Annotated in this window: 34 protein-coding genes; 20 read left to right on the top strand and 14 right to left on the bottom strand. The window is 44.8% G+C overall.

The genetic code is table 11. The features are described 5' to 3' along the window. The 5 genes from K5Q73_RS19300 to hemC all read right to left on the bottom strand — a co-directional run. Nucleotides 1-2,517: retention module-containing protein (locus K5Q73_RS19300; RefSeq protein ID WP_259655241.1), on the bottom strand; the 2,517-nt coding region annotated here is incomplete at its 3' end. A gap of 283 nt (nucleotides 2,518-2,800) precedes the next feature. Beyond that, complete coding sequence (locus K5Q73_RS19295) at nucleotides 2,801-3,970, bottom strand: heme biosynthesis HemY N-terminal domain-containing protein (RefSeq protein ID WP_220765535.1); 1,170 nt, start codon at nucleotides 3,968-3,970, stop codon at nucleotides 2,801-2,803. Beyond that, entirely contained in the window at nucleotides 3,970-5,145 is a 1,176-nt protein-coding gene (locus K5Q73_RS19290) for a uroporphyrinogen-III C-methyltransferase (protein WP_220765536.1), read from the bottom strand. The genes K5Q73_RS19295 and K5Q73_RS19290 overlap by 1 nt, the downstream gene beginning before the upstream one ends. Nucleotides 5,146-5,209: 64 nt before the next feature. Then, nucleotides 5,210-5,941 carry a uroporphyrinogen-III synthase gene (locus K5Q73_RS19285; protein ID WP_220765537.1) on the bottom strand — a complete coding sequence of 244 codons (732 nt, stop codon included), beginning with the start codon at nucleotides 5,939-5,941 and terminating at the stop codon, nucleotides 5,210-5,212. A 7-nt stretch (nucleotides 5,942-5,948) separates the two neighbouring features. Then, nucleotides 5,949-6,881, bottom strand: coding sequence for a hydroxymethylbilane synthase (gene hemC, locus K5Q73_RS19280; protein WP_220765538.1), 933 nt, complete (start codon nucleotides 6,879-6,881; stop codon nucleotides 5,949-5,951). A 198-nt stretch (nucleotides 6,882-7,079) separates the two neighbouring features. On the opposite strand from hemC, the gene K5Q73_RS19275 reads away from it, so the two are divergent. After that, nucleotides 7,080-9,503, top strand: a complete 2,424-nt coding sequence (locus K5Q73_RS19275; RefSeq protein ID WP_220765539.1) for a class I adenylate cyclase — start codon at nucleotides 7,080-7,082, stop codon at nucleotides 9,501-9,503. Nucleotides 9,504-9,587: 84 nt separating this feature from the next. Here the strand turns inward: K5Q73_RS19275 and cyaY are convergent, their stop codons facing one another. Next, nucleotides 9,588-9,917, bottom strand: a complete 330-nt coding sequence (gene cyaY, locus K5Q73_RS19270) for an iron donor protein CyaY (RefSeq protein WP_220765540.1) — start codon at nucleotides 9,915-9,917, stop codon at nucleotides 9,588-9,590. Nucleotides 9,918-10,316: 399 nt separating this feature from the next. Between cyaY and K5Q73_RS19265 the strand changes: the two genes are divergently transcribed. The 7 genes from K5Q73_RS19265 to K5Q73_RS19235 all read left to right on the top strand — a co-directional run bounded on the left by K5Q73_RS19265 (nucleotide 10,317) and on the right by K5Q73_RS19235 (nucleotide 15,493). Next, a complete protein-coding gene (locus K5Q73_RS19265; protein ID WP_220765541.1) occupies nucleotides 10,317-10,493 on the top strand; it encodes a hypothetical protein in 177 nt (58 codons plus the stop codon). 5 nt (nucleotides 10,494-10,498) lie between these two features. Further along, the gene (lysA, locus tag K5Q73_RS19260; protein WP_220765542.1) at nucleotides 10,499-11,743 is read left to right on the top strand and encodes a diaminopimelate decarboxylase; all 1,245 of its coding nucleotides are present in this window, start codon (nucleotides 10,499-10,501) and stop codon (nucleotides 11,741-11,743) included. Between the two features lie 65 nt (nucleotides 11,744-11,808). Continuing rightward, nucleotides 11,809-12,636 carry a diaminopimelate epimerase gene (gene dapF, locus K5Q73_RS19255; protein ID WP_220765543.1) on the top strand — a complete coding sequence of 276 codons (828 nt, stop codon included), beginning with the start codon at nucleotides 11,809-11,811 and terminating at the stop codon, nucleotides 12,634-12,636. Beyond that, on the top strand, nucleotides 12,633-13,265 hold the full coding sequence (locus tag K5Q73_RS19250; protein ID WP_220765544.1) for a DUF484 family protein: 633 nt from the start codon (nucleotides 12,633-12,635) through the stop codon (nucleotides 13,263-13,265). Before dapF ends, K5Q73_RS19250 begins: the two co-directional genes overlap by 4 nt. 12 nt (nucleotides 13,266-13,277) lie before the next feature. After that, the gene (gene xerC, locus K5Q73_RS19245) at nucleotides 13,278-14,198 is read left to right on the top strand and encodes a tyrosine recombinase XerC (RefSeq protein WP_220765545.1); all 921 of its coding nucleotides are present in this window, start codon (nucleotides 13,278-13,280) and stop codon (nucleotides 14,196-14,198) included. Further along, a complete protein-coding gene (locus K5Q73_RS19240; protein WP_220765546.1) occupies nucleotides 14,195-14,917 on the top strand; it encodes an HAD-IA family hydrolase in 723 nt (240 codons plus the stop codon). Before xerC ends, K5Q73_RS19240 begins: the two co-directional genes overlap by 4 nt. 111 nt (nucleotides 14,918-15,028) lie before the next feature. After that, nucleotides 15,029-15,493 (top strand): Sbal_3080 family lipoprotein, encoded by a 465-nt coding sequence (locus tag K5Q73_RS19235; protein ID WP_220765547.1) that lies wholly within the window; start codon nucleotides 15,029-15,031, stop codon nucleotides 15,491-15,493. Nucleotides 15,494-15,567: 74 nt separating this feature from the next. Here the strand turns inward: K5Q73_RS19235 and ric are convergent, their stop codons facing one another. Continuing rightward, nucleotides 15,568-16,305, bottom strand: coding sequence for an iron-sulfur cluster repair di-iron protein (gene ric / locus K5Q73_RS19230; protein WP_220765548.1), 738 nt, complete (start codon nucleotides 16,303-16,305; stop codon nucleotides 15,568-15,570). A gap of 335 nt (nucleotides 16,306-16,640) precedes the next feature. On the opposite strand from ric, the gene K5Q73_RS19225 reads away from it, so the two are divergent. The 4 genes from K5Q73_RS19225 (at nucleotide 16,641) to K5Q73_RS19210 (ending at nucleotide 22,907) form a co-directional block, all read left to right on the top strand. Beyond that, nucleotides 16,641-17,054 (top strand): hypothetical protein, encoded by a 414-nt coding sequence (locus K5Q73_RS19225; RefSeq protein ID WP_220765549.1) that lies wholly within the window; start codon nucleotides 16,641-16,643, stop codon nucleotides 17,052-17,054. A gap of 113 nt (nucleotides 17,055-17,167) precedes the next feature. Then, nucleotides 17,168-18,586: a TolC family protein gene (locus K5Q73_RS19220; protein WP_220765550.1), complete on the top strand. Its 1,419-nt coding sequence runs from the start codon at nucleotides 17,168-17,170 to the stop codon at nucleotides 18,584-18,586. Beyond that, nucleotides 18,583-19,752: an efflux RND transporter periplasmic adaptor subunit gene (locus K5Q73_RS21765; protein ID WP_220765551.1), complete on the top strand. Its 1,170-nt coding sequence runs from the start codon at nucleotides 18,583-18,585 to the stop codon at nucleotides 19,750-19,752. Before K5Q73_RS19220 ends, K5Q73_RS21765 begins: the two co-directional genes overlap by 4 nt. An 11-nt stretch (nucleotides 19,753-19,763) precedes the next feature. Then, nucleotides 19,764-22,907, top strand: coding sequence for an efflux RND transporter permease subunit (locus K5Q73_RS19210; RefSeq protein ID WP_220765552.1), 3,144 nt, complete (start codon nucleotides 19,764-19,766; stop codon nucleotides 22,905-22,907). A 170-nt stretch (nucleotides 22,908-23,077) separates the two neighbouring features. On the opposite strand, the gene K5Q73_RS19205 is transcribed toward K5Q73_RS19210, so the two are convergent. From K5Q73_RS19205 to prmA, 4 genes are all read right to left on the bottom strand, one after another. Next, nucleotides 23,078-24,610, bottom strand: a complete 1,533-nt coding sequence (locus K5Q73_RS19205) for a leucyl aminopeptidase (RefSeq protein WP_220765553.1) — start codon at nucleotides 24,608-24,610, stop codon at nucleotides 23,078-23,080. 422 nt (nucleotides 24,611-25,032) lie between these two features. Then, nucleotides 25,033-25,338: a DNA-binding transcriptional regulator Fis gene (gene fis / locus K5Q73_RS19200; RefSeq protein ID WP_012153658.1), complete on the bottom strand. Its 306-nt coding sequence runs from the start codon at nucleotides 25,336-25,338 to the stop codon at nucleotides 25,033-25,035. 17 nt (nucleotides 25,339-25,355) lie between these two features. After that, nucleotides 25,356-26,324 carry a tRNA dihydrouridine synthase DusB gene (gene dusB / locus K5Q73_RS19195; RefSeq protein ID WP_220765554.1) on the bottom strand — a complete coding sequence of 323 codons (969 nt, stop codon included), beginning with the start codon at nucleotides 26,322-26,324 and terminating at the stop codon, nucleotides 25,356-25,358. A 151-nt stretch (nucleotides 26,325-26,475) separates the two neighbouring features. After that, a complete protein-coding gene (gene prmA, locus K5Q73_RS19190; protein WP_220765555.1) occupies nucleotides 26,476-27,357 on the bottom strand; it encodes a 50S ribosomal protein L11 methyltransferase in 882 nt (293 codons plus the stop codon). A gap of 387 nt (nucleotides 27,358-27,744) precedes the next feature. On the opposite strand from prmA, the gene K5Q73_RS19185 reads away from it, so the two are divergent. The 4 genes from K5Q73_RS19185 (at nucleotide 27,745) to K5Q73_RS19170 (ending at nucleotide 32,373) form a co-directional block, all read left to right on the top strand. After that, complete coding sequence (locus tag K5Q73_RS19185) at nucleotides 27,745-28,464, top strand: fumarate reductase cytochrome b subunit (RefSeq protein ID WP_259650846.1); 720 nt, start codon at nucleotides 27,745-27,747, stop codon at nucleotides 28,462-28,464. A gap of 128 nt (nucleotides 28,465-28,592) precedes the next feature. Continuing rightward, nucleotides 28,593-30,590, top strand: coding sequence for a fumarate reductase flavoprotein subunit (locus K5Q73_RS19180; RefSeq protein WP_220765556.1), 1,998 nt, complete (start codon nucleotides 28,593-28,595; stop codon nucleotides 30,588-30,590). An 8-nt stretch (nucleotides 30,591-30,598) separates the two neighbouring features. Beyond that, nucleotides 30,599-31,330 carry a fumarate reductase iron-sulfur subunit gene (locus K5Q73_RS19175; protein WP_220765566.1) on the top strand — a complete coding sequence of 244 codons (732 nt, stop codon included), beginning with the start codon at nucleotides 30,599-30,601 and terminating at the stop codon, nucleotides 31,328-31,330. Nucleotides 31,331-31,458: 128 nt separating this feature from the next. Next, entirely contained in the window at nucleotides 31,459-32,373 is a 915-nt protein-coding gene (locus K5Q73_RS19170; RefSeq protein ID WP_220765557.1) for a LysR family transcriptional regulator, read from the top strand. 118 nt (nucleotides 32,374-32,491) lie between these two features. Here the strand turns inward: K5Q73_RS19170 and rho are convergent, their stop codons facing one another. Continuing rightward, nucleotides 32,492-33,757 (bottom strand): transcription termination factor Rho, encoded by a 1,266-nt coding sequence (gene rho / locus K5Q73_RS19165; RefSeq protein WP_220765558.1) that lies wholly within the window; start codon nucleotides 33,755-33,757, stop codon nucleotides 32,492-32,494. A gap of 238 nt (nucleotides 33,758-33,995) precedes the next feature. Beyond that, complete coding sequence (gene trxA / locus K5Q73_RS19160; protein ID WP_012278950.1) at nucleotides 33,996-34,322, bottom strand: thioredoxin TrxA; 327 nt, start codon at nucleotides 34,320-34,322, stop codon at nucleotides 33,996-33,998. A gap of 404 nt (nucleotides 34,323-34,726) precedes the next feature. Between trxA and rhlB the strand changes: the two genes are divergently transcribed. The 4 genes from rhlB to K5Q73_RS19140 all read left to right on the top strand — a co-directional run bounded on the left by rhlB (nucleotide 34,727) and on the right by K5Q73_RS19140 (nucleotide 43,752). After that, nucleotides 34,727-36,040 carry an ATP-dependent RNA helicase RhlB gene (gene rhlB, locus K5Q73_RS19155; protein WP_220765559.1) on the top strand — a complete coding sequence of 438 codons (1,314 nt, stop codon included), beginning with the start codon at nucleotides 34,727-34,729 and terminating at the stop codon, nucleotides 36,038-36,040. A 13-nt stretch (nucleotides 36,041-36,053) separates the two neighbouring features. Then, complete coding sequence (locus K5Q73_RS19150; protein ID WP_220765560.1) at nucleotides 36,054-36,965, top strand: exopolyphosphatase; 912 nt, start codon at nucleotides 36,054-36,056, stop codon at nucleotides 36,963-36,965. 608 nt (nucleotides 36,966-37,573) lie between these two features. Further along, nucleotides 37,574-40,555, top strand: a complete 2,982-nt coding sequence (locus K5Q73_RS19145) for a TonB-dependent receptor (protein WP_220765561.1) — start codon at nucleotides 37,574-37,576, stop codon at nucleotides 40,553-40,555. 506 nt (nucleotides 40,556-41,061) lie between these two features. After that, nucleotides 41,062-43,752: a TonB-dependent receptor domain-containing protein gene (locus K5Q73_RS19140; RefSeq protein WP_220765562.1), complete on the top strand. Its 2,691-nt coding sequence runs from the start codon at nucleotides 41,062-41,064 to the stop codon at nucleotides 43,750-43,752. An 84-nt stretch (nucleotides 43,753-43,836) separates the two neighbouring features. On the opposite strand, the gene K5Q73_RS19135 is transcribed toward K5Q73_RS19140, so the two are convergent. Then, on the bottom strand, nucleotides 43,837-44,370 hold the full coding sequence (locus K5Q73_RS19135; protein ID WP_220765563.1) for a thioredoxin family protein: 534 nt from the start codon (nucleotides 44,368-44,370) through the stop codon (nucleotides 43,837-43,839). Nucleotides 44,371-45,432 lie beyond the last annotated feature (1,062 nt).

The raw sequence follows: 45,432 nt of genomic DNA, 5'->3' as shown, positions 1-45,432 counted from the left end.
TAGATCGGCAAAGCCGCCGCCATGATCCATACCAGCGATCACTTCACCTGTAATCGCGACAGTGGCGGCATCATTAACCGCTTCATCCACCACATGGGTGTCGGCGTTAGCGGTTGGACCATCATTGCTACCGTTAATGGTAATGGTGAGGGTGGCCATTGCTTGCTGATTATCAGCATCCTCAATCCAGTAGGTGAAGGTGTCGGTTTCTATATCACCGTCATCGAGGGCGTTGATAGTGGTATTATTGTCATCGAGTAAGTAGCTGTAACTACCATCGGAAGAGATAGTCAGCGTACCAAATTCACCGACCAGCACAACGTTGTTACCGATGGCGGTATCACCATCACCTATGATGTCACCGTCGAAGTTCTCGACTTGCACCACATTAAGGGGCTGGTTCTCGGGATCGCTATCGGCTAGATCGGCAAAACCACCGCCATGATCCATACCGGCGATCACTTCACCTGTAATCGCGACAGTGGCGGCATCATTAACCGCTTCATCCACCACATGGGTGTCGGTGTTTGCGGTTGGATCATCATTAGTACCGTTAATGGTTATTGTCACAGTTTCAGTATCAAAGGCGCCGTTAATATCGGTTACAGTGATATCGAAACTTAAGCTGATCACATCGCCTTGGGCTAAGAAATTGAGCAGATCGTTATCGATATTATAGGTCCAGCCTATTTCGTCGTTGTCGAGGCTAAAGCTGGCGACAATATCGCTGATTTGTTGGGCTGATAGGGTTGCATTGGCGCCATTTTGCCAATTGATATCGTTGTTATAACTACTATCTAGGCTAAGTATGTCATTGTTATCGACATCTGTTGCAGTGATGACTCCTGTGGCCACTAATCTGTCTGGGGCTATATCGATATCGTCTTCAGTAACACTACCTGATACGCCAACTGCTAGCTCTGGAATATCATTAGTACCGTTAATTGTTATAGTTACCATTTGAGTATCAGATAAACCGAATTCATCAGTCACTGTGATGTTAAAGGTTTCAGTTTCTGTGTCGCCAAAAGCAAGACTGTTAGCGAGTTCGTTATCTAAAGTGAATAGCCACTCACCCGTAAACTCGTTGAGGGTAAAATTACCGTATGGAGTCTGTGGATCGTCATTTAACTGCCAGGTTAGCACTGCACCATTATCGATATCATCGGCGGTTAGCGTACCACTAGCTTGTGGAATACCGTCTGTTGCTATGTTGCCACCGACCAAAACACCAGCTTCAGTAACATTACCTAAGGCGTCTTCGAAAGAGGTGGTGATCTCTGGAGCATCATTTTCACCAGTAATCGTAATAACAAGAGCTTGTACTACAGAATCCCCATCACTATCGGTTAATTGATAGTTGAATGTATCGAAGATCTGCTCCCCCTGAGCGAGAGATTGAATTTCTGATAATTGGTTGTTTAATTCATAGCTATAACTACCGTCTGCAGCAATGACTAATGATCCATAAACTCCAGATATAGCGGTATTACCAGCAATGCTATCGGTACTATTTTCGCTGTTGGTTATTTGGGTTACGGCTGCTAAGTCGGCACCTAGAGTATCGTTCTGTAGTACATTACCGGCTACGCCATCAAGGTTGTTTTGGTTAATGGCATTAATGTCATCTAAGCCGCTGGGAGCGTCATCTACAACGTTTGCTGTAACTAGGGCTGTTGTTTGTACGCCCTGATTGTCAGTGACCTGCAACAAGAAAAGCTCGGATAGCGTGTCAGAGTCTGAATGATCAAGCGTAGCCACTAAGCTATAGCTGTAGGTTAATACGGAATCAACTGGGTCATAGTTGCTAATCGTTAATACGCCATACTGGGTGGTAATTGATACCGGCCCAACAAAGTCGCCGTTAACAAAAACAGCTACGCCATTAATTATTAGCTCGTTGATCCCAGCTTGGACATTAACGGAGACACTTTCTGCTTGAGATAGTTGTGAGGCTTGTGGCTCAGAGCCTTGCTCTAGATGCTTCTCATATAAGGTCACGGCCCGAGCAAAGAGTTGCGGGCGTGCAAATTCAGTTAAAAAAACGGGTAACTCTTCTATCCGTTGGAGCTCTATTTGCTCAAAACCTGCGGTGTCATGCCCTGCGTTTGCTATAGTTTCGTCACCCATACGCCCTACGGCAACATAGCCACCTCCTTCATTTCCAGCTTGAGCCGTTTCGCCTGCTGCGGTATCAGGTAGGTTTTCGGTTGGATCTTCACCACTAAGGATCTGAGCCTGTAAGGCTGCAATTTCAGGGTCGACTATTTCTGCTGGTTGGTTAGTTTGCAGGACATCATTAGCCATAGGCTCTATGGTTAATTCGTCTTGAGTTATAGTGCTGCCATCACTGTATTGTAAGGTGAAAGTGCTTCCCGCAGAAAAGCTATAAGCCGTATTCTGCTTTAAGGTGTCACCCTGATTGAGGCTGATCTGTTCACCTTGGCTGTTTTTCGTATTTATAGAACCAGAAAGCTCGACAATCGTAGCGTCCTGCTTCGTGATAAAAGTATCCATTATTAAGTGCTCTAACTGGCTCATCCTTGAGTTAAATAGAGGGGATATCAATACTTAGTTAGTCATTATTTTTCTATTGATAGTACAAATTCTGTACTGCCTTGTGGCGTTGTCAAATCGAGGGAAGTCAAGTGAGGCTAGGAATAATTAATGTAAAATGCAGCTATAGCAGGGGAATAGACTTGTTATCAAATGCTTAGAATTACAGTGGCAGTACAGCAGATTTCGTTAAATAAAAAAAGGCCGCATAAATAGCGACCTTTAGTTAAAAAAGATATAAAGGCTAAATTAATTTAGCCGCATTACGTCTGGTTTGCAGGGCCCTGTTGAGCTCACCTAAGTGCTCCTGAGCATCAGCGAGAGCATGCAAACTATCCTTGTCATCTTGCAGGTAACAGGCTTTTTGCCACCAGATTTTGGCCTGATGATAATCATGGTTTTGCTGATACAGCTTAGCTAAGCAAGTTTGATAGTCGACGTTATTTTCAAATTGAGTTTCTAAGGCAAGCAACTGCTTTTTAGCTTCAACATCTGCTGGTGTGAGCACTTCAGCTAGCGCCTTAAAAATGGATGGTGCCGCAGAGGTCTTTACTTGCTTAAGTAACATCTTTATCGCTTCTGCTTTTCGTTCAAAGCGGCTCAGCCCAATGGCATACAGTGCTATATATTCTGCCTGCTTTCTTTCTGCTCGAGAGAGCCAGTGCCAACACTTTTCTAGCTCTTGCTCATTGGCTTTACTTGCCTCTGTTAGCAACGCCGTATTGGTTTTTAGCGACAAGGCCTGGAAGGCATCATCAGCCAAAATGTGCTTTTTACTCACGATAGGCAGCAGTAGCTTCAGAGCTTGCCAATCTTGTTGTGCCTGATAAAGCTCGATGGCTAACTTGAGAACGGGTTGCTTGCTTTTACTGGTCGGATTCAGTTTATCTAACTCTTCTCTCGCGGCAATAAGATCACCTTGTTGCAATAAATAACGAGTACGAGTAGTGCGAACCGCCTTGACGGCTAGGGGCTCTAGTTGCGCCTTAGCTAGATATTCATCACGGACTTGATGGTTATCTTGATGGTGCGCAGCTCGAGCTGCGGCGAGTAAGTTGAGGGCTGGAATTTCGCCTTTCTCGGCGCCTTTAGCCATGGCTTTTTCGGCAGCGGGCCAGTCTTCTTCCGCCAACGCGAGTGCGCCAAGAAGGGTGTGTTTCCTTGCGGCTTTTTTACGCCATCTTTCAGGAAGATAACGGCTACTGAGTATCATGTTCAATAACCAAACAACAACGAACTCAACTAACTGCAATAAGCTGTAAAAGATGATCAGTGCAATAACGGCGAATACAATACTGGTTTCAACCTGATAGTCACCAATTGCTAGATAAAGGTAGCCCTTACTGCCTACAAGAAAAGGACTAATGCACAGTCCTAATAAGATAATGACAAGATAGACGAGCGCTCTGACCATTACTGCGTCTCCTCTGTCATTAAGTTGCCATAAGTGACTAATTGGTTAAGTAGGTTAGATGCTTCGAAGCGTTCAATACTGGTCGTTTGGATCTTCAGTGTCTCTAAAGCATCTAAGGTCGCAAGCGTATCAATGGTTTGCTGATCTTTTAGATCGAAATATTGAAAAATCCATTTTCTCGCAAGCTTGATTGAGTTGCGGAAATTAACCTGATCTTGACGATAAAGGGCAAGTTGAGCTTGCAGCAGTTTATTGCGAGTATTTTCGACTAAGTACCACTGTTGGTCAGGCTCAAGCAATGGCGCCGCATCTGTGGTGCGCTTTCTAACAATAACGAAGTCATCAATGAGTGCTTGCCAAGATTTTGCTAGGTTAGATTGCCAGTCATCGAGCGAGTGACTGACTTCTGTATCGGCGAGTTCATCTGCCGAGAAGTGGGTCTCTGCTCGATTTAAAGGTAACTTTTCTAAGCCATCGATGATGGTGTCTAAGGTCAACACAGTGCCCGATATATCGGTGTTTTTTATCGTCGCTACGGCGGCAATATCTTTTGATAGCGCTTTTCTAAGCGGCATTAAAGAAGGATCGCGCATCGACTTTATACGTTCATCAGCCGCTCTTAATAGGCTAGTTGCTGTGCTTGGGTCTTTCTCAAGCCAGAGCTTCTGGCCTGCAAGTCTAACTAGGTACTTAGCTTCTTCTGCACGCCAATGGTTAGGGTTGCGCTGGGCGATAATCGATACTCGCTCTTCAAGCTGAGTTTGCTGATCGAGCGTCTGAGCCATGGTTAAGTCGACGCTAGACTTAAATTGGTTTTGTTGCTGTTCTAAGAAAGCAATTCGCTGATTTGGCTCAATGAGTACTGTTTGTAATTTTTGCTCTAGCGCTTGCTGCAGTTCAGCGGTTTCGTCTTGCTGAGCCTGTAGTTGTTGATAGAAGTAATATCCGCCAGCTGTTGCTGCAAAAGTCAGTAACAGTAATAAGAATAGGGTAAAGATAATCCCCCAAGGCGCAGGCTTGCTTTGAGATGACTGCGTTTGCACTGTGCTTTCATTAGAGCTAGTGCTTTCATTCGGCAGACTTTGCGAGGCTGACAGAGTGTCGTTAACTGGCTGCGCTACAGTTTGCTCAGTAGTTGGCTCTGAAGCGCTGGCGTCAGTGTTCTTGGTTTCCATTAAACAGTCCTTGAAAGCTATGATGCTGCAGTAATAGCGAGTATTAACTTAAGTTAGCTGCGAACTACTTTAAAGATAACGCAGCCAGCATGGCATTAGTGTTAGCGGCGCTAGCATTGCTAACATGTACAAGGCCATAAGCCTTTGCCTTTTCATATACTCGGGGGCTAGGGACTATAATATGACAAGTTTGCAGCCAAGCAAATAGCTCTTTTGGCACTGTTTTAACTAGGTTATCGAGTATTTCGCCACTGGTAATGATAATAGTGTTAATGCCGAAGCTTTGCCATTGCAGGCAAAGGTCTGCTGCATCAAGCGTTGGACAGCCACGTTTATAGACTTCCCAATAGCTGAGTAAGGCATTTCTGTTAATGAGCTCAGTGGCTAAATCTTCTCTGCCACCTTGACCTCTAACGATAATAATCTGCTTACCTGCAACATCAGTCAAAGAGGGAAGGGTGAGTAAACCTTCGGTTTGTTGGCAGTCGTCTGGTGCTTTTTGGGCATTAATCCCAAGTTGTTCTAGCGCAGCATGAGTGGCATCGCCAACGGCAAAATATTGCGCAGTGCTAGGCCATTGATGATTAATGGCTTGAGAAGCGAAAGCAACGGCATTGGTGCTGATAAAAATGATAATGTCGGCTCGATTAAGCTGTGTATCAATTTGATTAGCATCAAGATTAGAAGTGGACTGAACGTTAAGTAGTGGCGTGATGAAGTAAGAGACGTTGCGCTGAGTCAACGCCTCTGCCATCAACTGATTGCGCCCTTCTGGGCGCGTCAGTAAGACTTTCATCTGGGTGTTACGCGTTCGCGTAAACAGCGTCAAGAATGGTTTTAGCACCCTTGCTTAGCAGTTCTTCAGCGAGTGCAACGCCTAGTTTCTCTGCATCTGCAGTGCTGCCTGAGGTTGCGCCAGTGATGATTTGGCTACCATCTGGGTTACCCACTAAACCGCGTAGGTTTAATGTGTCACCGTCGATTTCAGCGTAAGCACCAATTGGTACCTGACAACCACCTTCAAGGCGAGTGTTCATTGCACGTTCTGCAATAACACGGATACGCGTTTCAGCGTGCTCAAGCGGTGCAAGTAGAGCCTTAACACGAGCGTCATCTGTACGACACTCAATACCTACAGCGCCTTGGCCGTTTGCTGGTAGTGATTGTTCGGCTGAAATAAAGCTAGCGATTCTTTCTTCAAGCTTAAGGCGCTTAAGGCCTGCTGCTGCAAGGATAATCGCGTCATAGTTACCAGCATCTAGTTTTGCTAGACGAGTCCCCACGTTACCACGTAGATCTTTGATCACTAGATCTGGACGCGCAGCACGAATTTGGCACTGACGACGTAGGCTAGAAGTACCGACTACCGCGCCTTGTGGCAAGTCTTCGATTGTTTTGTAGGTATTTGATACGAAAGCATCACGTGGATCTTCACGCTCACAAATCACTTCAAGGCCTAGGCCTTCAGGGAACTCAACTGGCACATCTTTCATCGAGTGAACAGCGATATCAGCTTGGCCTTCTAGCATTGCCACTTCGAGTTCTTTAACGAATAAGCCTTTACCGCCCACTTTAGCAAGCGGAGTATCTAAGATGATGTCACCTTTAGTGCTCATTGGTAGCAATTCTACTGTGAGGCCTTCATGGATTTTTTCCAGTTCAGCTTTCACAAATTCGGCTTGCCACATGGCAAGAGGGCTCTTACGTGTTGCGATACGGATCAGATTTTGAGACATGCTCGATATTCCATCTTAGAACTTATTTGCTTCAATGCTAACACCGCCCGATTACAGATGTAACGCTCTGCTTTTGATTCTTTGAAGTTCACCCTGTTCTAAATCACGAAAAAGTGTGATCTTGATCGCATTTACTTGCTGCAGATCAGTTTGGCGTATACATTAGGGGGGAGTTATATATTTCTAAGGTTGAATAGATTGCTAGAAGATATTGATAAGCTTCGACATGCCGCCGAGCGATTAAATATCATCAGGCATGCTAGAGCGATAGCTTTACTGTCGCCATTAAAGCGGCATCTTCTTCGGCTAATCCCTGCTTTTTTACATTTCCACGCCTCAAAACTACCTGGGTATAATGGCCCTCTCACACCCTGTGGGATAGTGGATTATCACACCGACTCAGAAACCATAGACGCTTGCGAAACCCTTGAAATAGACCTTTCTACTGCAGCCATTAGCGATATCCCTTTAATAGAGGGGATTTACAGCATGGGCAGTACCTCCAGTTTTGGTCAAAACCCCCAAAGCGATATTGACGTCTGGTTAGTGCATAACGAACAACTGAGTAAAGATGAGTGTGAGTTACTCGCTAATAAAGCCGTCTTATTGACTCAGTGGTTTGCAAAGTTTGATTTAGAGGTGAACTTCTATTTAGTGCATCCAGAGCAGTTTATTCGGGAGCAAGGAGAGCAAACGGATCTCTATAACAGCATGGGGCAAGAGCATAGTGGTAGCGCTCAGCATTGGTTATTACTCGAAGAATTTTATCGCAGCCAGTTTCGTTTGGCAGGCAAGCCGATTGGATGGTGGCCCAATGCCGCTAAATCTCCAAAGTTACTATCTTTGGGTGACACTAACGCTTTGCCAGCCAGTGAATATTTTGGCGCCTCGCTTTGGCAGCTCTATAAGGGCGTCGACAAGCCTCATAAGGCACTGCTTAAGGTGCTTCTTCTGGAAGCTTATGCCAGTGAATATCCCCATACTCGCCTTGTGAGTGAGCGGATCTGGCAGCGCACCTTAGCAGGCGACTTTTCCTCCAGCAATGACGCTTACTATCTGCTTTATGAGTCGATAGAGTCTTATCTTTTAGGGCGTGGCGAAGGGCGCAGGCTTGAAATTGCCCGCCGCTGTTTCTATCTAAAGTGTGGTGTAAAGCTGAGTCAGAACGATCAAGTTGTCGACTGGCGATATTACAAGATGAAGAAGCTGGTGAGTAATTGGAATTGGTCTGAAAGCTTATTGAAAACCTTAGACGATTGTGAAAACTGGCACTGCGGTCAATTGCAGTGGTTTAACGAGCAGCTCAATGAGTTGATGCTGGGTAGCTATCGAACCCTACTGCAGTTTGCCTCGACTCATAGACTCAGTGAAAGTTTACGGATCTCTGAATTAGGCCTATTAACCCGAAAGTTGCATACCTATTTTAGCGAAGACGCTAACCAGATTATGCGTCTTAATTCGCTTTGGAGTCGTTCTATTTTAGAGCCGTATCTTTCGGTGATCTACAGTAAGCAGGATGAACAATATTATCTATATCGCTGCTCTCCAGAGCCTAGGAACTTTCTCGAACACAGCGCGGTATTTCATTCTAAGAGTAAGGCCAAGCTCCTTGTGTGGGCTAGTCTCAATGGCGTTGCCAATGATAAAACTCGTTGGTATGAGGTTCGGCAGAGTAAGCGAAAATCTATCTATTTAACCCGAGCGGCAAATCGACTCGACGGGCTTGTGCTACATGAGTCGACTAAGGTGTCTAAGATGGCACTTTATCAGCCTTGGCATTTTCGAAAATTAGTGTTCTTGCTTAACTTCAATAGTGATCCTACGGAGAGTTGGTCGGGGCAAGATATTATGGTCGACTACATGAACAGTAATGTGTTCTCTATCGGTCGGCGCCATCAGAATATGGTGGACTCTATCGATGTTATTAGCCTTAATAGCTGGGGTGAGTGGCATTGTCATCATTTCGAGGGTGAGAAAAGCATCCTAGATACATTATCGTTTGTGACCCCAGGTATGAAACGAGCCAGTGCTGAAGTCTCGGTTGAGGTGATCAGCTGCTCCAGTAAGCTGCGCTCACAGACTGAGCGTACAGTGCATGATCTGTTATCCCGAGCGGTGCGGCTTAGTCGTAAGGCGCAAACTTCAGCGACATTAGGTTATGCCTTGCAGGTGGGTAAGCTGCGTTATGGACTCTTCTTCAATAATCGAGGCATGCATTACGAGAATTTAAGTGATGCTAAATCTTTCTATCAGCAATTGTCGCAGCGAAAATTACTCGAATTGCCTAGGCCAAGCTTGGGCGATGAACCCTTCGCTAAGCTTCCCGCTGTGATCCAGGACTATGCAGCCAAAGGCGCAGTTCAATACTTTCTACGTCAAAGAAAGCAGGGCTTAGATGTTTTTATCTTAGATGAGATGAATGAGCTTAATCATTATGTGCAAGAGGGCACGGATGTGAATGCGCTAGTGAATCAACTGAGCCATTACCATACATTTGAAGATCCACTGCTGACTAAAGAGAACTTTAATTTACCGCAGTTTTTCAAGCTAGATCGAGTGAAAGGCGTGTTAACGGCGGTGCCGTTTGGCGTGACCCTTGAGGCCTCGGAAGTCGATTTTTAAACGGATCAGCTTTAAATTTTAAGGCTGGTGATGTGCAGCAAGTTGAATGAGGAGTTGCCTCCCCATTCCATCAGTAGCATAAAATTAAAGATCTAATTTTAAGCCGCTTTGCTTGTAGATAGACTCTACTAGGAATGGCATAAATTCATGACCATTACGTTCGTCCATCCATTTGCCGTCAACATAGCCGAAATGGAATCCACCAAATTGGGTAGCCAACCAAATTTCATGCAGAGGCTCTTGCTTATTGATGACGATCTTAGATGCGCCATCGAACTCTAACTGCAGCACATTGCCAGAACCATCAACATCGACATCTGCATCTTGTTCATCAATAAGCACTTCTATCGCGTTATCAATTGTTTGAAATATTTCATCAACCAATTGATGAAATTCGAAATCTGTCATCGCCATGCTAATTGTTCCTCAGATTTAGTTAATACAGCCATATTACCAATCCAATCTGTGATTACCAATCACATTAATTTTGTGGTTAATCATCTGCTTAATAATCTTACTCAGAGAGTGTTTGTCTAAAGCACTTTAATTTCAATTAGTTGTGCTCGTGTGTGGTCGGTTGGTCTGGTGCGATGAGTATAACGATTAGTTGAATTATTTTGCATTAGCACTGAGATCCAGCATCAAGTTGTGATTTCTGACAATTATCCGCAGCGATTTTGGCACTATTGATGCGAGAAAGGCCTGATATAAATGCGTTATAGGGTTGACGCACAGCGGGCTTGTCTGCAAACATCAGGATTAAGAATTTTCGCCGATAGCAAGCCATAGTGTTATTGCTCCAAGGGTCAGCCGATGTTGAAAAAAATGAGACTGTTTTTGCTAGTAGGGCTTGGTAGCCTAGTACTTTTAGGTTGTGGGCAGAAAAGTGCGTTATTTAGAGCGCCTCCGCAAGATGTTAATCAGCAGGCAGCTGACAAGCAGGTGTCTGACGCAGAGCATAAGCAAAGCGAACAGAGCAAAAAGGACTAAAGACGTTGGATCATTTTTTATATCAGGCAGATGAACTCTACGCGGAGCAGTGTCAAGTTGCTGAGCTTGCAAAGCAGCACGGAACACCGCTTTATATCTATTCTCGTGCGACACTCGAGCGCCATTGGCGTGCATTTGATAATGCAGTGAGCGAGCATCCACACCTTATCTGTTATGCGGTGAAGGCTAACTCAAACATTGCTGTCCTTAATGTGTTAGCACGTTTAGGCAGTGGCTTTGATATTGTCTCGGGCGGTGAGCTGTCGCGAGTAATTGAAGCTGGCGGCGATCCGGCCAAAGTTGTTTTCTCAGGCGTGGGTAAAACAGTCGCCGAGATGGAAATGGCGCTTAACCTAGGTATCTATTGCTTTAATGTTGAGTCGGCAGCCGAACTTGAACAGCTAAATCTTGTGGCCTTGCGTCTAGGTAAAGTGGCACCGGTATCGCTACGAGTAAACCCTGATGTTGATGCAGGTACTCATCCTTATATTTCGACCGGCCTTAAAGAGAATAAATTTGGTATTGCGATGGAAGAAGCGGAAGCTATCTTTGCTCGTGCTAACCAATTGGCAGGCCTTGAAGTTAAGGGAGTAGATTGCCATATTGGATCGCAACTTACCGAGATTAAACCTTTCTTAGATGCCATGGATCGAATGCTATCGCTAATCGATCGCTTAGCAGATCAAGGTATCGAGATTAAGCACTTTGATGTGGGCGGCGGACTCGGTGTGACTTACGATGATGAAGTGCCACCGCAGCCAGATGTTTATGCAGCCGCATTGCTTGAGCGCTTAGGCGATCGCGAGCTTAAACTGATTTTTGAACCAGGCCGCGCGATTGCTGCAAATGCTGGGATCTTTGTTACCCAAGTGCTTTACCTGAAAGAAAACAGCGATAAGCGTTTTGCTTTAGTTGATGGCGCGATGAATGACTTGATCCGCCCATCTCTTTATAGCGCTTGGCAGAAGATCGTTCCGGTGATCGGGCGCGCAGGTGAAACCCACAGTTATGACGTTGTTGGCCCTGTGTGTGAAACCGGAGACTTTTTAGGTAAAGACCGTCAGCTTAATGTTCAGGCGGGTGACTACCTTGCCGTGCGTTCATCTGGTGCCTATGGCTTTACCATGGCGTCTAATTATAATTCACGTCCACGTGCAGCAGAGCTGATGGTGGATGGTGATAAAGCCTATGTTATTCGAGAGCGAGAAAAAGTCGCTCAATTATGGCAAGGCGAGCAGATCCTGCCGTAAACTAGAATAATACTAAGCCGCGGAGGCAAGGCGTTCGCGGCAGATACTTTTTAAGGATGTCCATCTTGATCCAATTCACTAAGATGCATGGGCTAGGCAATGACTTTATGGTCGTCGATGGGGTGACACAGAATGTGTTTTTCTCTCCCGATCAAATAAAGCGCTTGGCCGATCGGAATTTTGGCGTGGGCTTCGATCAGTTACTACTGGTTGAGCCTCCCTACGATCCCGATTTAGATTTTCATTATCGCATCTTTAATGCTGACGGCAGTGAGGTAGAGCAGTGCGGTAATGGCGCACGCTGTTTTGCACGTTTTGTGCGTAATAAAGGCTTAACCCAAAAACATAAAATTCGTGTCAGCACCTCTTCGGGCAAAATAACCTTACGTCTTGAACGAGATGGCAAGGTGACAGTTAATATGGGGATCCCAGCTCTAGAGCCAGGTAAGATCCCATTTACTGCGAAGAAGGTTGAGAAAACCTATTTGTTGATGGCATCAAGTGGCACCTACTTATGTGGCGCTGTCTCTATGGGCAATCCTCATTGCGTGATAGAAGTCGAAGATGTGGCAGCTACCGATGTCGATACCATAGGTGCCGAGCTGACTAATCACGAGCGTTTTCCAAAGGGCGTTAATGTTGGATTTATGCAGGTGTTAAGCCCAAGCCATATCAAACTTAGAGTTTATGAGCGCGGCGCGGCAGAAACCTTAGCTTGTGGTACAGGTGCCTGTGCTGCAGTCGTTGTTGGGATCTTGCAGGGTAAACTGGATAGAAATGTGCAGGTTGACTTGCCAGGCGGAAGCTTGATGATCAACTGGGACGGTGAAGGTAAGCCGTTGTGGATGACTGGGCCTGCTGAACATGTTTACGATGGGCAGATCGCGCAATGATCGATAATCAAAATTCAAACGCCCCCTTTGACGAGATCTTGATCCGCGAATACTTGTTGGATAATCCCGACTTCTTTAGTCGTTACCCTGAATTATTGCTAGCCATGCGCATTCCTCATGCTGAACGCGGAGCGGTATCCTTGGTTGAGCGTCAGCAAGAGATGCTGCGCCAACGAGTGAGCCAGCTGGAAGAAGAGATCACTGCGCTACTGGCCATGGCATCTCGCAATGAACAGATCTTTATGTTTAACAGTGCATTATCTATGGAACTGCTAAAATGTGAAGATATGGGCGAATTGCGTCAAGTACTGTCGAATAGCCTCAAAGAGCAATTTCAATTTAGTCATGTCAGGCTTATCACAGTACACGACATCGACAGTGAGTTATCGCAGATCTGGAGTAAACGTCTCGACTCGGGGTATTACTTTGGCCGTTTAACCAATGAAGAGTCTAAACGTCTGTTTGGCACTGAAGTGGGCTCGGTTGCATTATCACGTTTATCTAAAGAGTGCGGCCAGGTGATCTTTGCGATCGCAAGCCAAGATCCAATGCATTTCCATCCAGAGATGGATTATTTACTCTTGTCGCAGCTTAAACAGTTACTCGATCATCAACTGACAAAAATCTAATAGCGAGGCTTTATGGCTGACGAAGCGTTATCGGCTAATGTGCGTTGGTTGACTGACTTTGAACGCTACCTGCGCACCGAGCGCCAAGTCTCAGCTTATACGGTGCGTAACTACTTGTTTGAACTACAACGTGTCGAGAAGCTGTTTAGTGAAACGGATTCTTGGCTGTCTCTACAGCACGGATCTTTGCAAGCTATGTTGGCGAAGTTACACCGCAAAGGCTTAAGTCCACGCTCACTCTCTCTTACGCTTTCTTCACTAAAGCAATTTTATGAGTTTTTGCTTAGAGAGCAACAGATTAAGGTTAACCCAGCCATTGGTCTGACGGCACCTAAGCAGGGTAAACCCCTGCCTAAAAATATGGATGTCGACTCGGTGAGTCACCTACTGGATATTGATGGCGACGATCCACTTAGTCTGCGTGATAAAGCCATTATGGAGTTATTTTACTCCTCAGGCTTACGACTTGCAGAGCTTGCAGCGCTCAATGTGAGCGATATTCAGTTTTCACAGGCACAGGCACAGGTAAAAGTCTTAGGTAAAGGCAGTAAAGAACGCATTGTACCTATCGGGAAGTTGGCTTTAACGGCGATAAACCAATGGCTGGATATCAAGCGCGATATTGCCTGTGAAGATGATGCCCTATTTGTTACCGCTAAAGGTAAACGCCTGGCGCATAGAAGTATTCAGGCGCGTCTCGCCAAGTGGGGCCAAGAGCAGGCTTTAGGCATTAAAGTGCACCCCCATAAGTTACGTCACTCCTTTGCGACTCATATGCTTGAATCCAGTGCCGACCTGCGCGCGGTGCAAGAGCTTTTAGGTCACGCTAATCTGTCGACCACGCAAGTGTATACCAGCTTGGATTTCCAGCATCTTGCTAAGGTATATGACGGTGCCCATCCGCGAGCTAAAAAACGTGGAGATAAAACATGAAGATCTATATTCGCCCGCAAGCTTTTGAGGCTATAAGTTTCGACTTGGACGATACGCTTTACGACAATCGACCAGTTATCATCAAGGCTGAGGCTGCGATGCTGCAGTTTTTGCATCAAAGCTATCCTCAATCGACAAAATGGCAGTTCGATGACTGGCGTAAACTTAAACTGGCCTTGTTTAAGCACTCGCCTGATCTGCGTCATGACACCAGTTTAGCAAGACTGGTAATGCTGGAGCATGGCCTTAAGAAATTGGGTTATGACGAGAAATTAGCAAAGGCTGGTGCTAATGCAGCCCTTGAGCACTTTGTGAAACATCGCAGTAATTTTAAGGTGTCCGATGAGGTGGTTGAGCTATTAACTCAGCTTAAACAGAAATATCGCTTAATCGGTATTACCAATGGCAATGTTGATTATCAACGTATTGGCTTAGCCGAAGTGTTTGAGTTTGTGCTGCATCCCGGCCACGGTTACAAGCAAAAGCCATCGAGCGATATGTTTGCGCTAGCGGCTACGAAATTGGATTTGCCTCTCGCGAGTATTCTGCATGTCGGTGACAGCGCTAAGAGTGATGTTGATGGTGCCAGACGAGCGGGTTGCCAGGCTGTATGGTTGAACCCAGGTTTCGGTGTGGCTGAAAAGTCAGCGGTGCATAGTCAACTGCCACATATTGAAATCTCATCAATAATGCAGTTAAGCCAAGTTTGTAGTAGTTAACATTCAACGGATTGATTAATGTTACCACTTTGTTACTCACCTCTATCTTGTTATGCTCAGCACTCTTAAACGTTTAAGAATAAACATAGTTTTAATTAGATAAGGATTATCATGAAAAAACTAATCATTGCCGTGTCAATATTGCTATTCACTAGTGCTTGCTCAATTAAGCAAAGAGTCGATCCTGTGCACGTTAATAATAACGCAGAGGTCTGTATTCAGAAAAATCCTGATGTGCGGGAAGGCTTCTTGGAAGAAATGGAAAAAATTCTAGCTGAGAAGCAAATTAATTACCGCGTTGTGGAGCAATTAGATGCGAGCCTGCAATGTGAGTGGACGGCAACTTATACTGCTAACTGGCGCTGGGATCTTGCGTTATATATGGTTTACGCAGAAATTAAGGTCTTCCATGAAGGACGGTTAGACGGCGAGGCTATTTATGATGCGCGCAATGGTGGCGCGAATATGAATAAGTTTATTGATGCTGAACCTAAAATACGTGAGCTGATTGAGCAGCTTATTCAGCAAAAGCAAGCTTCAGTAAATTGGTCTCCGTTGCAACAAACTGCTATTTAATAGAAAAGGCTCACTGATGTGAGCCTCTTATTTTTATGGGTCAGCCTTTATACGCTAACCATCAGTTCGATGACTCAAGCGGTTAGCGCAAGCGCTTTGGGGAACAAAACGTTGTTCTCAATATTAATATGCTGTTTTAAGTCCGCTTCGAATTCTGCCAAGCTGGCGTAACATACGCGCCAAGTGGTGCAGGCGTGCGCTGGTGGGGTAAAGTTATTTGTTAGCTCGCGGATCTTTTCAAAGATCTGCAGTGCATCATTGTGCTCATACTGCATAGCATTAATTGGATTGCCGATATGACCAAAGCAGTTTTGCATCTCAGCTTGGTTATGTAGCCCTAAAATTGCAGGGAATAATATCTGTTCTTCTTTCATCAGGTGAGGCATTAAGTCATCGACTAATGCACGGATCCAACCTGCTAGAGGCTTTATCTCGTCATGATTTTCACCGTGGGCACGCACCATTTTTTGGCTGTACTCTACCAGTAAAGGCGCTTTCTCTCTTACAAAAGTGTGATGAGTCGATTCAATGTAATTGAGCAGATCGGGTAAAGCTAATTGCTCTAGACCTTGCTGCTTCTCGCCTTCAGTGTCTAACGCCATTAATGCATCGAGAAGCGCTGTTTCATCAGCATCAAAGCGTGTAATTGCTCGGGCTAATGAAATACCGCCACCACAACAAAAATCGATACCATGCTGGCTAAACAAATGGGCAGTGCGAAAGTCGTTAGCGACTAATTCTCCTACACGAGAGGCAAGTAGGCTTTCTTTGGATTGAAGAGCTTTCGAGTGAAGTGTGTTTGATTTAGTCATTGGCAGATCCAAGGCAAGTTTAGTTTGAAATATACGTGCATATTATTTGCATCTTTTGGCGTGTTCAATTATTACTTGAGTAAAATGCTCAGGTAATCACACTTTGAGGTGTAATTTAGCTCGATCTAGGTAGAAGTCCCAAGCCAAGGTTTATTGCTATAGATGTGGTTTCATCGATGTTTTCGGAAGTTTTTTATACACAGAGCCGATTAAGATTTGTAAACGCATAGTGTTTTAATTTTGATTAATTTAAACTAGCCAGAATCAAAGTGATACGAGTGTGCGATAAAGTCAGTTATGTACGTTATTAAAAACAAAGGTAATGCTGCGGCCTAATGTCGAGCTTATCGCGTTTTATCCGAGCAATATTCATCACCTCTCCAGCTAAGTTGGGGCGGATGTTGTTGATCGTGATTTTAACGATGCAATCCATGGTAACTATGGCTGATGATTGTACTTCTGCTCATGATGATTGTGGCAGTGAAGTCACCTATGTGGCTGAGCATACGAACGGCACTGTAAATAACACATCACAATGTGATGAAGTTGAAACAGCAAGTCATGTAGAAGATGACTGCGCTGAGTGTAGCAATAACTGCTGCTCATGTTGCATGACCTTAATGCACCCTATCACTGCGTTAAAATCAGTGACAGCAAGCCCTAATAGCCACATTTTTGCTTTTAGCTCTACTTCTATTGAGTCCCCTTATTTCGCTTTCCTGCGCCCCCCTAAAGCCTTAATCGTTTAATCAAAACTTTATTCATTTAGCGAGCTTTTACAAGCTTGCTAAAGAGCTGTTGCCCTCTTGTAGGTTTAACTCACAGCTCTGTATTTTTGTATTAAATCGAGGCTTAATCTCCGATGTTTCATAATACTTATTGCGCAAAATCTGTCACTAAAATTGGCATGTTTTGTGTTTGGCGAGGGCTTTATTGCACCTTGGCGCTTATTGCTCTGATATCCGCAACCTCAGTTATTGCGGCTACAGCCGACTCTAACGGTAATGCAGAACAATCTAATACGCTTTCTTTACCGGTTGTGATTGAACGGGTTCAACAACAGCATCCATCACTGAAAGTGTTTAAGTTTAGGCAGCAAGCGCTTGATGGCGCAGCGCAAACTCAAGCGTTGACTCCAGGCTTTGAAATCGGCTTTGATGCCGACAATCTCGTGGGCAGCGGTGAGTTCCAAGGAATTGATAGCGCCGAGTTTAGCGTATCTCTGTCTTCTGTCATTGAGCTTGGTGACAAGTTAGATGCTCGCAGCGGTATTGTTAGTGAGCAGCGCGCTGTATTAGATGCCGAACAAAAAATTACCGCATTAAACTTATTAGCTGAAGCAACACGTCGTTATATCGATGTATTGGCGGCGCAGTCGCAACTGCAACTTGCTGTTGATTCATTACAGCTTGCAGAAGAAACACAAGCGGTTGTAGCTAAGCGCGCTCAAGCAGCTGTAACACCTGAGGCCGAAGTAAAGCGCGCCCAAGCGGCGGTATTTAATGCCAGACTGGTTGCAGAAACTCAGCTACAGCAGCTTGATTACGCCAAATTAGCGTTAAGCATGATGTGGGGTGAGTCTCAGGTTGATTTTGATTCACTAGAGGGGAGTTTGTTTGCCTTTACAGATGATGTCGCACTAGAGCCGTTATTTGAGAAAGTAAAATATAGCCCGGCTATTACTGCTTATTTGACTCAAGCACAGTTAAAAGAAGCTGAACTACGTTTTGCTAAAACCCAATCTAGCAGCGATATAAGCTGGTCGGTCGGCGTAAAGCAGTTTCAACAAACCAATGATATGGCACTGACAGCAGGTTTTAGTATGCCGCTGTTTAATGGTGAGCGTAACACAGGTGCCTTGCTATCGGCTCAGGCCGAAAAAGAGCAGGTGCTTGCGAATCGAGAAGTGGCTTTACTAGAGCTTTATGGCCAGCTATATCGTGCTTACGCCAGCCGAAAACAAGCAATGGTGACGGTTAATCGTTTGCAAGCCAGTGTTATCCCTACCTTAACTTTAGCGCTTGAAGATACCCAAACCGCCTATGAGCAAGGCTTGTATAGCTATCTTGACTACTTAACAGCCCGAGAAGAATTACTCTTTGCTCGTCGAGCATTGATTGATGCTGCGGCCTCTGCACTACGTTATGGCGTCGATATTGAACAGCTGATTGCTGAGCCGTTACCCGCTTCTCAACATACCTTCTTTAATGATTTTTCCAAGACTGCTGACTTTTCTAACGCAGCTAATGTTTCTAATGCTGCTACAGGACAAACCAAATGAACGCGACCTTATTAAATAAATTCTCCTTAGTTCACCTTGCTGTTGTTGCTGCGGTTACATTGATGATTAGCACCTCGGTTAACGCTTCTGCTGAGCACAGCCATGAGCCAGCAAATAGCCATGAGCCTGAGCATCATCATGAAGTTGCGCATCAAGAGCAAACAGCGCACACCAATCAGCATCAAGACGAGCATGATAGTCACGGTGATGAGCATAGCGATGAACATGGCCATAATGATGGTCATCAAGACGAACATGTTGGTCACGGTGATGAACATGGCCATAATGACGGTCATCAAGACGAACATAGTGGTCACGATGATGAACATGGTGATGAGCACGGTCACGACGAGCATGAAGAGGGCAGAGTTCATATCAGCGCCGAGCAAATTGTAGCCTCGGGTATTGCGACAGAGCTTGCTGCAGCGGGCGATATCAAACAAATATTGACGGTATATGGCCGTGCAGTAGTGCCAGAGGCGGCCAGCAGTGAAATCCGCGCGCGCTTTGCCGGCTTAATCACCCGCATGAATGTGACCGTTGGCGATAGCGTTAAAGCCGGACAAGTGGTGGCAGAAGTCGAGTCAAATTCCAGCTTAAAGCGCTACTCCATTAAAGCGCCAATCTCCGGAGTGGTGGTGAGCCGCACTGCTAACACTGGCGAGATGGCCACTGACAATGTGCTGCTGACCATTATCGATGACAGTCAGCTTTGGGCGCAGTACCAAATCTTTCCGGGTCAACTCAGCAAGGTTGCAGTGGGGCAAGCGCTCAGCATTTCTGCTCAGCAGCTAACAGCGGCTTCGAGTATCCAATATCTACTCAATTCAACAAACGGTGACAACATTAAGCTCGCTCGTGCGCCACTCGATAACAGCAGCGGCCAATGGGCGGTAGGGGCTTTGTTATCAGGAAAACTGACGCTGAGTAAACAAGCGGTGGCGTTAACGATAGATAACCGCGCACTGCAGGAGTCAGAAGGCCAGCAAGTGGTGTTTATCCGTAATGATGAAGGTTTTGAAAGACGCGCTGTGACTCTTGGCCGCAGCGACAGTGAAATGAGCGAAGTATTGTCGGGTCTTGAAGCTGGCGAAGAATATGCCGTTGCCAATAGCTTTTTACTCAAAGCCGATCTTGAGAAATCAAGCGCTGCCCACGTTCACTAAAGGAGACGTCAATGATTGAGTCAGTATTGCGTCTTGCGATAAATAGACGCTGGATGATGATGTTCCTCGCCATGCTGCTGGTTGCAGTGGGGCTGTGGAGTTATCAAAAATTACCGATTGATGCGGTGCCGGATATTACCAATGTGCAGGTACAAATAAGTACCCGAGCAGAAGGTTATTCACCGCAAGAAACCGAGCAACGAATTACCTATCCGATCGAAAATGCGCTGATGGGGATCCCGCAGTTATCTTACACCCGATCACTATCGCGCTATGGTTTATCGCAAGTGACAGTGGTGTTTGATGAGGGTACAGATCTGTACTTTGCCCGTAACTTGATCAATGAGCGCTTAAATGCGATCAAGGGCAAGTTACCCAGTGATATCGAGCCGGAGATGGGACCGATCTCCACCGGGCTCGGCGAGATCTACATGTACACCATCGAAGCGCTACCTAATGCTAAACAAGCCGATGGCAGCGAGTTTGATGCAACCGCGTTGAGAGAGATCCAAGATTGGATCATTAAACCTCAGCTGGCGCAGGTGCCTGGTGTTACCGAGATCAACACCATTGGTGGCTATGACAAGGAGTACCACATCACGCCATTGCCAACCAATATGCTGCAATACGGTGTGTCATTTGTCGATATCAAGCTGGCGCTGCAAAGCAGTAATAGCAATCGTGGTGCTGGTTTTATTGAGCGAGATGGTCAGCAATTAACAGTGCGCTCTGCGGCGCAGCTAAAGACCATTAGCGATATTGAGCAAGTGGTGATTAAGCATATTGATAGCGCACCAATCTTTATTGCCGATGTGGCAGAAGTCGGTATTGGTAAGGCGCTGCGCACTGGCGCTGCAACCCGTGACGGCAAAGAAACCGTGCTGGGTAGTGCCATGATGCTGGTGGGCGAAAACTCACGTCAGGTATCACTGGCCGTTGCTGCCAAGCTTGAAGATGTTAAGGCATCACTACCCGATGGCATTAAAGTTGAGGCGGTTTACGATCGTACCACCTTAGTCGATAAAGCCGTTTATACGGTACAGAAAAACTTAGTAGAAGGCGCGCTGCTAGTTATCGTGGTGCTGTTTATCCTACTGGGTAACGCACGAGCCGCGTTAATCACTGCGGCGGTAATTCCGCTAGCGATGTTGGCAACGATGACGGGTATGGTTCAGGCTGGCGTGTCGGCTAACCTTATGAGCCTAGGTGCATTGGATTTTGGTTTGATCGTCGATGGCGCAGTGATTATTGTTGAAAATGCCATTCGCAGGCTGGGTCAGGCGCAAGCGCAAAATGGTGGTCATGTATTGCCACGTAAACAACGTTTGCAGTTAGTGTTTGAAGCCACCAATGAGGTGATCCGCCCAAGTTTGTTTGGCGTGCTGATTATTACCGTGGTGTATATCCCGCTATTTAGCCTTACAGGCGTGGAAGGCAAGATGTTCCACCCAATGGCGGCAACCGTGGTGATGGCACTGTTAGCTGCGTTAGTCTTGTCGTTAACACTGGTACCTGCAGCAGTTGCTCTGTTTATGACGGGTAAAGTGAGCGAAAAAGAGAGCCGTGTCATTACCGCAACTAAGTCGCTATACAAGCCTTTGTTAATCGGTGCGATGAAGCTACGCTGGTTAGTGCTTGGCGCGGCTATGGCATTAGTGGGCTTCTCTATTTGGCTGGCAACGACTCTTGGCTCTGAGTTTATCCCTCAGCTCAATGAAGAAGATATCTTGCTGCAAGCGATCCGGATTCCGGGCACAGGCTTAGAGCAGTCCGTGGATATGCAGATGCAGTTAGAAGATCGCATTAAACACTTCCCACAGGTGTTAAATGTGTTTTCTAAGATCGGTACGCCAGAGGTGGCAAACGATCCTATGCCGCCAAATATCGCCGACACTTTTATTATGCTAAAGCCGCGTAATGAATGGCCTAATCCTAAGATGAGTCATGACGCTTTGGCGGCAGACATCGTTGCTGCGGTTTCTGGGCAGCCGGGAAATAACTTTGAGCTAACTCAGCCGATCGAAATGCGCTTTAATGAATTGATCTCGGGAGTGCGTGCCGATCTGGGTATTAAGGTTGTTGGCGATGATCTCGATCAGTTATTAGCTTCAGCTAACGCGATCCATGAAGTGCTAGAAAAGATCGATGGCGTTGCCGATCTGCAAGTTGAGCAAGTAACGGGTTTGCCAATGCTATCGATCCAGCCTGATCGCATGGCGTTAGCACGTTTTGGTTTAACGGTTGATGAGTTACAGGACTTTGTTGCTACCGCTATTGGTGGCGAGCAAGCAGGACTTATCTTTGAGGGCGATCGCCGCTTTAAAATCGTGGTCCGTTTACCAGAAGTGATCCGCAAAGACGTTGAGCACTTGCACGAGCTGCCAATCATGTTGCCATCTGGGCAATATGTACCGTTATCTGAAGTGGCGACGTTAGATATTGCGCCATCGCCTAACCAGATCAGCCGTGAAAACGGTAAGCGTCGCATTGTAGTCACTGCTAACGTGCGTGGTCGCGACTTGGGCACCTTTGTCAGTGAAGCTAGACAGAAAATTGCCGAGCAAGTGGATATCCCTGCTGGTTACTGGCTGGAATATGGCGGCACCTTTGAGCAATTAGAATCGGCAAGTCAGCGCTTATCGATTGTAGTGCCATTAACGCTGGCGCTTATTCTGGGCTTGTTGGTGATGGCCTTTAGTTCGGTCAAAGATGCCTTGATTATCTTTACGGGCATTCCATTAGCGCTAACAGGCGGGGTCATTTCGCTGTGGTTACGAGACATGCCATTGTCGATCTCGGCAGGCGTGGGCTTTATTGCGCTCTCGGGCGTAGCAGTACTTAACGGCTTAGTGCTGTTGAGCTTTATTCGTCAGCTGTATCAAGAGAAGGGCGAGTTGATGACAGCGATTATTGATGGTGCATTAATAAGACTGCGCCCAGTACTGATGACAGCCTTAGTGGCAGGGCTGGGCTTTGTCCCTATGGCGCTGAATATTGGTACAGGTGCAGAAGTGCAGCGTCCAATTGCCACAGTGGTGATTGGCGGCATTATCTCATCGACGATATTAACTCTGTTTGTACTGCCTATTCTGTACCGTATGGCACACCAGCGCGGTGAGAGTAAACAGAAAGTGACAGATGAGGCGACTATTTAAGAACTAACTCTTATCGCTAAAGAGCGGCACTCATTGCTGGTCGCTCTAACTTAGCTTGGAGCTTGGCTGCGAAAGTAGTGAGTTCAGTCCGCCAGATAAACAAAAGCCCTGCTTAATGAAGCAGGGCTTTTTTATGATTTTTTAATCGTGCTTAAATTATATGTTTAAGCTTATTTGCTTTGAGTCATAAGCCAGTTACTTAGTAAACGTACGCCGTGGCCTGTACCGCCTGCTGGAGTCACACCCACATCTTTTGCCGCTAATGCGCTACCAGCAATATCTAAGTGTGCCCACTTAGTATCGCCAGTGAACTGCTGTAAGAATACCGCAGCAGTAGTCGCACCAGGGCCACCAAAGCCTGCGTTCTTTAAATCAGCAATTGGGCTTTTTAGTAAGTCATCATAGGCAAGCGGTAATCGCCATAGCTTTTCATCCACGGCTTTGCCTGAGAAAGTGAGCTCATCGACTAGGGCATCATCTTCACTAAATACGGCTGTGTAGCGTTTACCGAGTGCACGAACCTTAGAGCCAGTTAATGTCGCAACATCAACCATCACTTGTGGCTTATAGTATTCACGGGCGTACCACATGCCATCGGCTAAGATTAAGCGGCCTTCGGCGTCGGTATTGAGTACTTCAACGCTTAAGCCTTCAGCTGTCATTAATACATCGCCAGGAGCAAGTGCGGTTTCAGACACCATGTTGGCTGCCATTGGCATTACTGCCACCACGTTTACGTCGGCTTTTTGTAGTGCCATGGCTTTAATTGCGCCAAGTACTGCAGCTGCACCAGCCATATCAGACTTCATACGTGAGATAGAGTCGCCAGATGCCTTAATATTGTAACCACCAGAATCGAAGGTGATGCCTTTACCCACAAGCGCGATAGGCGCATCGTCATTACCTTCCCAGTGGGCAACCACAAGGCGAGCACCTTCTAGAGAACCACGACCAACAGCATGCAGTGCGCCCATACCTAATTTGGCGATTTTCTTAGGTTCAAGCACAGTAACCTTTACGCCCAGCTTTTTAAGCTCTTTTGCCGCATTGGCAAAGTCTACCGGCGTCATTTCAGTTGGTGTTTCAGAGGTTAAGTCGCGGGCTAAGAATACACCTTGCTCAATCGCTGCTAACTGAGTGTATAGCTTGTCAGTGTCTTTAGCTGCGTCGACTGAGATGATGTAGTTCTTTTCGGCAGGCTTTTTCTCTGAAAAGTATTTATCAAACTTGTAAGCGCGCAGGTTAATGCCGTGAGCAAGCTCTGCAGCGAAGCTAGCGTTGCTGGTGGCATCGCTAATGCCGTCGGTTAATACTTGAATATCTTTTACTTCAATACCGTTAAAATGAGCTGTGATCTCTGCGCCAAGTTTGTTGACTTCACCGGGAGTTAGCTCTGCTTCATCACCGACACCAATCACCACTAGGCGTTTAACATCGATACCTGTCGGCATTAAAATTTCAACCAGCTGCTTTTTCTCGCCTGTAAATTCTTGTAGCGCTAATGCTTTGCTAATTTGTTGCTGTGATTGTTTATTTAGTTTGCTAAGAGCTGTAGAGGCCTCTTCGCCAGCCTGGAAGACCACTAAGGTGTCGATGTTGTTAGCTTGCTTTTCAACAAAATCAAACGTCTCCGCTTGCGCTGAATAGCTGGTTAATAGACCTAGGCTTAATGCACTGCTTAATAGGTTTTTCTTAGTTAGCATACTGTCCTCTTCGGGATTTAGTTCCGCGGTCATGCTTGCAAACACGCCGCAGCTTTAATTGTTGTATTGGTGCTTATATCAGTACTTATTGTTCAAGTCACACTGTGGCTGTACTCGCTCTTTTAGTGAGCTTTAGTTGAGCTTGCAGTGGGCTGTGAAATCTATCACTTTTTGAGTTAACAACTAAGTTAAAACTTGTTAGAAATTGTCACATGGTTTGCGAGTCTACAAGGTGAAAATTAGCCGAAGCTGAAAGTGCTGCTAGGAAAGGAATTTATTTGGCTGATTTACAAATGGAATGAATGTGATTTTTGAAAGAGACGATAGAGATAGCGGGGTACATATGAGGGTACATATAAAAGCAAAACGGGCTTTTTGTCGCCAAAAAACCCGTTTCTATACAACACGTTAAGACGTTAGTCTTAGTTCATGCCGTATTTCTTTAATTTCTTGCGTAGTGTACCACGGTTGATACCTAGCATGTTGGCAGCGCGAGTCTGGTTGCCACGAGTGTGTTGCATGATGATATCTAGCAGAGGTGCTTCAACTTCGCTTAACACCATTTCATATACTTCTTCAGCTTCTTGCCCGTCCATCTGAGCGAAAAAGTTAGTGACAGCACGCTTTACCGCATCACGTAGTAATTGTGGCTTGATAGCGCCACTTGCGGTTTCGATTTTGCCAACAGTAAGTGGGTGAACTTCAGTGTGAGTAGTCTGATCAAACATTCGTATTCTGCTCTTTATTAATATGCAACAAATTCATCAAAATAGCGTTCCACCATGGAACATTGTTCTTCAACGGTCTCGAGTCGATTAAACTCGGCTCTAAAAGGCCGTTGATTTTCTTGGTCTAAGTACCAGCCAACATGCTTTCTTGCGAAGCGGATGCCCTTATAATCACCATACAAGTTGTACAGTAGTTTCAGGTGTTCAAGCATAACTTGACGTTTTTCATCCATCTCAACGGGCGCTAGCTTATTACCTGTATCCAGGTAATGTTGGATTTCCCTAAATATCCAAGGTCGTCCTTGAGCTCCTCGTCCAATCATCAGAGCATCCACACCAGTATAATCCAGCACAAAACGTGCTTTCTCTGGGGTTAAAATGTCTCCATTCGCGACAACTGGTATCGAGATCTGTTTTTTAATCGCTTTGATTGTGTCGTACTCGGCATTGCCTTTGTACATGCACTGCCTAGTTCGGCCGTGAACGGCCAATGAGGCAATACCGCAATCTTCTGCGATCTGGGCGATATGAACACCATTCCTGTGCTCTGGAGCCCATCCCGTTCGAATTTTTAGCGTAACAGGTACATCAACTGCTGCTACCACAGCACGTAGAATCGCTTCTACTTGTACTGGATCTTGCAACAAAGCCGAGCCTGCGAGCTTCTTATTCACTTTTTTCGCTGGACAGCCCATATTAATATCAATGATTTGTGCCCCTTGTTGTACGTTGACAACAGCGGCATTGGCCATTAATTCTGGGTCTGCTCCGGCAATCTGAACCGAACGTATTCCGTCTTCACCTGCGTGTGTCATACGCAAGCGGCTTTTATCGGTATCCCAAACCTCAGGATTCGATGAAAGCATCTCCGACACGGCTAAGGCTGCGCCATAACGTAAGCAGAGATTTCTAAAGGGTTGGTCAGTGACACCTGCCATTGGCGCCACGATCAACTGATTTTTCAGGCGATAGGGTCCAATCTGCATTTATCAAAACACCTTGCTCGTCAAAGGGGCGCTATAGTACGCCTTTTTCAAGCCTGTGAAAAGGTCAATAAATGACCTGAGGGCAACTTTTTTGCTTGACTTTTGCCTAGTGAGAAGTCAGTCGCGGCGCTGAAAGCGCCGCGGGTTACTGCTATTTACGTATACCTGTCAAGCGGCTCCAATCGTCTTTGTGAGCGGGCTCGTCCATATCGAACCACTGACTGTAGAAGGCTGAGATTTCTTCAGCTTGCTCTTGTAGCAGGCCTGAAAGTGCTAATAGTCCACCAGGTTTAACTTTTTCAGCAATTAGAGGGGCAAGTTCACGTAATGGGCCTGCTAATATGTTGGCAACTAGAATATCTGCCAGCAAATCGTCAGGCTGATCTTCAGGTAGATATAGCGCTAGCTTATCTTCAACACCGTTACGCTCAGCGTTAGCTTTTGATGCTTCAATCGCTTGATAGTCGATGTCGATACCAGTTACGCGTTCAGCGCCAAGCTTAAGTGCTGCTACGGCTAGAATGCCTGAGCCACAACCAAAGTCGATTACATCTTTATTGCTGTAATCTAGGCCGTCTAACCATTCTAAACAAAGCGCGGTAGTTGGGTGGGTACCGGTACCAAATGCTAGACCTGGATCTAAGATCACGTTGACTGCTGTTGGATCTGGGATTTCACGCCAGCTTGGACAGATCCAAAGACGATCGCCAAACTGAATTGGGTGGAAGTTATCCATCCACTCACGTTCCCAGTCTTTATCTTCAACTTGTTCAATCTTATGGCTAAAGTTTTCACCTAGGTATGGCAAGCCTTTTAGCAGCTCTACGACTGGTGTTAGATCGTAATCAGCATCAAACAGTGCTGTAAGAACCGTATGGCTCCACAATGGCGTTTCACCTAAGGTTGGTTCATAGATTGGCATATCTTTGCCATCTTCATAGGTGATAGACAGTGAGCCTAGCTCCATGAGCATATCGCTCAATGTCTCTGCGTACTGGTTGTCGGTATCGACTTTAAGTTGGATCCAAGGCATGGGATCGTCTCTGTAGCTAGAATTTAGTAGCGTTATTGTAAACGATCTCTTGGATTAACGTCAGCGGCATTTTTATTAGTACAAGCGCTAGCACTAATGACGTTTTATCTGGAGTGTATTTTTGTGCAATATCAGCACTATTCTTGTCTATAGCTAATAGGTAAATTAGTAGTTGGGTGTTTATTGTTTCTGTTCAAGTTGTTGAATTTAATTGGTAAGTTGGTTTGACCAGTGTTTGCTTTGAGTCATACCTCTTGTGATCTAGATCAATTGATGCCGCATTAGTAGGTGAGCAGGCTCACGCTTTGGCGGTATGGGTATTTGTAGGGAAAATCTTCCTGATATGGTGTAAATCCCGACAATAGGCATTATAAAAGAAAAATAACTGTGAGAACCCTAACTGACACTGTAACCCTATTCAAACAAAAAGTAGCCAGCCCTTGGTCTGCCAAAGCTGACCGCTTACAAAGCGCCACAGGTATTCTATTAGGATGCTTTTTGCTGGTGCACTTACACTTCGAATCTAGCATTCTATTTGGTAAAGAAGCTTTCTACCATGTAGTGCAGTTTCTTGAAGGTGGTATGTTTAGCGAAACCGGCCATGGCTATCCGCTACTGACCACTATTTTTTCAACTTTCTTATTAGTCGTTGTGCTAGTTCATGCGGCATTTGCACTGCGTCGTTTCCCTGCGCAAATTGGCCAGTGGCGAGCACTACGAAGCCAAATGCAAATGGTTAACCATAGCGATACTCGAGTATGGTTTTGGCAGTTAGTCAGCGGTTTTATCTTATTCTTCCTTGTGCCAGTGCACTTATACACCATGATTGCAACGCCAGAAATTGGCCCGCACTTAAGTGCTGAGCGTGTGTATCACGATAGTGCATGGCTACTGTATATCGTGCTGCTGCCTGCAGTGGTTATTCATGCAATGTTTGGTTTATACCGTGTTGCTGTGAAGTGGGGCATTAGCGCTAACCGTAATGGTCTGCGCAAGTTGGCTCACGTGTTAGTGGTGTACTTGATGGTGATTGGCTTATTAAGCTTAGCCCAGTACATGATTATTGGCAGCGAACTGACATTACCTATTGAGCCGTTTCGTCCATAAGCCAACTGATTAGTCGGTGTTGATAAACCGTCGGCACCTATAAAACCAATAAAAATAACGCTGAGCATGGCAATGAGTCATGACGCAGCGCAATAGAACATCGACCTATTCCTATTTAAGGAGCAAGCGTGAAACTCATATATACCGATTCTTTAGTCGTGGGCGCCGGTCTGGCTGGACTAAGGGTCGCCATCGCCTCAAAAGAGAGAGGGCTCGACACCGTTGTGCTATCTCTGATCCCTGCTAAACGTTCACACTCTGCTGCGGCGCAAGGCGGCATGCAAGCAAGTTTAGGTAATACCGTTAAAGGTATGGGTGATGATGAAGATGTGCATTTCCAAGATACCGTAAAAGGATCTGACTGGGGATGCGATCAGGATGTCGCTCGTATGTTTGCCCATTGCGCACCCAAAGCTGTTCGTGAGTTGGCTAACTGGGGCGTACCTTGGACGCGCATAACCAAAGGTCCACGTCAGGTGGTGGTGAATGCCGAAAAGGTGACTATCGAAGAAGCAGAAGAGGCGCATGGTTTAATTAACGCCCGCGATTTTGGTGGTACTAAAAAGTGGCGTACTTGCTACACCGCTGATGGTACAGGCCATTCACTACTTTATGCAGTGGATAACAAAGCGATTGCAATGGACATTCCTGTTCATGAGCGTATGGAAGCGTTATCACTTATCCATGATGGTAAGCGTTGCCATGGTGTGGTCGCCCGCTGCTTAATTACCGGTGAGCTTATTGCTTACGTTGCTAAATCGACCACGATTGCCACCGGTGGTTATGGCCGTATTTATGAAGTGTCTACTAACGCCATTATCTGTGAAGGTGTTGGTCAAGCACTAGCACTAGAAACCGGTGTTGCCAAGCTAGGTAACATGGAAGCGGTGCAGTTCCATCCTACCGCAATTGTACCTGTGGGCATTCTAACCACTGAAGGTTGTCGTGGTGATGGTGGTTTATTGCGTGACAAAGATGGTCACCGCTTTATGCCTGACTACGAGCCAGAAAAGAAAGAGCTGGCTTCACGTGACGTGGTATCGCGCCGCATGACTGAGCATATGCGTAAAGGTAAGGGCGTAGATAGCCCGTACGGTCCGCATTTGTGGTTAGACATTACTTTGCTAGGCCGTAAGCATGTTGAAACCAACCTGCGTGAAGTAAAAGAAATTTGTGAGAATTTCTTAGGCATAGACCCTGCTAAAGACTGGATCCCAGTTAGACCAACGCAGCATTACTCTATGGGGGGTATTCGTACTGACGCTACCGGCCAAAGCCCGCAGCTTAAAGGCCTATTCAGTGTCGGTGAAGCCGCATGTTGGGATATGCACGGCTTTAACCGTCTAGGCGGTAACTCACTTGCTGAGACTGTGGTTGGCGGCATGATCATCGGTAAGTATGTTGCCGATTTCTGTGAGCAAAACACCCTTGAGATCGATACCGGTTTAGTCGAGACCTTTGTGGGTAAACTGCAAAGCGAAATTGACGATCTGATTGACGGTGAAGGCACAGAGAATCCATTTGAGCTTAAGCAGCAGATGCAACGCATCATGATGGATTACGTGGGTATTTTCCGTAATGGCCCTGAGCTTGATAAAGCCGTTAGTGAGCTACAAGACTTGCTTAAGCGTGCCAATGCGTTAGGCCTTAAGTGTAAGAAGCGCCATGCAAACCCTGAGCTAGTCGAAGCATTGCGTGTTAAGCGTATGCTTAAAGTGGCACTAACCGTTGCTGCAGGCGCTGCTGCGCGTACAGAGAGCCGCGGTGCACATGCTCGTGAGGACTTCCCACAGCGTAACGACAAAGACTGGTTAAACCGCACGTTATCGAGCTGGCCAGACGCGAGCAGCCTGTCACCACAGCTTGAATATGAGCAATTAGATGTGATGAAGATGGAGCTGCCACCAGGTTACCGTGGTTATGGTATCGACAATGCCATTGCTCATCCAGATACCGAAAAGCGTGAACAGCAAATTGCAGAGATTATCAGCCAGCTTGGCCCTGATGCTGACAGACATCAACAGCAAGCGGCGGTTATGCCATTTGACGTACCAGAATCATTAAAACCAAAGAACGAACGTTTGAGTGACAAATTAAACTCGGGCGCAGGAGAGACCGTAAAATGAGCCAACAAATGGCTAAGGGCCGTACCTTAACATTCAGTATTTTTAGATACGATCCGCAAATGCCGGATGATAAGCCAAAAATGGTGGATTACCAGATTGAAGAAGCGCCTGGTATGACGGTCTTTATTGCACTAAATCAGTTGCGTGAGTTGCAAGATCCGTCGCTGCAGTTTGACTTTGTTTGTCGTGCGGGTATTTGTGGTAGCTGCGCCATGGTGATTAACGGTATGCCTACGCTGGCATGCCGAACCCTAACCAGCAAATTTGCTGACGGTAAAATCAAATTAATGCCGCTACCAGGCTTTGAATTGATTGGCGACTTGTCGGTGAATACGGGTAAGTTTATGCGTGAAATTGCCGAGCGCTTAAAGCTATGGCTACACCCGAAAGCGGGCGATGATGATATTCATCGTTTAGAAGCGCCAATGTCACCAGAAGAAGCGGCTAAGCTATATGAGCTAGAGCGCTGCGTTGAGTGTGGTGTATGTGTGTCAGCGTGTGCGACTAAGCAAATGCGTGATACCTTTGTTGGTGCTGTTGGCTTAATGAAGATTGCGCGTTTTGAGCTAGATAGTCGTGATACACGTAATGCAGAAGATTTCTACCATGTGATTGGTAACCAAGACGGTGTGTTTGGTTGTATGACGCTACTAGGCTGCCAGGACAACTGTCCGAAGGATTTGCCGCATATGCAACAGATTGCTTATCTACGCCGTAAGATGGCAGTAACCTTAGTCTAAACAATGGGGTTAACTCGCTTTATCATTAAAAAGCCTGCTGATGCAGGCTTTTTTGTAGGTGACGTTTAGCCGCCCTTTATCTACAATTTGATATTAATAGATGCGTATTTATAAATGGAAAGTTGATAATGCAGCTTAACGATCTGAAACTGTTTATCAGGGTAGCTGACTGTGGCAGCCTTACTGCAGCCGCTGTTGAGCTAGATATCTCCTCTGCTGTTGCAAGTGCAGGCTTGAAGCGACTTGAAAAAGAGTTAGGTACAACTCTATTTATTCGTAGCACACGCAGCTTAAGGTTAACCGATGCAGGTGAGCGTTATCTAATACACTGCCGTCGAGCTTTAGTGGATCTAGACTTGGGTCATAGAGCGATAGAGAGCAGTCAGGCTAGTATTTCGGGCCTACTGAGCTTTGCGGTTCCTTCAGATATTGGGCGTAACGTTTTATTGCCTTGGCTAGATGAGTTTCTTTTGGAGTATCCAGAGCTTAAGCTGCGCTTGCATATTGGCGATAATCTATCGGATTTCTATCGTGACAAGATCGATGTGGCGCTGCGTTCAGGTAAACCAAAAGACTCTGCGCTGGTGGCCTTTAAAATCTGTAATTCACGCCGAGTACTGTGTGCTTCGCCTGACTATATTAGACAATTTGGTGAACCGATTTCTTTAGAGCAATTACCGCAACATAATTGTTTATTCTTTATGCTAGATGAGCGCACACATGATCAGTGGATCTTCAATAAAAATGGCCAGCAACATAAGGTGAGAGTGACGGCTAATCGTACCTGCAATGATGCCGATATCGCTCGGCGCTGGGCGGTTGCAGGGCAGGGATTAGTGTTTAAGTCCTGGTTAGATCTTACCGACGATATTGAATCTGGACGATTGGTGCCCTTACTCAACGATTATCAAGGCGAGGAGGCTGATTTATATTTAGTCTGCCCCGGCCGAGAACATGTGACACCTGTAGTTTTGTTACTTAGAGATATGCTCAGGCGGCGCTGTAAAATCCGCCTTGAGCGAGTAAAGCGTCGTATGGATTGAGTGACTAAATGTCTATACTGATTGGTATAAGTAGCATTCTTATAAAATAGATACAAAAAAACCGCACGAATGCGGTTTTCTGTTTATAGCGACTCTAGGTCGATATATTAAAAGCTCATTAGCTCTTAGCGCGCTTCATCGCAGTGAAGAACTCATCGTTAGTCTTGGTCATTGCCAATTTATCGATAAGGAACTCCATACCTGCAACTTCATCCATAGGATTTAGGATCTTACGTAGGATCCACATCTTCTGTAGTTCGTCAGGCGTAGTCAGTTTCTCTTCACGACGGGTACCAGAGCGGTTGAAGTCGATTGCAGGGAACACGCGTTTTTCAGCAGCTTTACGAGAAAGGTGTAACTCTTGGTTACCTGTACCTTTAAACTCTTCGTAAATCACTTCGTCCATCTTAGAGCCGGTATCAACAAGCGCTGTAGCGATAATCGTTAAGCTACCACCGTGTTCGATGTTACGAGCTGCACCGAAGAAACGCTTTGGACGGTGTAGTGCGTTAGCGTCAACACCACCGGTTAGCACCTTACCAGATGAAGGGATCACAGTGTTGTAAGCACGTGCTAGACGCGTGATAGAGTCAAGTAAGATTACTACGTCTTTCTTGTGTTCTACTAGGCGTTTAGCTTTTTCAATAACCATTTCGGCAACTTGTACGTGACGGCTTGCTGGCTCGTCGAAAGTTGAAGCAATAACTTCACCTTTTACCATACGTTGCATTTCGGTTACTTCTTCAGGACGTTCGTCGATAAGTAGTACCATCAACACCACTTCAGGGTTGTTGTAAGTAATGCTTTGCGCCATGTTCTGTAGTAGTAGAGTCTTACCCGCTTTTGGTGGTGCAACGATAAGACCACGTTGACCCTTACCAATTGGTGAACATAAATCCAGAATTCGTGAAGTAATGTCTTCAGTTGAACCATTACCACGTTCCATACGCATACGTTCTTCTGCATGTAGAGGTGTTAAGTTTTCAAATAGGATTTTGTTGCGAGAGTTTTCAGGCTTGTCGAAGTTAACTTCGGTTACTTTTAGAAGGGCAAAATAACGCTCGCCTTCTTTTGGTGGTCGGATTTTACCAAAAATCGTGTCACCAGTACGCATGTTAAAGCGTCTAATTTGGCTTGGTGATACGTAGATGTCATCTGGGCCCGCTAAATATGAACCATCAGAGCTACGAAGGAAACCAAAGCCATCTTGTAAGATCTCTAAAACGCCACCACCGAAAATATCTTCACCGCTTTTAGCGTGGGCTTTAAGGATAGAGAAAATAATGTCTTGCTTACGAGCACGAGCCATATTTTCTAGCTTCATGTCTTGAGCAAGCTGGACTAAATCTGAAATCGAGGTGTCTTTTAATTCTGATAAATTCATCGTGGTGGGTCTTGTTTTGTACGTGGCAATGCCATCTACGATCAAAGGTTTTGTAGCTTATTGAATATCGATCGGATAGCGAGAAGTGGGTTAATTTGAATATTTCTGGTTATTAAAGTAGCACTAACAGGGCGGGGCGTCTAGAAGTTTAGCTAAACCCGACACATTTTCTTATTGAAGCTGTGTCGGGAGTCACTTATATACCGTCGGATCTGTGATTAAACGGTAATTTGGTGATTTAAAGCTGAGCGTCGATGAACTCTTTAAGCTGAGTCTTAGACAGTGCGCCGACTTTAGTCGCTGCAAGCTCGCCTGCTTTAAATAGCAATAGAGTTGGGATACCACGAACGCCGTATTTAGCTGGTGATACGTTGTTTTGGTCAACATTCAACTTCGCGATTGTGATCTTACCTTCGTACTCTTCAGCTACGTCGTCTAAGATTGGGGCAATCATCTTACATGGACCACACCACTCAGCCCAGAAATCAACAAGAACAGGCAGTTCAGAGTTAATTACGTCATTTTCAAAGCTGTCGTCGCTTAGGTATACAATCTTGTCGCTCATTGTTGTTCTCCAGTTTGGTTGCCATTGCTGGTTTGTTAATGGCTTAACCTGTATATTGGGTCGGTAAAATAGCTTTTCAAGCTAAAAGTTATGCAAATATTAATGTCGGCACTCTTTAGTACAAAAAACGATTTAGACAAGACGCTGATTTACAGGCATAGTTAGCCTACGTCAACGACGTTTAACGCCTAGATGCGTTTAAAATTGTCCTAAGAGAACGCTAAATACACGCTTAGATTTCATCGCATCAGCTAAAATAGAGGGAATAATGATTCCGTCACCGATGCTAAAAATATCGTGCTAAACGTTTCTCAGAGTGTGCATCAATTTTCCGTGATAAAATTCTATCGCTATTTCAAACGATCGAGTTTTTTATTGCAACCTTTTACAGGTAAGCCTGCGCTATGAGCGAAACACATTTATCTACACAAAAGTTTGCTGACTTCCCTTTACATAAAGAAGTACATCAAGCACTTAACGAAGCTGGATTCGAGTTTTGTACCCCAATTCAAGCTTTGTCGTTACCGATTTTATTAGAAAAAAAAGATATAGCGGGTCAGGCGCAAACGGGCACAGGTAAAACCTTGGCCTTCTTAGTGGCCACTTTTAACCACTTGCTATCAACGCCAATTCCTGCCGAGCGCCAATTAAACCAGCCTCGTGCGATTATCATGGCTCCTACCCGTGAATTGGCAATTCAGATTGCTAAAGATGCTAACTTATTGGCTAAACATACTGGTCTTAAAGTGGGTATTGTTTACGGCGGTGAAGGCTATGAAGTTCAGCGTAAAGTGCTGGATAAAGGCGTTGATATCTTAATTGGCACCACGGGTCGTATTATTGATTACGTTCGCCAAGGTGTTATCAATGTAAGTAGCATTCAAGCTGTAGTACTTGATGAAGCGGATCGCATGTTCGATCTTGGCTTTATTAAAGATATTCGTTTCTTGTTTAGACGTATGCCAGATGCTAAATCACGCTTGAACATGTTGTTCTCTGCAACGCTTTCAATGAAAGTGCAAGAACTTGCATATGACCACATGAACGAACCTGAGAAAGTTGAAATTGCGCCAAACGAGAAAACCTCAAAGAACATTAAAGAGGAGATCTTCTATCCATCGATGGAGGAGAAGATGCCTTTGCTATTGTCTTTGCTTGAAGAAGACTGGCCAGAAAAAGCCATCGTGTTCTCAAATACCAAGCATAGCTGTGAAAAAGTCTGGTCATGGCTTGAAGGTGACGGACATCGCGCAGGCTTGCTAACTGGCGATGTACCGCAAAAGAAACGTTTACGCATTCTCGAGCAGTTCACCAAAGGTGAGATTGATATTCTAGTGGCGACCGACGTCGCTGCGCGTGGTTTACATATCGCTGATGTATCACATGTATATAACTACGATCTACCAGATGATTGTGAAGATTATGTACACCGTATCGGTCGAACTGGTCGTGCGGGTCAAAAAGGTGTGTCGGTTAGCTTTGCTTGTGAAGAGTACGCATTGAACTTACCTGCTATTGAGTCTTATATTCAGCACTCAATTCCAGTTACGTCTTACGACAGCGATGCGCTGCTTGATGATATTCCGCCACCAGTGCGCATTCATCGTAAGCCAGCTACTCATAGCCGTAACACACGTGGTACAGGCGGTAATACGCGTCCTCAGGGCGGTCAACGTAATGGTCCGCGTCGTCATGACCGTACCCGTAGACATTCGTAGGCGATAAAGCTTAATGACACCACCTCTTTATGCTGCCATTACGTTAGGCTCAAATAGTTTTAATATGCTGGTCGCAAAAACCGTTGCTCAGCAGCCTAAAGTTATTGCCAAGTATAAACGTAAAGTCCGCTTAGCCGAAGGGATCCAAGCCGATGGGTCCCTGAGTGAAGAGGTGTTGTTGCGTGGTTTAGACTGCCTGAGCATGTTTGCTGATATGCTCGATAAAGAAGGTGTTTCTGCTGATAATGTCGCTGTGATTGCCACGGCTACATTGAGAAACATCTCCAATTCCGATGACTTTTGTCGACGAGCCATGCCCATTTTAGGTCATCCCATCGAGATTATTTCTGGCATGCGAGAAGCCGAACTTATTTATCAGGGGATGGTTGCAACCACAGAAGGTGAGGGGCGTCGCCTAGTCATCGATATTGGTGGTGCGAGCACTGAGTTCATTATTGGTGATGGCACAAAGGTATTACTCAAAACCAGTTTGCCTATGGGTTGCGTGACTTTTAATGAGTCTTTTTTTAGTCACTTTCCATTCCAGCAATTAGATTTCGATGGTGCTAAAGCCAATGTAAAAGCTGTGCTTGGTGAGCAACTATCAGAGCTTAAATTGTTAGGTTGGCATTGTGTCGTTGGTGCATCGGGTAGTGTGCAGTCGGTAGTCGAACTGCTCAATCATCGTAACCGTTCAACGGTTGTCACCTTAGATGTGCTACTCAATTTAAAGCAAGAAATTTTAGCGCAAAATAGTGCGTCTATGCTGGCCATTCCTGGTCTTAATCACGACAGAGCCCCCACTTTTGCCGCAGGTATTTCAATTCTGCTTGCCCTGTTTGAGTTACTTGAAATTGACAAACTATACCTTTCAGGCGGCGCTTTGCGTGAAGGGGTTTTACAGACTTTAGCTAACAATATTTAAACTTTGTTCCCGTCGCTTTACTTACACTCCGCTTAAATTATGTCATAAATCTTAGCCTCCTTATTTTAAATGTGCCTTATCTACAAACTTATTGCTCAACCGTAATAGTTACCCTATGACCTCATCTGCCACAGACTCCCATTAGCAAAATTATTATGTGTTCAATCTAGACCTGAGCTTGATATCCAAATGTAGTTTATCTTTTCGGGGTCTCTCATATCTGTATAGGACTTGGATAAAGCAACTCTGACTAAACCTAAGAACTCGGAGAGTCAGGCTGTAGCGTACTCATGTCAACTTAATCACCGTTACCTACCATTTTGGCTAATTTAAGGCGGTTAATCGGCCGATGATCATTAATAAGTTTTACAAAATGTAATTGTTAATTTTGTTAACAATTACATCAACTTCCTGCCTTTCTATCCAAGCATTATGCTTTTGCAAATCCTATAAGCCCCTTGTAAATATGAAGTTTTTGAATAAAGCACATTGTATAAAGTATTCGTTTGATGTTACGATTTTGTTGCGCTTGGTTGTTTTTACAACAAAATAACGAATAATACTTTTGGCTAGGCGCTACTCAGAGAATATTTAAGGGAGAATAAATTATGTCTGGAAGTAACGCGTTAAAGCGATATAGACCTCAAAAGACTCTGGCGGCTCTAGCCGTCGGTTCGGTTCTATTTTTATCTGCACCTGCAGCGATGGCTGCCGATGGTTTAGGTGTGATGCAAGGTCATATTACTACTGAAGCTGGTTCTAACCTCAGTAATGCAAAAGTGATCATCAAGCATGAGACAAAAGGAATTGTGAGAGAAACGACTACTGGTGCCAACGGTAGCTTCTCTCTTAAAGGACTGCCAATTGGTAAATATACCGTGTCCATTTCTAAAGATGGTTACTACAAAGTCAGTGAGCAAAACATTGCAGTGACTATGGGTAATGCATTGACTTTCGATGTTGCTCTCGATTTAGAAGATTCGGGTGTAGAGCGTATTGCAGTTAGTGGTGCAAGAATTAGTCGTGTAGATACCTCTAGCACTACAACGTCACAAGTTATTTCAATGAGTGAGCTAAACCAATTACCGGTTGAGCTAGATTCAACTGCAATTGCCCTATTAACCCCTGGCTCAGTAGCTGGTGATGATGGTTTTGGTGGTGTTGCTATTGGCGGCTCATCGGTTGCCGAAAATGGTTATTACCTAAACGGATTGAATATTACTGATTTGCGTAAAGGTATGGGAGACATTGATCTTCCTTGGGAAGCTATTGCACAAACAGAAGTTCAAACTGGTGGTGTATCTGCTGAATACGGTCGTTTTATTGGTGGTGTTGTTAGCCTAGTATCTAAGTCTGGTGATAATGAGTGGAAATTTGGTGGTAAGGCTGAAATTGCGCCTGATTCATTAGCAGAGCCTACGCTGCGTATGAAAGATGACGGTACGATCGAGGAAGCAAAGGAAGGTTATTGGCAAGAGACCGAATATAATATCTGGGCTTCAGGTGCCTTGATAGAAGATAAACTATTCTTCTATGGTTTATGGAACCCGTTTGAAGAAGATGTCACTGGCTATGGTGAGAATGAGATTGCTGATAGCGAGTGGAAAACTAACCGTTGGTTCACTAAAGTCGATTGGTTTATTCACGAAGATCACTCAATTGGTGTAATGGCCTTTAGTAATGAAGGTGATTATGAAAGTACTCAGTACTATCGAGATGAAGATGGTGGTCGTGGTGATGAAATTGGTCTAACTGAAACCACTTATGGCGGAATTGGTTGGAATGCGCTTTATACCGGTTATCTAACAGATGACATCACTTTATCTGCAATGTATGGCGAGATCACTCAATCGACTAAAGATAACTCAGGTACTTTAGATCAGTCTACTTATTGGGATCTGCGTTCAGGAACCTGGGAGCGACTAGGTGACTGGGTAGGCTATGGTTCTTCAGAAACAGAAGATAAGCGAATTACTTACCGTATCGATTTAGATTGGGTTATTGGCGATCATACATTACGAGCAGGCTATGACTATGAACGTTTAGAAATTGCTGATATCTATACACCTCATGGGGATGGTTGGTACGAGTACTTTGCTGCTGGCCCAGATAATGCCTATGGCCTTGCTGAAGGCACTGAATATGCTGATTTACGTATTTGGGGCAAAAATAGTGAAACAGAAAATGTTCATACCGCGCTATATGTTTCTGATACTTGGGCCGTAACAGATACTGTAACTATTAATGCTGGTGTACGTTATAGCGAATTTAGTAATACTACTGGTTCAGGTGACAAGTATGTCGACCTAGATGGTCAGTTTGCTCCGCGTTTAGGTGCAACGTGGGATGTACTCGGTGACGGTGCAAGTAAGCTATACGCTTCTTATGGTCGCTATTTTCAGCCAGTATCACCAAATACCAATCTACGTATGGCGTCAGCTGCTTATGATTCCCATATAGTTAGCCATCTTGATGGTGTAAACGCTGATGGCTCTCCAATATTAGGTGATGAAATTAGCCGTCGAGTTGTTGCAGATGGATCTGTACCTGATGCTGATCAGCTGTTTAACAATGAAGCGGGCTCAATGTATTCAGATGAATTTGCAATTGGTTATCAGCAGCAGGTAAGTGATGATTGGGCTGTTGGTGTTCGTGGTGTTTATCGCGATCTTAAGCAATCGATTGAAGATGTATCGTTTAACTACGGTATGAATCAATGGATTTTAGATAATTATGATGCAAATACATGGCATGCCGGTAATGGTGAAACAAGTGCTGAAGATTACTTTGTTGGTGGTTGGTTCCCAACACTAACGAACCCAGGAATAGGAACAGAGATCTATTATGATGTTGATGGTGATGGAGTTAAAGAAACCGTCAATGTTAATGCTGATCAGATGGGGTTCCCGGAAGCTGAGCGTACCTATAAGGCAATTGAGCTGAACTTCAGTGGTAATGTAACAGAAGACTTTACACTAAATGGTTCTTATACCTGGTCTAAGAGTGAAGGTAATACCGAAGGTTTGGTCCGTTCGGATAATGAGCAGGCCGATCCAGGTTGGACTACGTCATTCGATTATCCTGAACTAATGGACAACGGTGATGGATACTTACCTAATGATCGTCGTCATAACTTTAAACTGTATGGTGTTTATAACGTAACTGATGATTTCAGTGTTGGCTTTAACTCATATCTACAATCAGGCCGACCAATTAATGCCTTTGGAATACACCCTGAAGATCAAGGCTACTGCGTACAGGCTGTAGCAATCGATGGAACCTGTTATGGCCGAGATTGGTATGGAGCATCATCTTTTTATGCTGACGGCGAAGCTGCGCCACGTGGCAGCATGGGGCGTACTGATTGGATATATAACATTGATCTAAACTTGTCATACACTATGGACTTTAATGAAGCTGGTCGCCTGAACCTCAAGTTGAATGTATATAACCTATTCAATTTCGATGGTGTTAAAGGTGTTGATGAGCAGTACGAGTTCGACAGTGGCGCGAAGAACCTTCGTTATGGTTACCCAGATAGTTTCCAGACTCCTCGCTATGTAAGAGCATCAGTTCGTTACGATTTCTAATTTAGAAGTAGTCGCTAACGCAACAATAAAAAGGCCGCAAATGCGGCTTTTTTTTATTTTTAGCCATAACTAATCGCCATTGAAATCTAAGCTCTCTTCTTTCAATATTCCAATTTTTAAAGCCAAGGAAAGTGTTTTTTTATGCTTAGAAATATTTAGACACTTTTTATACATTTTGCATCTTTAGTTAAAGTAGAGAGGGCTAGCAATATTCGTCTATGAAATAGCTTTTTTGAATATAGGTCTACACGCCGCCTAATTATTGAGTGGCTAATGTTTCATCCTCAAGCTCTCTATCAGGGGGTGTTAGTTGTTAACGCGTTCAGTTGAATAAATAGTCTTTTTTTTGGAATAAAGTAAAAGCTGTAACAGAAATGATATATTGCATACAAAATAAAGTATGTGATACTTATGTTGCTGCTTTGTTTTATTGTTGTGGTCTATTTGGTTGGATGCGCCCCTTTAAGCAATAGCACTATAAAAATTATATTCTTGGGAGATGGAAGATGAAATTTAATAAAGTTGCTAAATTTATTAGCTTGGCGTGTGGTGGTGTAGTGGCCCTCTCTGCGCCTGTATACGCAGTAGAAGCAGAAGAAGATAGTGTTGAACGCATCGAGGTTACAGGTTCACGTCTAAAGCGTGTTGATATGGAAGGTGCAACGCCAGTAACAACCATTACGGCTGAAGATATGGCTGTAGCAGGTTTCTCTACCGTAGGTGATGCGTTGCGTTCATCGACATTGAACTCGTTCGGTTCTTATGGCGGTACGGCAAACAACAGCTGGTCTTCACAGGCAACGATTCAGCTTAAAGGTGCAAGTGCTAGTGACACCTTGGTTCTACTTGATGGCCAGCGTATGGCTAAGTCTCCAGTTCTTGGTGGTGCAGCAGCTAACATCAACACCATTCCAACTTCAGCGATTGAGCGTATTGAGATTCTATCTGATGGCGCATCAGCGATTTATGGTACTGATGCGGTAGCGGGTGTTGTAAACGTTATCTTGAAGAAAAGCTTTGAAGGTATCGAATTTAAAGCCCGTGCAGAAGAAACTGAAGCTGAAGGCGGTGATAACCACTCTTTCTCATTCACAGGTGGTTTGAACTCTGAAAATGGTAATCTTGTATTTACCATGGAGCACTACAAGAAAGATAAAATCTTGATGAGTGATCGCCCATACACTAATGCACACGTTAGAGACGGCGAAGATCCAACTGACTACCGTAGTTGGGTTGGCTTAAGTCAGACTGGTCGTACATTGGATATGGGACCAAATGGTGGTTGGGCATACGCGGCACCATTTTCTAATACAGATCGTACCTGTGCAGATGTTTACGGCGATAACTTTGTAGGGCCATTGTCTGACAGTAAATATGCTGGTGAGACGTCATGTGCTTACAACTATACTAATGCTGCAGCGCTTGATGTTGATCGTGAAAGAACCAATACATTGATCAACTATGGCTACGACATTACCGATGATATTAAGCTAACAGCTCGTGCTTATTGGGCATCAAACAAAACTATCGACCAATCTGCACCAGTACCGGGTTACATCTATTTCCCAGATGCTATGCCTGCCTATACTACTGCAGAAGGTTTAGATTTAGTTGCAACACCTGAAGATGCACGCATGTTATATCGTTATGACACAGCGGGTAACCGTGTACGCGAAAACCATGACAACATGTATGATATCTTGCTTGGCTTACAAGGCACTACCGAATACGTCGACTGGGACTTTACAGCTACTTATAACCGCTACGATAACTTTGTTTGGGGTACCGGTTATGAGTTGAAAGGTGCATCAACAGATCTTGTAGGTTCATGGGATGATGCAACTAATTCGTTTGTTGGTTGGGACCCTCGCGATCCAAATTCTGTCGCGCCAAGTGGCGGTATGGCCAACTTTGATATGCGTCAAACAGCCTCTTATGCAGAATTGAGTGGTGGTGCAGGTTTCGATCTGTTTGAACTCGATTCAGGCATTGCAGCAATGTACGTTGGTGCATCATACCGTGAAGAGTCATTAGATTCTAAAGTAGATGCATTATCTGAAGCCGGTTTGATTAAAGGTGCAAGTGGTGGCTCAGGTGGTGAAGGTGAGCGTGATATTAAAGCTATCTTTGCTGAAATGACCATACCGCTACTTGATAACCTAGAGCTAAACCTAGCTGCGCGCTATGATGATTACTCTGACTTTGGCGACACGTTTAACCCACAGGTGTCTATTCGATATAACTTGTTTGAACCACTATTGCTACGTGCATCATGGGGAACTGGCTTTAAAGCTCCAAGCCTATCACAGCTAAACATGACACCAAGTGAAGGTTGGAACGACATAACGAACTATATGCAATGTTATGAGCAAACTGGCGTAGTTGATGGTTGTACTATTGAAAATAGCATTCCAGTTTATGTTGATAAGAATGAAAACTTAGGTCCTGAAGAGTCAGAAAGCTATAACTTAGGTATGGTTTGGGATATTACTGATAACGTTAACATGACCGTTGATTACTGGGTACTTGAAACAGATAACCTAATTGGTCAGATTGGTAATAATGAACTTGTCTATACTCAAGCAAAACTATGGGAAGCAGCTGACGCAATGGGCGTTGCACGTCCTGATATTTCAGTTGTTTACCCTGGAACGAGCATTTCAAGTAACAGCTCAGGTAAGCTAACTGAGATGGAAAACGTGCTGCAAAACTTCGGTACTGCTGAGCGTGAAGGTATTGATACCAATATTGCAGCAACTTTCGAAACTGGTGTGGGTGAGTTCAAACTTGGCTTAGCTTGGTCTCACTATATCAAGTATACCGATAGTGCTCCAGTTGGGGGGGAACTAGTCGTATCTAAAAACTGGGCTGGTTCATCAGGGACTCCTGATGATCGTGTAAGCTTTAGCACTAACTACATCTTTGCCGATGACCATAGCTTATTCTACAAAGCTGATTACATCGATGGCCAGTCAACTTATGATATTAATGATGATGGTTCAAAGTATGAAATTGACTCATTGATTTATCACACTATTACATACTCGTACATGATGCCTTGGAATAACTCTATCAGCGTTGGTGTTAACAACCTAACTGATGAAGAACCTTCATTTGAGCAAAATGGTGATTATGAAAGTAGCTTATATGACATTATGGGCCGCAGCTACTGGGTTTCATTCTCTCAAAGCTTCTAAGCTAAAGCTTGGTAAGTGATAAGCTTTAGTAGAACTAACAAAAAAGGCACTCAATAGAGTGCCTTTTCTTTTATATAGAATTGGTTACTTTAAAATCTTGGCTAAGTCAGCTTCTAAAGACACTTCAGGTCTTTCAACTATACGGCCAATCTCTTCGTCATTTTGCTCGATAATAAAGGTAGGAATACGGCTGAAATCGTAGTTAGCTGCTAAACCTTGTGGATCTTGCTTCTCTCTATCAACACCAATATAAGTGACCTGTATATTCGGGTTATTAATCTCTTCAATAAGACGAATAAATCTTGGCGTTTCACGATGGCAGTCAGGGCACCATGTACCTATTATGACGGTTACTTGGGTTGGCTTGTCGACTTTCTGTAGTTGCGTAATTAGCGCTGTATCGGCTTTATAGTTTTTGTATTCGTCATTAAACCAGTCGAATTCGTTAAGTTCTTGATGTGTTACTGCACCAGTTAAAATCACTTCTTGTTTCTCCTCACTGCAAGTTGCTAGAAAGCCATCTTGCTTATCTTCAAATCCGCAGCCGCTACTCGCCATACTTTGACTACTGAAAAATAACAATGTGGTTGCGAGTAATGCTTTAACGTTGTTGTGCATGATAATACCTCAGCCAAGAAGAATAGGTTTTAGTTTATTCAAACACGTACTAACAATTGGTTGAAGCTAACAATCACCGCATTGTTATAGGGATCACTCTAAAACAAATAAATGCATCTTTAATGTCGGATTAAATGACGAAGTCTTAAAGGTAAGTTAAACAAAGCTGGTTTCAAGCTTAATATTACTGTTACACCTAAGGCTCGGCTCATAACTACTTTGTTGCTGTCTAGTAGCAGTAATTGAGGTCACTAAAGTCAAAGATAAGTAAGGTGAGCAGAAACGCCTTCTTCTTATATAGTAGAGTCAGCTTTAGGTTATAGAAGTTTAAGCAAGTCTTACCGTAAGGTTTTGACTATATATAGCCATGCTTACTTCATCACTTGAGAGACGCATATAGATGTAGAATCAAAAGCCCTCAGGTATACAGCTTATTACCCTTCTATATAGCTTTCTCGTAAAGCGGTTTGGTAGTGCAAATCGAAATAAGCTAAGAGAGTAGCCTTATACCCATGAGTGAAAACTAGAAATTGTTTAGAATTGTCCGTGCATCTACAAAATACTGTACTAGACTGATTATCCCAGTGGAGAAAATATCGACAGAGGCGAAGCTTTTGTGGATAACTCTGGGGGTATTTAGTGGGTATGGTGTGCTTAATATAGCTTTTTGAAAAAACATCATTTTTGTTTCAAAAAAGCCCTTGCGCTCAGATCAAAACTCCCTATAATGCGCATCCACTGACACGGCACAGCAGGCCAACTACCCAGCTTTAATGCTAGATAGAGCGGGACTTGCAGCAGTGTTAGAGAGATTAACTTCTACGGAAATTAACCTCAGGTGACAATCGCTTTAGAAGCTCAATTAGATGTGACTTGAACAAAGAATCATCGCTTGAAAAACTTCTTAAAATAAGCGCTTGACGCCGACACTGGAGAGTGTAGAATACGCCTCCTCAGCCAAACGACCTAAGCGTCTAAGGCGCCATTTTGAAAGGCTTAGCCTTGATAGAAGTGGCACGCTCTTTAACAATATGACAAGCAAATCTGTGTGGACACTCACAG

The sequence above is a fragment of the Shewanella sp. MBTL60-112-B2 genome, assembly GCF_019655055.1.
Taxonomy (GTDB): domain Bacteria; phylum Pseudomonadota; class Gammaproteobacteria; order Enterobacterales; family Shewanellaceae; genus Shewanella.
Note: the sequence above shows the minus strand (reverse complement) of the source record. Positions and strands in the feature narration are given on the sequence as shown.

What these genes read in the sequence shown, in the direction of transcription:
- K5Q73_RS19285 (WP_220765537.1), bottom strand. Translation starts at nt 5,941, where the DNA reads ATGAAAGTCTTACTGACGCGCCCAGAAGGGCGCAATCAGTTGATGGCA.
- K5Q73_RS19175 (WP_220765566.1), top strand. Translation starts at nt 30,599, where the DNA reads ATGGCTAAGGGCCGTACCTTAACATTCAGTATTTTTAGATACGATCCG.
- K5Q73_RS19225 (WP_220765549.1), top strand. Translation starts at nt 16,641, where the DNA reads ATGTCGAGCTTATCGCGTTTTATCCGAGCAATATTCATCACCTCTCCA.
- K5Q73_RS19140 (WP_220765562.1), top strand. Translation starts at nt 41,062, where the DNA reads ATGAAATTTAATAAAGTTGCTAAATTTATTAGCTTGGCGTGTGGTGGT.
- K5Q73_RS19240 (WP_220765546.1), top strand. Translation starts at nt 14,195, where the DNA reads ATGAAGATCTATATTCGCCCGCAAGCTTTTGAGGCTATAAGTTTCGAC.
- K5Q73_RS19205 (WP_220765553.1), bottom strand. Translation starts at nt 24,610, where the DNA reads ATGCTAACTAAGAAAAACCTATTAAGCAGTGCATTAAGCCTAGGTCTA.
- K5Q73_RS19290 (WP_220765536.1), bottom strand. Translation starts at nt 5,145, where the DNA reads ATGGAAACCAAGAACACTGACGCCAGCGCTTCAGAGCCAACTACTGAG.
- K5Q73_RS19295 (WP_220765535.1), bottom strand. Translation starts at nt 3,970, where the DNA reads ATGGTCAGAGCGCTCGTCTATCTTGTCATTATCTTATTAGGACTGTGC.
- K5Q73_RS19170 (WP_220765557.1), top strand. Translation starts at nt 31,459, where the DNA reads ATGCAGCTTAACGATCTGAAACTGTTTATCAGGGTAGCTGACTGTGGC.
- cyaY (WP_220765540.1), bottom strand. Translation starts at nt 9,917, where the DNA reads ATGGCGATGACAGATTTCGAATTTCATCAATTGGTTGATGAAATATTT.
- K5Q73_RS19210 (WP_220765552.1), top strand. Translation starts at nt 19,764, where the DNA reads ATGATTGAGTCAGTATTGCGTCTTGCGATAAATAGACGCTGGATGATG.
- K5Q73_RS19250 (WP_220765544.1), top strand. Translation starts at nt 12,633, where the DNA reads ATGATCGATAATCAAAATTCAAACGCCCCCTTTGACGAGATCTTGATC.
- K5Q73_RS19150 (WP_220765560.1), top strand. Translation starts at nt 36,054, where the DNA reads ATGACACCACCTCTTTATGCTGCCATTACGTTAGGCTCAAATAGTTTT.
- rho (WP_220765558.1), bottom strand. Translation starts at nt 33,757, where the DNA reads ATGAATTTATCAGAATTAAAAGACACCTCGATTTCAGATTTAGTCCAG.
- K5Q73_RS21765 (WP_220765551.1), top strand. Translation starts at nt 18,583, where the DNA reads ATGAACGCGACCTTATTAAATAAATTCTCCTTAGTTCACCTTGCTGTT.
- dusB (WP_220765554.1), bottom strand. Translation starts at nt 26,324, where the DNA reads ATGCAGATTGGACCCTATCGCCTGAAAAATCAGTTGATCGTGGCGCCA.
- prmA (WP_220765555.1), bottom strand. Translation starts at nt 27,357, where the DNA reads ATGCCTTGGATCCAACTTAAAGTCGATACCGACAACCAGTACGCAGAG.
- rhlB (WP_220765559.1), top strand. Translation starts at nt 34,727, where the DNA reads ATGAGCGAAACACATTTATCTACACAAAAGTTTGCTGACTTCCCTTTA.
- hemC (WP_220765538.1), bottom strand. Translation starts at nt 6,881, where the DNA reads ATGTCTCAAAATCTGATCCGTATCGCAACACGTAAGAGCCCTCTTGCC.
- ric (WP_220765548.1), bottom strand. Translation starts at nt 16,305, where the DNA reads ATGACTAAATCAAACACACTTCACTCGAAAGCTCTTCAATCCAAAGAA.
- K5Q73_RS19135 (WP_220765563.1), bottom strand. Translation starts at nt 44,370, where the DNA reads ATGCACAACAACGTTAAAGCATTACTCGCAACCACATTGTTATTTTTC.
- fis (WP_012153658.1), bottom strand. Translation starts at nt 25,338, where the DNA reads ATGTTTGATCAGACTACTCACACTGAAGTTCACCCACTTACTGTTGGC.
- K5Q73_RS19265 (WP_220765541.1), top strand. Translation starts at nt 10,317, where the DNA reads ATGTTGAAAAAAATGAGACTGTTTTTGCTAGTAGGGCTTGGTAGCCTA.
- K5Q73_RS19235 (WP_220765547.1), top strand. Translation starts at nt 15,029, where the DNA reads ATGAAAAAACTAATCATTGCCGTGTCAATATTGCTATTCACTAGTGCT.
- K5Q73_RS19145 (WP_220765561.1), top strand. Translation starts at nt 37,574, where the DNA reads ATGTCTGGAAGTAACGCGTTAAAGCGATATAGACCTCAAAAGACTCTG.
- trxA (WP_012278950.1), bottom strand. Translation starts at nt 34,322, where the DNA reads ATGAGCGACAAGATTGTATACCTAAGCGACGACAGCTTTGAAAATGAC.
- xerC (WP_220765545.1), top strand. Translation starts at nt 13,278, where the DNA reads ATGGCTGACGAAGCGTTATCGGCTAATGTGCGTTGGTTGACTGACTTT.
- K5Q73_RS19220 (WP_220765550.1), top strand. Translation starts at nt 17,168, where the DNA reads ATGTTTCATAATACTTATTGCGCAAAATCTGTCACTAAAATTGGCATG.